45 protein-coding genes are annotated in these 50,733 nt (G+C 72.3%); 14 read left to right on the top strand and 31 right to left on the bottom strand.

Translation table 11 applies throughout. From position 1 onward, the window contains the following. Nucleotides 1-361: 361 nt before the first annotated feature. On the bottom strand, nucleotides 362-769 hold the full coding sequence (locus AB0M59_RS45410; RefSeq protein WP_364628133.1) for a MarR family transcriptional regulator: 408 nt from the start codon (nucleotides 767-769) through the stop codon (nucleotides 362-364). A gap of 74 nt (nucleotides 770-843) precedes the next feature. Here AB0M59_RS45410 and AB0M59_RS45405 point away from each other — a divergent pair, with 74 nt between their 5' ends. Continuing rightward, nucleotides 844-1,755 carry a zinc-binding alcohol dehydrogenase family protein gene (locus tag AB0M59_RS45405; RefSeq protein ID WP_364628131.1) on the top strand — a complete coding sequence of 304 codons (912 nt, stop codon included), beginning with the start codon at nucleotides 844-846 and terminating at the stop codon, nucleotides 1,753-1,755. Here AB0M59_RS45405 and AB0M59_RS45400 read toward each other — a convergent pair. From AB0M59_RS45400 to AB0M59_RS45355, 10 genes are all read right to left on the bottom strand, one after another. Continuing rightward, a complete protein-coding gene (locus AB0M59_RS45400; protein WP_364628129.1) occupies nucleotides 1,745-5,101 on the bottom strand; it encodes a serine hydrolase in 3,357 nt (1,118 codons plus the stop codon). The genes AB0M59_RS45405 and AB0M59_RS45400 overlap by 11 nt on opposite strands. 89 nt (nucleotides 5,102-5,190) lie before the next feature. After that, nucleotides 5,191-6,783: an ABC transporter substrate-binding protein gene (locus tag AB0M59_RS45395; RefSeq protein ID WP_364628127.1), complete on the bottom strand. Its 1,593-nt coding sequence runs from the start codon at nucleotides 6,781-6,783 to the stop codon at nucleotides 5,191-5,193. Beyond that, nucleotides 6,780-7,670: a serine hydrolase gene (locus AB0M59_RS45390; protein ID WP_364628125.1), complete on the bottom strand. Its 891-nt coding sequence runs from the start codon at nucleotides 7,668-7,670 to the stop codon at nucleotides 6,780-6,782. Before AB0M59_RS45390 ends, AB0M59_RS45395 begins: the two co-directional genes overlap by 4 nt. Further along, nucleotides 7,667-9,055, bottom strand: coding sequence for a serine hydrolase domain-containing protein (locus AB0M59_RS45385; protein ID WP_364628123.1), 1,389 nt, complete (start codon nucleotides 9,053-9,055; stop codon nucleotides 7,667-7,669). The genes AB0M59_RS45390 and AB0M59_RS45385 overlap by 4 nt, the downstream gene beginning before the upstream one ends. A gap of 115 nt (nucleotides 9,056-9,170) precedes the next feature. After that, nucleotides 9,171-9,314 carry a hypothetical protein gene (locus AB0M59_RS45380; protein WP_364628122.1) on the bottom strand — a complete coding sequence of 48 codons (144 nt, stop codon included), beginning with the start codon at nucleotides 9,312-9,314 and terminating at the stop codon, nucleotides 9,171-9,173. Continuing rightward, nucleotides 9,311-10,417, bottom strand: a complete 1,107-nt coding sequence (menC, locus tag AB0M59_RS45375; RefSeq protein ID WP_364628120.1) for an o-succinylbenzoate synthase — start codon at nucleotides 10,415-10,417, stop codon at nucleotides 9,311-9,313. Before menC ends, AB0M59_RS45380 begins: the two co-directional genes overlap by 4 nt. Beyond that, nucleotides 10,414-11,298, bottom strand: a complete 885-nt coding sequence (locus AB0M59_RS45370) for a GNAT family N-acetyltransferase (RefSeq protein ID WP_364628118.1) — start codon at nucleotides 11,296-11,298, stop codon at nucleotides 10,414-10,416. Before AB0M59_RS45370 ends, menC begins: the two co-directional genes overlap by 4 nt. A gap of 32 nt (nucleotides 11,299-11,330) precedes the next feature. Beyond that, a complete protein-coding gene (locus AB0M59_RS45365) occupies nucleotides 11,331-12,464 on the bottom strand; it encodes a M20 family metallopeptidase (RefSeq protein WP_364628116.1) in 1,134 nt (377 codons plus the stop codon). Then, on the bottom strand, nucleotides 12,461-13,933 hold the full coding sequence (locus tag AB0M59_RS45360; protein ID WP_364628114.1) for an amidohydrolase family protein: 1,473 nt from the start codon (nucleotides 13,931-13,933) through the stop codon (nucleotides 12,461-12,463). Before AB0M59_RS45360 ends, AB0M59_RS45365 begins: the two co-directional genes overlap by 4 nt. A gap of 141 nt (nucleotides 13,934-14,074) precedes the next feature. Then, nucleotides 14,075-14,716 carry a TetR family transcriptional regulator gene (locus AB0M59_RS45355; RefSeq protein WP_364628112.1) on the bottom strand — a complete coding sequence of 214 codons (642 nt, stop codon included), beginning with the start codon at nucleotides 14,714-14,716 and terminating at the stop codon, nucleotides 14,075-14,077. Nucleotides 14,717-14,841: 125 nt separating this feature from the next. On the opposite strand from AB0M59_RS45355, the gene AB0M59_RS45350 reads away from it, so the two are divergent. From AB0M59_RS45350 to AB0M59_RS45340, 3 genes are all read left to right on the top strand, one after another. Beyond that, the gene (locus AB0M59_RS45350; RefSeq protein ID WP_364628111.1) at nucleotides 14,842-15,264 is read left to right on the top strand and encodes a DUF6010 family protein; all 423 of its coding nucleotides are present in this window, start codon (nucleotides 14,842-14,844) and stop codon (nucleotides 15,262-15,264) included. Next, nucleotides 15,261-15,461 (top strand): hypothetical protein, encoded by a 201-nt coding sequence (locus AB0M59_RS45345; RefSeq protein WP_364628109.1) that lies wholly within the window; start codon nucleotides 15,261-15,263, stop codon nucleotides 15,459-15,461. Before AB0M59_RS45350 ends, AB0M59_RS45345 begins: the two co-directional genes overlap by 4 nt. A gap of 89 nt (nucleotides 15,462-15,550) precedes the next feature. Further along, nucleotides 15,551-16,873: a jacalin-like lectin gene (locus AB0M59_RS45340; RefSeq protein ID WP_364628107.1), complete on the top strand. Its 1,323-nt coding sequence runs from the start codon at nucleotides 15,551-15,553 to the stop codon at nucleotides 16,871-16,873. Here AB0M59_RS45340 and AB0M59_RS45335 read toward each other — a convergent pair. Continuing rightward, nucleotides 16,858-18,051 carry an MFS transporter gene (locus tag AB0M59_RS45335; RefSeq protein WP_364628105.1) on the bottom strand — a complete coding sequence of 398 codons (1,194 nt, stop codon included), beginning with the start codon at nucleotides 18,049-18,051 and terminating at the stop codon, nucleotides 16,858-16,860. The genes AB0M59_RS45340 and AB0M59_RS45335 overlap by 16 nt on opposite strands. 66 nt (nucleotides 18,052-18,117) lie before the next feature. Here AB0M59_RS45335 and AB0M59_RS45330 point away from each other — a divergent pair, with 66 nt between their 5' ends. Continuing rightward, nucleotides 18,118-19,203, top strand: a complete 1,086-nt coding sequence (locus tag AB0M59_RS45330) for a DUF5937 family protein (RefSeq protein WP_364628103.1) — start codon at nucleotides 18,118-18,120, stop codon at nucleotides 19,201-19,203. Nucleotides 19,204-20,356: 1,153 nt separating this feature from the next. On the opposite strand, the gene AB0M59_RS45325 is transcribed toward AB0M59_RS45330, so the two are convergent. The 15 genes from AB0M59_RS45325 to AB0M59_RS45255 form a co-directional block, all read right to left on the bottom strand. After that, nucleotides 20,357-21,172, bottom strand: coding sequence for a CoA ester lyase (locus AB0M59_RS45325; RefSeq protein WP_364628101.1), 816 nt, complete (start codon nucleotides 21,170-21,172; stop codon nucleotides 20,357-20,359). Next, entirely contained in the window at nucleotides 21,169-22,377 is a 1,209-nt protein-coding gene (locus tag AB0M59_RS45320; RefSeq protein ID WP_364628099.1) for a CoA transferase, read from the bottom strand. Before AB0M59_RS45320 ends, AB0M59_RS45325 begins: the two co-directional genes overlap by 4 nt. After that, nucleotides 22,374-24,221, bottom strand: a complete 1,848-nt coding sequence (locus AB0M59_RS45315) for an SUMF1/EgtB/PvdO family nonheme iron enzyme (protein WP_364628097.1) — start codon at nucleotides 24,219-24,221, stop codon at nucleotides 22,374-22,376. The genes AB0M59_RS45320 and AB0M59_RS45315 overlap by 4 nt, the downstream gene beginning before the upstream one ends. Further along, nucleotides 24,218-25,090 carry a ribokinase gene (locus AB0M59_RS45310; RefSeq protein WP_364628095.1) on the bottom strand — a complete coding sequence of 291 codons (873 nt, stop codon included), beginning with the start codon at nucleotides 25,088-25,090 and terminating at the stop codon, nucleotides 24,218-24,220. Before AB0M59_RS45310 ends, AB0M59_RS45315 begins: the two co-directional genes overlap by 4 nt. Beyond that, the gene (locus tag AB0M59_RS45305) at nucleotides 25,087-26,373 is read right to left on the bottom strand and encodes an ADP-ribosylglycohydrolase family protein (RefSeq protein WP_364628093.1); all 1,287 of its coding nucleotides are present in this window, start codon (nucleotides 26,371-26,373) and stop codon (nucleotides 25,087-25,089) included. The genes AB0M59_RS45310 and AB0M59_RS45305 overlap by 4 nt, the downstream gene beginning before the upstream one ends. Then, nucleotides 26,370-27,524, bottom strand: a complete 1,155-nt coding sequence (locus tag AB0M59_RS45300) for an ADP-ribosylglycohydrolase family protein (protein WP_364628091.1) — start codon at nucleotides 27,522-27,524, stop codon at nucleotides 26,370-26,372. The genes AB0M59_RS45305 and AB0M59_RS45300 overlap by 4 nt, the downstream gene beginning before the upstream one ends. Nucleotides 27,525-27,537: 13 nt before the next feature. Then, nucleotides 27,538-28,818 (bottom strand): sugar ABC transporter substrate-binding protein, encoded by a 1,281-nt coding sequence (locus tag AB0M59_RS45295; RefSeq protein ID WP_364628090.1) that lies wholly within the window; start codon nucleotides 28,816-28,818, stop codon nucleotides 27,538-27,540. Nucleotides 28,819-28,850: 32 nt separating this feature from the next. Then, nucleotides 28,851-29,678, bottom strand: a complete 828-nt coding sequence (locus AB0M59_RS45290; protein WP_364628088.1) for a carbohydrate ABC transporter permease — start codon at nucleotides 29,676-29,678, stop codon at nucleotides 28,851-28,853. Beyond that, nucleotides 29,678-30,640: a sugar ABC transporter permease gene (locus AB0M59_RS45285; RefSeq protein ID WP_364628086.1), complete on the bottom strand. Its 963-nt coding sequence runs from the start codon at nucleotides 30,638-30,640 to the stop codon at nucleotides 29,678-29,680. Before AB0M59_RS45285 ends, AB0M59_RS45290 begins: the two co-directional genes overlap by 1 nt. Then, nucleotides 30,637-31,641, bottom strand: coding sequence for a LacI family DNA-binding transcriptional regulator (locus AB0M59_RS45280; RefSeq protein WP_364628084.1), 1,005 nt, complete (start codon nucleotides 31,639-31,641; stop codon nucleotides 30,637-30,639). Before AB0M59_RS45280 ends, AB0M59_RS45285 begins: the two co-directional genes overlap by 4 nt. A 234-nt stretch (nucleotides 31,642-31,875) precedes the next feature. Then, entirely contained in the window at nucleotides 31,876-32,694 is an 819-nt protein-coding gene (locus tag AB0M59_RS45275) for a hypothetical protein (protein ID WP_364628083.1), read from the bottom strand. A 170-nt stretch (nucleotides 32,695-32,864) separates the two neighbouring features. Next, nucleotides 32,865-35,108, bottom strand: coding sequence for an FtsX-like permease family protein (locus tag AB0M59_RS45270; RefSeq protein ID WP_364628081.1), 2,244 nt, complete (start codon nucleotides 35,106-35,108; stop codon nucleotides 32,865-32,867). Then, the gene (locus tag AB0M59_RS45265; protein ID WP_364628079.1) at nucleotides 35,105-35,794 is read right to left on the bottom strand and encodes an ABC transporter ATP-binding protein; all 690 of its coding nucleotides are present in this window, start codon (nucleotides 35,792-35,794) and stop codon (nucleotides 35,105-35,107) included. The genes AB0M59_RS45270 and AB0M59_RS45265 overlap by 4 nt, the downstream gene beginning before the upstream one ends. Continuing rightward, the gene (locus AB0M59_RS45260) at nucleotides 35,791-36,312 is read right to left on the bottom strand and encodes a PadR family transcriptional regulator (RefSeq protein ID WP_364628077.1); all 522 of its coding nucleotides are present in this window, start codon (nucleotides 36,310-36,312) and stop codon (nucleotides 35,791-35,793) included. Before AB0M59_RS45260 ends, AB0M59_RS45265 begins: the two co-directional genes overlap by 4 nt. Nucleotides 36,313-36,368: 56 nt before the next feature. Continuing rightward, nucleotides 36,369-37,214, bottom strand: coding sequence for an NAD(P)H-binding protein (locus AB0M59_RS45255; RefSeq protein WP_364628075.1), 846 nt, complete (start codon nucleotides 37,212-37,214; stop codon nucleotides 36,369-36,371). Nucleotides 37,215-37,294: 80 nt separating this feature from the next. Between AB0M59_RS45255 and AB0M59_RS45250 the strand changes: the two genes are divergently transcribed. Next, nucleotides 37,295-37,954 (top strand): helix-turn-helix domain-containing protein, encoded by a 660-nt coding sequence (locus tag AB0M59_RS45250; RefSeq protein WP_364628073.1) that lies wholly within the window; start codon nucleotides 37,295-37,297, stop codon nucleotides 37,952-37,954. Nucleotides 37,955-38,234: 280 nt separating this feature from the next. Next, a complete protein-coding gene (locus tag AB0M59_RS45245) occupies nucleotides 38,235-40,535 on the top strand; it encodes a PQQ-dependent sugar dehydrogenase (RefSeq protein WP_364628071.1) in 2,301 nt (766 codons plus the stop codon). Between the two features lie 31 nt (nucleotides 40,536-40,566). On the opposite strand, the gene AB0M59_RS45240 is transcribed toward AB0M59_RS45245, so the two are convergent. Further along, nucleotides 40,567-41,838, bottom strand: a complete 1,272-nt coding sequence (locus AB0M59_RS45240) for a sigma-70 family RNA polymerase sigma factor (protein WP_364628069.1) — start codon at nucleotides 41,836-41,838, stop codon at nucleotides 40,567-40,569. A 287-nt stretch (nucleotides 41,839-42,125) separates the two neighbouring features. Here AB0M59_RS45240 and AB0M59_RS45235 point away from each other — a divergent pair, with 287 nt between their 5' ends. After that, nucleotides 42,126-43,514 carry an alpha/beta hydrolase domain-containing protein gene (locus AB0M59_RS45235; protein ID WP_364628067.1) on the top strand — a complete coding sequence of 463 codons (1,389 nt, stop codon included), beginning with the start codon at nucleotides 42,126-42,128 and terminating at the stop codon, nucleotides 43,512-43,514. Nucleotides 43,515-43,646: 132 nt separating this feature from the next. Then, a complete protein-coding gene (gene fadD8 / locus AB0M59_RS45230; protein WP_364628065.1) occupies nucleotides 43,647-45,242 on the top strand; it encodes a fatty-acid--CoA ligase FadD8 in 1,596 nt (531 codons plus the stop codon). Nucleotides 45,243-45,455: 213 nt separating this feature from the next. On the opposite strand, the gene AB0M59_RS45225 is transcribed toward fadD8, so the two are convergent. Both AB0M59_RS45225 and AB0M59_RS45220 read right to left on the bottom strand, forming a co-directional pair. Beyond that, complete coding sequence (locus AB0M59_RS45225) at nucleotides 45,456-46,331, bottom strand: RNA polymerase sigma-70 factor (RefSeq protein ID WP_364628064.1); 876 nt, start codon at nucleotides 46,329-46,331, stop codon at nucleotides 45,456-45,458. Nucleotides 46,332-46,405: 74 nt separating this feature from the next. Next, complete coding sequence (locus tag AB0M59_RS45220; protein ID WP_364628062.1) at nucleotides 46,406-46,813, bottom strand: cupin domain-containing protein; 408 nt, start codon at nucleotides 46,811-46,813, stop codon at nucleotides 46,406-46,408. A 71-nt stretch (nucleotides 46,814-46,884) separates the two neighbouring features. On the opposite strand from AB0M59_RS45220, the gene AB0M59_RS45215 reads away from it, so the two are divergent. Genes AB0M59_RS45215 through AB0M59_RS45205 form a run of 3 tightly spaced genes read left to right on the top strand, consistent with a single transcriptional unit; the run spans nucleotide 46,885 to nucleotide 48,718 of the window. Beyond that, nucleotides 46,885-47,487, top strand: coding sequence for a hypothetical protein (locus tag AB0M59_RS45215; RefSeq protein WP_364628060.1), 603 nt, complete (start codon nucleotides 46,885-46,887; stop codon nucleotides 47,485-47,487). A gap of 56 nt (nucleotides 47,488-47,543) precedes the next feature. Beyond that, a complete protein-coding gene (locus tag AB0M59_RS45210) occupies nucleotides 47,544-48,287 on the top strand; it encodes an SDR family oxidoreductase (RefSeq protein ID WP_364628058.1) in 744 nt (247 codons plus the stop codon). Next, complete coding sequence (locus AB0M59_RS45205; protein ID WP_364628056.1) at nucleotides 48,284-48,718, top strand: Ohr family peroxiredoxin; 435 nt, start codon at nucleotides 48,284-48,286, stop codon at nucleotides 48,716-48,718. The genes AB0M59_RS45210 and AB0M59_RS45205 overlap by 4 nt, the downstream gene beginning before the upstream one ends. Here the strand turns inward: AB0M59_RS45205 and AB0M59_RS45200 are convergent. Beyond that, on the bottom strand, nucleotides 48,715-49,557 hold the full coding sequence (locus tag AB0M59_RS45200) for an intradiol ring-cleavage dioxygenase (protein WP_364628054.1): 843 nt from the start codon (nucleotides 49,555-49,557) through the stop codon (nucleotides 48,715-48,717). The genes AB0M59_RS45205 and AB0M59_RS45200 overlap by 4 nt on opposite strands. A gap of 175 nt (nucleotides 49,558-49,732) precedes the next feature. Between AB0M59_RS45200 and AB0M59_RS45195 the strand changes: the two genes are divergently transcribed. Further along, nucleotides 49,733-50,122 (top strand): nuclear transport factor 2 family protein, encoded by a 390-nt coding sequence (locus AB0M59_RS45195; protein ID WP_155547168.1) that lies wholly within the window; start codon nucleotides 49,733-49,735, stop codon nucleotides 50,120-50,122. A gap of 6 nt (nucleotides 50,123-50,128) precedes the next feature. After that, nucleotides 50,129-50,733, top strand: a 605-nt coding sequence (locus AB0M59_RS45190) for a PadR family transcriptional regulator (RefSeq protein WP_364628052.1), incomplete at its 3' end; no start/stop codon positions are given.

Raw genomic sequence — 50,733 nt, 5'->3', positions numbered from 1 at the left:
GTTCTCCTTCAGCAACGAAGAAAGCTCCGTCGCCGCCGGCGGCGCGGTGGCGATCAGCCGTCGCAGGTCCCCGTCGGACTTGGCGAGCTGCTGGGTCACGACCAACCACGGCAGACCGCATCCCCGCAGTGTCCACTTCGGACGAAAAAGTCCCGCTTCCGCTCAGCGAAGGCTGGGGGGAGACCTGCGAGCGAAAGCGGGAGTTCGAGGCCGGTACGGGGGTCGCCTCGCGGCGAGTGGCGCTACACGGCTCCAGCCGAACTGGCACTCCGTGAAGGCATTGGGTGAGGCCCGGGGACTCCTCCGTACCGACACCCGTTACAACGTCCTGCGCCCGCCGGTGTTCCCGACGTGACCGGGCTCATGCCAGCATCCGGCCGAGCAGGACGCCGAGGCGGTTCCGGTCCGCCGCGCCCAAGCCCGACGTCAGCGGGGCCATCGCGCGCGACACCTCCGCCGTCAGATCCGCGGCCAGCGAAAAGCCCGCCGGCGTCAGGCTGACGCGCACCGAACGGCCGTCGTCGCGACTGGCCTCTCGGGAAACCAGCCCGCGGCGGACCGCCCGGTCGACCAGGCCGCTCACCGACGACCGGTCCAATCCCAGGTGCGTGGCGAGCTCCGCCATCTTCGGCGTGCGGTCGCGCAAGATCCCCAGAACCCGCAGCTGCGTCAGGGAAAGCTCGTGCGCCGCCGCGACCTCGCTCAGCCGGGCCATCACCACGAACGACACCTGAGCCAGGTTGTCCAGCACCTCGTCGGGTTCGGTCATGCCGCCGACTCTACCTTGAGCTAGTTGGCGATGCCATCTAAAGTAGTGGGTATTACCAACTAAAAGGAGACACCATGCGCGCCGCAGTCGTCACCGAGTTCGGTACTCCGCCCACCTGTCAGGACTTCGCCGAACCCCAGCCCTCCAGCGAAAACGAGGTGCTGGACGTCGTCGCCGCGGGACTGCACCCGCGCGTCCGCTCCCAGGCCGACGGTTCGCACTACACCGGGACGGGTGACCTTCCGCTCGTCCCCGGCATCGACGGCGTCGGCCGGGCGCCCGACGGCGCGCTGCGGTACTTCGTCCTGCCCGACACAGCGATGGGCTCGATGGCCGAACGCACCGTCGTGGACCCGAGACGCAGCGTCGTCCTGCCCGGAGACGCCGACCCGGTGCTCGTCGCCGCCGGGATGAACCCCGCGATGTCGGCCTGGGTCGCCCTCCGCCGGCGCATCGAGTTCGGCGCCGGGCAGGACGTCCTCGTCCTGGGCGCGACCGGGAACGCCGGCCGGCTCGCCGTCCAGGTCGCGAAACACCTCGGCGCGGGCCGGGTCATCGCCGCTGGCCGCGACGCCGGGCGCCTCGCCGAGGTACCAGCCGACGAAGCCCTCACCTTCGACGAGCTCGGCAAGGCCGCCGACGTCGACGTCGTCCTCGACTACGTCTGGGGCCCGCCGACCGCCGACGCCCTGCGCACGATCGTCACCGAGCGCGCCGACCGGAGCCGCCCGCTGACCTGGGTCGAAATCGGCTCGGTGGCCGGGCGGACGACGGAACTCCCCTCGGCCGCGCTCCGGGCGGCGCGGCTGCAGCTCGTCGGCAGCGGGCAGGGTTCGGTACCGACCAGGGACATCGTCGAAGAGCTGCACGCCCTCGTGACGGAGATCGGAAACTTCCGGATCGACGCGCGCCCGGTGCCCCTCCAGGACGTCGAAACCGCCTGGCGGGACACCGGAAGCGCTCAGCGCGTCGTCATCACTCCTTGAGCTCCTTGACCTTCGGCGTGGCCCGCACGCCCGAGTGCAGGTACCGCTCCCCCGTCGGCAGCGTGTAGAACGTCACCGAAATCCAGCCCCGCATCCCCGCGGGACTGTGGGCGAACTGGGCCGGTCCGATCGGCACCAGCTCGTCCTCGGTCGTCGTTTCCGGCATCAGCTCGGCCAGCGGGCCGGTGATGGTCTGGCGCATCCACAGCTTCTCGTCGCGGGTGAGGACGTCGATCCGGACCGACTCCCGCTCGTAGACGCCGAGGAACTCCGAAGCGTCCACCTCGGGCAGCGGCACGGCCGGTTCGAGCGGGCGCGGCATCGCGACGCCGGCCAGCTCGGCGAAGAGCTCGCGGTAGAGCTCTTCGTACAGGTCGTGCGTGCTGCCGCCGTTGGTGAGCAGCGTGACCGCCAGCCCCTGCTCGGGTAGGACCCGCAGGAACGCCGCCTGCCCGATCGTGTTGCCGTCGTGGCCGTACACCCGGCGGCCGTCCCAGCCGAAGCGGATCCAGCCGAGGCCCCACGAGTCACCGAGCGTGTCCTTGTCCGGCATCTCGAACTGCTCTTCGGTCATCGCCTGCGCGGACTCGGCCGAGAGCACCCGCGAGCCGTCCGGGCCGAGGCCGCCGGTCAGGTGCAGGCGGGCGAACGCCAGGACGTCGTCGGTCGACGCCGAGATGAGCCCGGCCGGGCCCGCCGAGCGCTGCAGGCCCCACACCGGCGCCGGCTGCGGCTCGGCGTCCCCCGCGGCGACGTGCCCCACCGCCGCGCGCTGCAGGAGGGCTTCCTCCGGCAGGGTGCTCGTGCGCTTCAGGGCCAGCGGCGTGAACAGCCGCTCGCGCAGGGCCGCGTCCCAGGTCTTGCCGGTCAGCTTCTCGATCACCCGGCCGACGAGGACGAATCCCGAGTTGCAGTAGGACAGGGTCGCGCCGAGCGGGTGCGTCTGTGCCGCCTGGTCGAGGATCCCGACGTACTTCTCCAGGCAGTCGTCGCCGCGGCCGGTGTCGGTGAAGACGTCGCCGTCGATGCCGCTGGTGTGGGTCAGCAGGTGCCGCAGCGTCACCTTCTTCGTGACGTCGGGGTCGGCGAGCCGCAGCTCGGGCAGGACGTCGGTGATCGGCGCGTCGAGCTTCAGCAGCCCTTCGTCGACCAGCTGCATCGCGACGGTCGCCGTCCACACCTTGGTGATCGAGCCGATCTGGAACACCGAGTCGTCGGTGACCTCGACGCCGGTCGCCTTGTTCAGCACGCCGTGGCTCACCTGGACGACCTCGTCGCCGTCGAGCCGCAGGATGCCCAGCGCCGCGCCGGGGACGCGGTGCTTGCGCGCGAGCTCGGCGAGCCGGCGGCGCCAGTGCGCGGCGTCGATCGGCACCCGCACCGGCTTGCCCGGCTCGCCCGCGTGCTGCTCGACCCAGTCGGCGGTGCGCCGGTTGAAGTCGGCGCGGTGCGACGGGCGGCCCTCGAGGATGAACAGGTGCGACGCGCCCGGGTAGAGCACCAGCCGGGTGGGCACGCCCTGTTCGCGCAGGCCGGTGAACCACTGTTCGGCCTGCCCCGCCGGGCACCGGTCGTCGGCGGCGCCGTGCACGATCAGCGTCGGCGTGCGCACCTTTTCCACCTGGGCCAGCGGGGAAAGCGCCGTGTAGTGCGCACGGTTCTCCGCCGGGACGGCTCCGAGCTCGGCGACGCCCAGGTAGTGGCCGGCGTCGGACGTGCCGGCCATGCTGACCACGTCGCTGACGACCCCGCCCGCGACCGCGGCGGCGAACCGGTCGTCGCGGCTGGTCAGGTAGCAGGTCATGTAGCCGCCGTAGCTGTAGCCGGACACGGCCAGCCGTCGCGAGTCCGCCACCCCTTCGGCGACGAGCTGGTCCAGCGGCTCGAGGAAGTCCTTGGCGTCGGCCACGCCCCAGGCGCCGACCGCCGCGGTGAAGAACGCTTCGCCGTAGCCGTCGCTGCCGCGCGGGTTGAGCAGCAGCACCGCCCACCCGCGGGCGGCGAGCCGCTGGTGGTAGAGGTGCACGGCGTCGGCGGTGCCGCTCCACGCGTTGTGCGGGCCGCCGTGGATGTCGAGCAGCAGCGGGAGCGGGCCGGTGCGGGCGGGGTCGCGCAGCAGCCAGCCGTGCACGACCGTGCCGTCGGAGACGGTGAACTCCCGCTCCTCGTGGGTGAACAGCTCGACGTCGCCGGGGCCGTGGGCGGTGTGCACATGTGCCGCTCCGCCGGTGACGTCGACCGTCGCGATCTCGCCGTAGGACGTCGAGGTGGTCAGCAGGACCGCCGCGGTGCTCCCGGCGACGCTCAACGCGGCCACGGTGGTCCCGTTTTCCCCGAGGATCCGCCGCGGTTCGCCGCCGGTGACGTCGACGGCGTACAGGTGCGTGTAGCCGCGGTCGCGGACGCAGAACAGGACCGTCGAGCCGTCGCCGGCGAGCTGCGGGAGCGCGCCGGGATAACCCGGGCCGCCCGGCATCACGTTGCGGTCGAGCGGGGCGGCGAGGTCGACGGTCTCCCCGCCGTCCAGCGGCACGCGCAGCAGTCCGGCGTGACCGGTGGCGGTGTCGCGGCGGCCGACGACGAGCAGGGCTTCACCGTCCGCGGTCCACGTGACCGTCCCGCACATGCCTTCGTCCGAGCCGGCCAGGCGGGGCTCGGCGGTGCGATCGTCGGCGTCGAGAACGTAGGTGCCCGAACGGAACGTCAGGTCGGAGCCGGCTTCGAGGGCCGCGGCGAAGGCCAGCCGCCCGCCGTCCGGCGACCAGGCGGGGTCGCCCGCGTGCCAGTCCCCCGACGTCGCCCGCCGGACCTCGCCGGTGGCGACGTCGAGGACGTGGACGTGCTTGCGCAGCGTCCGCAGGAGTCCGGCGCCGTCGGCCTTGAAGTCCAGCCGGTCGGCGACCACCGGGGCGCTCGCGCGGCGGCCCTGCGCACCGTCGTCTTCGCCCTCCTCGGCGGCGAGGTCGATCGGGGCGCTGAAGGCGATCTCGCCGCCGTCCGGGCGCCACACCGGCGTGCCCGCGCCCAGCGGGAGCTTCGTGACCTGCTCCGGCTCCCCGCCGTCCGCGGGCAGCAGCCACAGCTGCGGCGGGCCGTCCTGGGCGCGCAGGAACGCGATCCGCGTCCCGTCCGGCGACCACACCGGGGCCGCGTCGGCACGGCCATGGGTCAGCCGGCGCGCTTCGCCGCCGCCGGTGGCGACCTGCCAGAGCGAAGAGGTGTCCTCGTCCTTCTCGCGGTCGGCGGTGCGCAGCACGTAGACGATCCGGGCGCCGTCGGGCGAAAGTGCCGGCTGCTCGGGGAACTCCAGGGCGTACAGGTCGTCGATGCCGATACGTCGGGACATGCGGATCTCCTTGTGGGATAACGGTCTCACGCGGCGAAGTGGCAGGCCGCGCGGTGCGGCCGGTGGGCCGGCGGGCGCCGCCGCCGCCGTCATTTCGCGAACATCCGGATCGAGGACGGCTCGACGTTGCCCTGGCTGATCTCGAACTTCGCGCCGCTGGCGTAGGTCGGCACCACTGAGTCGAAGTACGGCACCGCGTCCACCCGCTTGACCAGCGCGGTTTCCGCCGCGTTCCAGTCCGCGCAGCTCGTGTCGCCGGCCTTCGAAGCCGCCTGCCGCGCCGCCTGGCCGTAGCCGGGGTTGCTGATGTGGGCGAAGTTCGTGCCGTCCGGCGCGGCCGGGCCGGAGACGAACGGGACCAGCTGGCTCGGCAGCGAGAAGCCGACCGGGCCGAGGGACACCTCCCACTCGCCGGTGGCGAACAGGACCTGGCTGAGACCGGGGCTGTCGACCGCCTTGAGCGTCACGTCGACGCCCAGGGACTTCCACGTCTGCTGCGCGAGCTCCGCGGTCGGCGCCATCGTCGGGCCGAGCTGGGTGCCGTAGAGGACGGTGAGCGCGAGCTTCTTGCCGTCCTTGGCGCGCACGCCGTCCGGGCCCGCCTTCCAGCCCGCCGCGTCCAGGGCAGCCGCCGCCGCGGCCGGGTCGTGGGCCGGCAGGTTGCCGCTGACGGTGTCGCCGGGACACACCTTCGGCTCGTTCGTGATCATGCCCTTCGACGGCTTGCCGTCGCCGCTGGTCAGCACCTTGCCGAGCTGCGGGAGGTCGAGTGCCTGGGTGAGCGCCCGGCGGACGGCTTCGTCCTGCCCGGGCCGTCCGGGCGCCTGGTTGTAGAACACCTCCCCCATCGGGGCGGTGAAGTCACCGTGGAAGAGCTTGCGTGCCTCCAGGCGTTTCCGGTCCGGCCCGTTGATCGCGGCCGCGCTGAGCTCCCCCGACAGCAGCAGGTTCGCCGCGGTCGTGGTGTTGGGGATGACCCGGACGACGACCTTGTCCGGCAGGCCCGGCTCCGCCTTCCAGTCGCCGGGGCCCCACGTGTAGTCCTTGCGGCGGGTGAACGTGTAGTGGTCGTTGGGCACGGACTCGGTGACGGTGAACATCCCGGTGCCGGCTTCGCCCTTGGCGAGCAGCTTGCGGTCCGCGAGCCCCTTGGCGCAGGCGATCGGCACCCCGCCGACGTTGCGGGCCAGGAACGCGTCCGGTTTCCCGCTGGTGACGGTGATCGTGCCGGTCGCCGCGTCCGCGGTCGCCTTGGTGCCCGGGGCGATGTACAGGCCGGCGATGGGCGACTTGTTCGCCGGGTCGCCGATGAAGTTCACGTTGGCCGCGACGTCGGCGGCGGTCAGCGGGGTGCCGTCCGCGCACGTGAGGCCCGGGCGGAGGGTGAACGACGCGGTCGTCGTCGACGCCTCCCACTTCGCGGCCAGCCCGGCGACCGCCTTGCCGTCGCCGTCGAGGTTCAGCAGCGTGTCGTAGAGGAACCGGTCGACCTGGATGGCCACCGACAGCACGGTCATGTGCGGGTCGAGGCTGCCGGGGTCCGAGCCGACGCCGAGGCTGAACGTCTTGCCGTCCACCGGGGCGCCGTCCCCCGTCGCAGCGCCGCCGCCGGATCCCCCGCAGGCGGTCGCGGTCAGGGCGAGCACCCCGAGCAGGACCGCCGCGGTCCGTGTCTTGGTCATGGGGTTTCCTTCCGCAGGTGGTGCACGGCGAGGCGGGCGGCCTCGCCGATCGCGGCGTCCACCGCGGGTTGCCGCTCGGCGAGGGAGTCCGCGCGGGTGAAGACGGCGACGGCGAACCGGCGGCCGTCCGGACAGGACACGACGCCCGCTTCGTTGCGCACCGCGGGCAGGGTGCCGGTCTTGGCCGCGATCGCGACGTCGGACGGGAAGCCGGACGAGATCCGGTGGGGCCAGATCTGCCGCGCCATGATCGTGCGCACCCGCTCGCAGGCGGCCGGGTCCGCGGCGCGGTCGGTCCAGATCGCGTCGAGCAGCGAGGTGATCTCCCGGGGCGTGGACGCCGACGTGCGCTCGGGATCGAGCACCGCGAGCTTCCACGTCTGCTCGGGGGTGGCGCCGGCGAACACGGCGTCGAGGTCGGCGTCTTCGGCCGCGCCGAGGTCCGCCAGCACGGAGGCGAAGAGGTCTTCGCAGCAGCCGATCAGCCGCGTGCGGTGTAGCTCCAAGTCGGTGAGGACGCGGTCGACAGCCTCCTGGCCGACGCGGTGGTAGATGACGTCGGTCGCCGCGTTGTCGCTCATGGTCAGCATGAACAGCGCGAGGTCGCGCCAGCTCAGCTCGACGTCGTCGGCGCAGCCCGCCGTGCCGATCCCGCCGATGCGGTAGCGCTTCCCGACGCGGGTCCGCGCGGTCTCGTCGAGCCGGCCCGCGACGACCTCCCGCGCGTAAGCGACCGCGACCGGGATCTTGAACACCGACGCGAGCACCACCGGGTCGTCCGCGCCGACGGCCACCTCCGGCCCATCGCCGATCTCCCGCGCGTGCACGAACCCCCGCGCGCCGGCCGCGGTGAAGACGTCGGCGATCGCCGTTTCGACCGGGCTCACACGCTCACCCGCCGATCGGCCCGGCCGGTGTGCAGGTACAGCGCGCGGCCGGTGCCGTCGTCGCCGACGAAGGCGTGCGGCAGGTACCTGCCCTGCATCGGTTCGGCCAGGATCAGCGTGTCGCCGTTCATCGCGACCAGCTCGGTCTTGTCGGGCTTGCCCAGCTCCGCGAAGATCCCCTTCGGGACGCGCTCGACCCAGACACGGCCGTCGTCGTCCTGGCTGACCACGATGTCCGCGACGGACGACGAGTACTCGCCGACGTACCGCGTGGCGTCGATGCGCGGCGCGTCCGAATCCGACACAGGCGGCACCGGCGGCACGGCAAGCTCGATGCCGGTCAGCTCCTTCAGGAGGTGGCCGACGACCTCGGTGTAGACGGCGATCGGGTCGCCGCCGTTGGTCAGCAGCGCGACGGCGACGTCGTGCCCGGGCGCGAGGCGCAGGAAGGACGACTGGCCGATCGTGCCGCCGTCGTGGCCGACGATGCCGCCGCCGTCGAAGAGCGACCAGCCCAGGCCCCACGCCCGGCCCATCAGGCCGAGGTCGGGCAGCTCCACCTGGCGCTCCCGCATGGCGCGGGCGCTCTCGGCGCCGAGCACGCGGGTGCCGTCCGGGCCTTCGCCGTCACGCAGGTGCATGCCGGCGAACGTCACGAGGTCGCGCGGCCGCATCGCGAGCATCGCGCCGGCCGGCGCGTTGGACGCCGCCAGCGCCCAGACGCCGGCGGGCTGCGGGTCGGCGCCCGGCTCGGGAGTGAGGTGGCCCAGCGCGGCGCGGAAGCGGATCGCCTCGTACGGGCTCGCGGCGGCGTGCGTCAGTCCAAGGGGGACGAACAGGTGCTCGGCCAGGCAGTCGTTGTAGGGCTTGCCGCGCAGCACTTCCACGACGCGGCCGAGGACGCAGAACGCGGCGTTGTTGTAGGAGAACATCTCGCCGGGCGCGAACAGCTGCGGGACGTCGCCCAGGGTGGCGACGTACTTCTCGACGCAGTCGGCGCCGCGGCCGGTGTCGGTGAAGATGTCGCCCTCGAAGCCGGCGGTGTGGCACAGGAGCTGCCGGACGATGATCCGCGCGGCGGCTTCCTCGTCGGCCAGCGTGAACTCGGGCAGGTACTTCCGCACCGGCTGGTCGAGGTCCAGCAACCCCTCGTCGACGAGCTGCATCGCCAGCGTCGTCGTCCAGATCTTGGTGATGGACCCGATCTGGAACAGCGAGTCGGCGTCGGCCTCGACGCCGGTGCCCGTGTTGAGAACGCCGGCCGCGTGGTCGATGATCTCGCCGCCGGCGTACACGGCCACGGCCGCGCCGGGCACGTGGTGCTCGGCCAGGACGGCCGGGAGCCGGGTTTCGAGCCAGGCGGCGAGTTCGGTGAGCTTCGACATGGTGGCCTCTCGTCCGACGATGGGAACCGGCGATGCGGGGATGCTAGGACGGCGAGCGGGCGGCCGATTCGGCGAAACCGACGAGGCCCGGGGAATCTTTCATCCGGCGGACGAATCACCGCGGTCGCAGGCGCCGCGGCAGGGCCGACCGGGCCGCCGCGTACCCCACCGCGACCCGGATCCGGACCTTCGACGTGGTGACCGCCGCCCGGACCGCGTACTGCCGGGCCCGCGCGAGCATCGTGTCCACTGTGGTCATGACGCGAGCCACGCCTTCGCGGTCGTGACCTCGGCCAGCCGCTCCGGGATCGGGGTGACACCGAGGCCCGGGCCCTGCGGGACCGGCAGCCGGCCGCCTTCGAGCACGAACGGTTCGGTGATGTCGTCGGTGTAGAACCGGTCCGACGCCGAGGTGTCGCCGGGCAGCGTGAACCCGGGCAGCGACGCGAGCGCGACGTTGGCCGCCCGGCCCAGCCCGGTCTCGATCATCCCGCCGCACCAGACCGGGACGCCGTGCGCGGCGCAGACGTCGTGCACCCGCCGCGCCTCCAGGTACCCGCCGACGCGGCTCGGCTTGATGTTGACGATCCGGCACGCGCCGAGCTTGATCGCGTCGGCGGCCGAGCGGGCGGAGACGACCGACTCGTCCAGGCAGATCGGCGTCCGGATGTGCTTGGCCAGCTCGGCGTGCCCGAGCACGTCCTCCTCTTCGAGGGGCTGCTCGATCAGCAGCAGCTCGAAGGGGTCGAGCCGCTGCAGCTGCGGGACGTCCGAAAGCGTGTACGCCGTGTTGGCGTCGACCTGCAGCAGGATGTCGTCGCCGAAGCGCTCGCGGACCGCGCGTACCGGCTCGACGTCCCAGCCGGGCTCGATCTTCAGCTTGATCCGGACGTACCCGTCGTCCAGGTAGCCGCCGACGACGTCGAGGAGCTTCGGGACGGTGTCCATGATGCCGACGGACACCCCGCACGGCACGGAGTCCCGGGTGGACCCCAGCGCCGTGCCGAAGGACACGCCGTGGGCGCGCAGCTCCGCGTCGAGGACCGCCATCTCCAGCGCGGCCTTGGCCATCCGGTGGCCCTTGAACTTCGCCAGCAGCGGCGCGACCTTGTTGGCGGTGAGGTCTTCGGCGGCGAGCAGGGCCGGCACGAGGAACGTCCGCAGCACGTGCTCGACGCCGTCGACGTACTCCGAGGAGTAGAGCGGGTCGACCATCGCGCCGCACTCGCCCCAGCCCTCGCCTTCGGACGTCACCGCGCGCAGCAGCAGGAGTTCCCGTTCGGCCTGCGTGCCGAACGACGTCCGGAACGGTGCCACCAAGGGCATCCGGACGCGCAGGAGTTCGATCCCGGTGAGTTTCACGACGACTGCTCCTTCGCGACCACGTACCAGCCGGCACGATCGAATCCGACGACCGAGGCGCCGCCGGCCAGCAAACCGCCGAGCACCTCCCGCAGCGCGACCCGCCACGCCCGGCCCCGGTCGGGGTCGGTGCGCCGGAGCGCCTCGATGTCCGCCGGCACGGCGACCAGCACGACCGGCGCGTCGGCGGGCCCGGTGACCGGGCCACCGTCGGCGCCGGCGGCCAGCGCGACCGCGGCTCCCTCGGCTCGCAGTGCGGCCGCGTCGAGCCGGGCGGGCCTGCCCTCGGCGGCCGCCCGCACGGACGGGCTCGCCAGGTCCCAGACGGCCATGAGGCGGTCGGTGTCGCCCGTGCCGTTGATGCCGTCCCGCATCGGGCCGTAGAAGTCGGGCAGGTACTGCTCCGTGCGGGCGGCGAGCTTGGTCAGGTTGAAGTGGGCGTTGCGCCGCACCAGCGGGTCGAATGTCCACGAGATCACCGGGACGTCCTGGCTCAGCGCCCACGCGCGCTGGTGCAGCTTGAGCGCGAAGCCGATGCCGCGGCCGTGCCCGGCGGTGGCGACCCCGGCGATGTGGCTGTGCAGTCCTCCCTTCGCGGGACCGCCGAAGAACCCGAAGCAGGCGCCGAGGAGATCAGGCCCGTCGAACGCGCCCCCGACGTAGTTGCCCGCCGAAACCATGGCGCGCAACAGTTCGGACGTCACGGGCTGGTTGCCGGGGGCCGGACGCCAGATCGACTCGAAAAGCCGGGTCACGGCGGTCAGGTCGGCGACCTCGGCCAGGGTCCGGACGTGGACCCCCGAGGCCGTGGCGGCGGTGGCCGCGACGGCGGCCGCCTCGTCCCGCAGCGGCGGGGCTGTGTTCGTCACGACATCTGTCACGCCTCCGATCCTCTCCGGAGACCGGCCGCGGGTCACCGTTGTCCCGCACCGGATTCGCCCCGCGCGTTCGTCGCGGCGGACGAACTCCGGTGCGCCAGCACGGTTTCGGTGAGCGCGGCGAGCAGCGCGGTCCGGCGCGGCAGCTCGGCGACGACGACGTGTTCGTGGTCGGCGTGGGCGCCGCCGCCGACCGCGCCGAGGCCGTCGAGCGTCGGAATCCCCAGTCCTGCCGTGAGGTTGCCGTCGGACGCGCCGCCGACGGCCGCCTCGGTGAGGGGCCCGACGCCGAGCCCTTCCGCGAGTGTTTGGGCCAGGGCGAACAGGTCTGCCGACGCCGGCGCGTCCAGGGGTGGGCGGTTGATGCCGCCGGCGATGCGGATCCGTGCGTCCTTGTTCGAGGGCGTCAGGCTTCGGACGGCCTGGTCGACGCGGTCCTGCTCGGCGGCGTCCCACACGCGGGCGTCGACCGCGACACTCGCCGCGGCGGGCACGGTGTTGGTCGTCGTCCCCGCCGTCAGCGCGGTCGGGACGACGGTGGTCCCCCGGTCCGGGTCGGCGAGCGCGGCCACCGCGAGGATCTGGTGGGCGACCTCGATCCCCGCGTTGACGCCCTTTTCGGGTTCGAGCCCAGCGTGCGCGGCGCGACCTTCGACCTGGATCCAGTACTGGGAAACGCCTTTGCGGCGGGTCTTCAGCGCGCCGCCGTCGGCCGAGGCTTCGAGCACGAAGACCGCGTCGCAGGTCTTGGCTTCTTCCTCGATCAGCACGCGGGACCGCGGCGAGCCGATCTCCTCGTCGCCGGTGACGAGGATCGAGAGTCCGTCCCGGTCCGGTAGCGCCGCGGCGGCGTGCAGGGCCATCACGACGCCGGCCTTCATGTCGAAGCAGCCGGGTCCGCGCAGGATTCCGTCGCGGACTTCGAAGGGGTGCGTGCGCAGGGAACCCAGCGGCCACACGGTGTCGTGGTGGCCGAGCAGCAGGACGCGCGGCGGTCCGTCGCCGAACCGCCAGCGCAGGTGGGTGCAGCCGTCGGTGACGAGACGTTCGGGCTCGGCACCGAGCAGGCGGCGCCCGATCGCGGCGACGGCTTCCGCGCTGCGCGCGACGGCGTCGTGGTCGCCCGACGGTGATTCGCAGCGGACGAGCGTCTCGATGTCGTCGATCACCGCGGCTCACCTCGCAGCGGCTTGCCGGGCAGCGCTCCGGTGTTCAACTTTCCTTCGCTGACAACGGGAACTCCGGCGACGTACAGGTGCCGGACGCCGACGGACGGGCGCGTGGAGTCGGTGTAGGTGGCGGCGTCGGTGATGCGGTCCGGGTCGAGGACGACGAGGTCGGCGTCGGCCCCCACGCCCAGGTGGCCTTTGCGGCGGGCGGCGGGCGCGACGTCGTCGAGGAGCCGCGAGGGCAGGTACGAGCAGCGGCGGAACGCTTCGAGCCAGCTCCACGCCGCGGCTTCCCGGACCATCAGGCGCAGGGTCTTGGCGAAGGTGCCCGCGGTCCGCGGGTGCGTCGTGCCGCCCGGGGGCAGCGGCCACTCGGTGCTCTCGGTGCGGCCGTCCTTCCAGTAGACCGGCATGGCGTCGCTGGCGACGACGGCGTCGGGGAAGGCGAGCGCCTGGTGCAGCAGGGCGCGGTCGCGGGGGTCTTGTTCGTCCAGGAACTCGAGGAGGCACGGCGCGCCCGGGTCTTCCTCTCGCAGCTGCCGCAGGCGGGCTTCGTCGCGCACCCGCTCCCCCGTCTCGAGGATGACGACACTCGACGGCCTCAAGCCCTTCAGGCGCAGGCGGTCCGGTTCGATGAAGGCGGCGCCGACCGCGGTGCTGCCCGCGCCGTACGGGTAGGCCTCGACGGTGACGCGCGAGCCTTCGCTCCGGGCGGTTTCGAGGGTTGCGAGGACGCGGTCGATGTGGTGGCCGGAGGTGCTGTTGACGTGGCAGTGGTGCATCGCGGCGCCGGTCTCGCCCGCGGCGGCGACGATCTCGACCGAGCCGTCGACCGGGATGGCGGGGTCGACCTCGACCAGCTCGCGGACGTGGGTGTAGGTGGGCACGCCGGCCTTCGCGGCGAGGTGCGCGACGGCCATGAACTCGCCGGGCTCGGTCGCGGGCGCGTAGCCCATGAGGATGCCGATGCCGAGGGCGCCCTTCGCGAGTTCGGCTTCGAGCAGCGAAAGCCACGCGGTGAGTTCCGTCTTCGACGAACTCCGTTGCCACCGCGGGTTTCCGAGGATGGCGAGCCCGCTGTCGATGCTCGCGTCGGGAGCGATGTTCGCAAGGACCTGCGCCCGGGCGGCGCCCCAGGAGGCGGAGAATCCGTAGTGCAGCGGCCGCCCGGCCGCGGCGGCCTCGGCGTAGGCCCGGTCGATCGGCATCAGGCCGGCTTCGAGGTCGAGGGCGGTGGTGACGCCGTCCATGGCCTGCAGCCGCTGCCCGGCGACGGAGTGCACGTGGCTGTGCAGGTCGACGAACCCGGGTCCGACGACGAGCCCGCTGACGTCGACCTCCGTGGCGTCCGGGGCGTCGAGGCCCGGGCCGACGGCCTCGACCCGGCCTTGGCCGAGCAGCACGTCCGCGACGCCGTCGAACCCGCTCCCGGGGTCCACGACCCGGCCGCCCCGCAAGAGTGTGTGCACCCGTCCGCCTCCTCGTCGTCGTTCCCGGCGACGTTAGGAGGATTTGGCGCGGTGCCGTTCGTGCGTGACGACGAATCGGGGCGGCGGGGTTGATCCGCGCGGACGAACTCCCCCGGCGCCGCAGGGTCGCGAACGACTCGGTCAGGAAGGCGGCGTGACCGGAGCCAGGAGCAAACCGGTGATCGCGTCGATCAAGCCCGTCCCCGCGTCGTCCCAGGTCGCCCGAGGGGTCGGCGTCCCCTCCGCCAGCGCTCGCTCACGCTCCGCCGTCATGTGGATCATCAGCTGGCGCGCCATGTCGCTGCGCTCCGCGCGGACGTCGGCCGGCAGGCCGTCCAGGCAGCGGTTCAGCCCCTCCACCGCCCGCGCGAGCGCCGGGGACGCCAGCGACTCCTCCGCGATGATCGCCCGCAGCGCCGGGTCGGTCATCACCTGGGCGCTGAACCGGGCGAACCACGTCGGCGCGCCCAGCTCGCGCAGGTACGTCGTGCTCGGGCGGACCAGGCAGGCCACCCACTCCCGCAGCCCCGCGTCCTCGTCCGTCGCCTCGACCAGCTCCGCGCGCAGCCGCTCCATCGGCTCGGCGTGCTTGCGGACGATCGCGCGGACCAGGTCGACCTTCGTGCCGAAGTGGTAGTTGACGGCGGCGTTGTTGCCCTGCCCGGCGGCCTCGCTGATGTGCCGGTTGGACACCACCTGCACCCCGTGCTCGGCGAACAACCGCTCCGCCGTCACCAGGATGCTTTCCCGCGTCGCACTCGCGCGGGCCGCCTTCACGTTCATTTCGAAACCACCTGATCATCCACCGGCCCCCTACCTTACGGAGCCGCCACGCTGGCGAGAAATCGGCGGAGGGTGGCAGAACAGCCACTGGCCGCCCGGGCCGGCCGTTCCTAGCGTGGTCGATCATGATCGCAGTGCTCGCGCCGATCCTGATCGGCCTCCTCTACGTCGTGCTCAGCTCGCTGATCGCCGAGCCCCACCGGCGGAAGTTCAACGCCGTCGTGGTGGGCGGCGCCGGCGCGGCCTACCTCTCCGGCGGCGCGCTCGGGCCGTGGGAGCTGGTGTTCTGCGCGGTGATGACGTACGTCGCGTTCCGCGGGCTCGACTCGTGGACGTTCATCGGCATCGGCTGGCTGCTGCACACCGGCTGGGACGTCGTCCACCACCTGAAGGGCCAGCCGATCCTGCCGTTCGCGCACGACTCGTCGTTCGGCTGCGCGTTCTGCGACCCGGTGATCGCGATCTGGTGCTTCACCGGCGGCCGCTCGGTCTTCTCGTGGTTCCGGCGGGTTGGCACGCCCGGGCCGCGGGTACCCGAGCGGACATGAGCACCGATGTCGAACGCGCCGCGCACGCCTTCTGCCCCCGGTGCAATCCGGACCCGCAACCGGGCCAAGTGCTCGTCGCGCTGTGCGGCGCCCGGCATCCGTACTACGGCCGCCGCGACCGGCCGGTGAACAGCTGCCCCGCCTGCGTGCGGCTGGCCTCGGCGAACGTCTACGCCTGCGGACACCCCGGCGCCTGAGGCGGTTGTGTGAGCGCGAACAACGAGCTAACGTGAGAAATCTTCACGATGGCTGTTCCCGCTCCCCGCCCCCCGGAAGGAACACCGCCATGCGCAGCGTGTTCACCGCCCTCACGACGGCCGTTCTCGCCGCTTCCGCCCTCAGCCTCACCGCTCCCGCCGCCCACGCGGCCGGCGGCACCTTCAGCGTGTTGTCCTACAACGTCGCCGGGCTGCCCGAAGGTATCTCCAGCGCTCCCACCCCGCGCGCGCCGAGCACGACCGCCATCGGGCAGCGCCTCGGCCCGTACGACCTGGTGCACGTCCAGGAGGACTTCAACTACCACGCCAACCTGTACGCGGCCGACGCCCACCCGTACCGGACGCCGACCAGCGGCGGCGCCGGGATCGGGAGCGGCCTGAACAGCCTGTCCGCCCTGCCCGTCGACGAGCTGGAGCGCGTCCGCTGGAACTCGTGCCAGTTCGACTCGGGCGACTGCCTGACGCCGAAGGGCTTCACCTTCACCCGGCTCCGGCTCGCCGAAGGCGTCTACGTCGACGCGTACAACATCCACACGAACGCGGGCACGAACGACGGCGACCAGGTGTCGCGTGCCGCGAACCTCGCCCAGCTCACGGCGTTCATCACCACGCACTCGGCGGGCAACGCCGTCGTCGTCATGGGCGACACCAACACGCGCTACACCCGCGCCGCCGACACGATCCGGGCGTTCGCGTCCGACAACGGGCTGACCGACGCGTGGGTCCGGCTCGAACGCGGCGGCGTCCCGCCCGCCGCCGGCAGCGATCCCCTGGTGTGCGACGAAACCGCGGTCACGAACGCGTGCGAGATCGTCGACAAGGTGCTCTACCGTGGCAACAAGCTGATCACCCTCGACGCGACGTACTACAACAACGAGCACAACGCGTTCCTCGACGCGTCCGGGGCGATGCTGTCGGACCACGATCCGGTGACCGTGCGGTTCAGCTGGTCAGTCGACCCGGAGTTCCGGCTGAGCGACCGGTTCGGCGGCCCGCACGGCACGCCGTTCACCGACCTGGACCGGGTCGCGCCGGCCGCGCGGGCTTCGACGTTCACCCTGAGCGCGGGCGCCCGCCTCGACCGGATCGGCTCGACGTCGGCGGACGGCACGACGTTCAGCCACGGCGGGACCGGCGGCACCCCGCGGACCTACCGGCTGGCCGACGGCGAGTACGCGGTCTCGGCCGAACTGTGCCGAGGCAGCTACAACGGCCACACGCGGGTCTTTTCCGCGAGCATCACGACCAACCGCGGAGGCACGCTCGCCGGCGGCACACGGACGTCGGACTGCACCACCGCCACCGCACCCGACGGCTGGCAGATCGCGGGCTTCCACGGTCGTGCCGGCGACGAGGTGGACCAGCTTGGCTTCATCTACACGCGGCGCTGACCGCCGTCGGTCCACAACGGACTCAGCAGCACGGGTAGCGCGGCCACCAGGCCGAGCCCGCGTACGGCGGCCGCGACGAGGTACGGCGCCCGCAGCCCCAGTCCGTGGGCGACCAGCCCGCCGGTCAGGGTGCCGACCGGGATCAGGCCCCAGCCGAGCAGCCGGTACGCGCTGGTGACCCGGCCGAGCAGCGCGGACGGCACGAGCTGCTGCCGGAGACCGACGGTGACGATGTTCCACAGCGTCGTCGCGAAGCCGTTCACGGCGAGGAACGCGCCGAGCACGACGGCGTCGCGGCTCAGGCCGATGCCCGCGAACGCGCCGACGTTCGCCGTCAGCGCGGTCAGCAACGCCGGTCGGGACCCGATCCGAGCCACGATGCGCGCGTTGACCAGGCCGCCGAGCGCGCTGCCCAACGCGGCCCCGGCGAGCAGCAGGCCGTAGCCGCGCGCGTCGAGGTGCACGACCTGGGTGACGAGCAGGACGAGTGTCGCGGCAGCCAGCTGGCCGCAGAAGGCGTTGACGCCCACCAGGATCGCGAGCGTGCGCAACAGCCGGTGCCGCAGGAGCCACGCCAGGCCGTCGCGGACGGCGGACCGCGGCCGGGGCCCACGGGCCCGCCGCGGCAACTTCGCCACCAGGACCGCGGACACCGCGAACGAGACGGCGTCGACGCCGAACGGGAGCGCCGCCGAGACGCCGAACAGCACGCTGCCCAGGGGCGGCCCGGCGAACTGCTGGGTGACCGTCGTGATCGCCTGCTGGCGGCCGTTGGCGCGGGGCAACAGCGGCTTCGCGACCAGGTCCGGCAGGATCGCCTGGGCCGCGGTGCCGAACACGACGTCGCCCGCGCCGAGCCCGAACGCCATGGCGGCGAGGACCGGGATGCCGATCGCGTCGCGGGCGGCCAGGACGGCGGTCACGGCGACCAGCACGGCCTGCGCCGCCTGCGCGCGCCACATCAGGCCGGCCCGGTCGTGGCGGTCGGCCAGCGCACCGGCGGGCAGGGACAACAGCAGCCACGGCAGGTACGCCGCGGCCGACACGAGCGAGACGAGCCGCGGGTCGTGGGTGACCGTGACGGTCAGGAGGGGCACCGCCGCGGTGAACGCGCCGGTGCCGAGGTTGTCGATGCCGGTGGCCCACCACAGCCGCCGGTACGCCGTCGGCAGGGTCATGGTCCGATCCTCGGGGCGGGCGCCGGGTCCGGACAGCATTTAGCCCCGTGCTACATACTCGGCACCATGGCCCTGACGATCGAACTCGGCGTCGCGGAGCTGGCGGCGACCCGCTTCGCGATCTCCCCGCTGTCGGAGACGGTCGCGTGCCTGCAGCAGCTGGGCGGCCGCGACCGGCAGGCGAGCGCGCTGCCGTGGCTGCGCTGGGCGGAGGACGAGCTCGCCCGCGCACCGCTGGACCTCCCGTGGACGTGGCCGCTGATCGTGAGCGACCGGCCCAACTGGCCGGAGTTCCTGGTACCCGCTCCGCGCGGCTCCGGTCCGTCCATAAAGGACGATCTGGCCGCGCTGCGGCGGACGACCGCACGTCAGGTCCGGACCAGCCTCGGGCGGGTGTTCGGCTCCGACCTCCACGGGACCGTCGCCGAGCTGGCCGCGCACCCGGCGGCCGGGCTGAAGGCGATCGCCGGAGAGCTGCTCCGGGCGCACGACCGGCTGCTCGCCCCGCACTGGCCGAGGATCCGGGCCGTCCTCGACGCCGACGTCGCCCATCGCGCGCGGCTGCTGGCCGCGGGCGGCGCGGAACGACTGTTCGCCGGCCTGCACCCGGACTTGCGCTGGCACGCCGGAAAGCTGCTGCTCAACGGCGACCGCCGGGTGAACCAGGGTCCCGGCGGCCTCGTCCTCATCCCCGTCGTGCTCGGCTGCCCGCACGTCCTGGTCAAGCGGCGCACGTCCACGCAGACGACGGTCCGCTACCCGGCCCGCGGCCGCGGCGCCCTGTGGACGGCGGGCACCCGGCCTCCGGCGGCCGGCACGGTCCGCCTGCTCGGCCGCGCACGGGCCGGGCTCCTCGAGGCGCTGCGCTCCCCCGCCACCACCACCGATCTGGCCCGCGCCCTCGGCGTGACGCCCAGTGCGGTGTCGCAGCACCTGACCGTCCTGCGGGAGAACGGGCTGGTCGAACGGGAACGCTCCGGGCGCCAGGTCCTCTACCTGATCACGGCGCTCGGAACGGCCCTGCTCACCGGTCAACCCAGCGAGGACAGCGGCACCGCGAACACCGACCGGCCGCACGTCTGGTTCTGCGCCTGGCAGTCGGCCGTCGACCACTCCGACTGGGACCAGACCAGGCCCGTCGACCAGTCGTAGGTCAGCGCCTCCGGGTGGACCGCCCAGCAGGCTGCCGTGGAACCGCAGGTCGCCGACGTGCTCGCCGCCGTCGTCTGGGCCCAGAGCTGGCCGTTGATCGTCGCCGAGCTGTGGGCGACGTACCACTTGCCGTCGTGGGACAGGACGCCCTGCATGTTGCCGACGGAGCTGCGGAACGCCTCCGTCGCGGTCCCGGTCAGGAGGTAGTCCGCGCCCATCGGGAAGCGGTAGAGGCGGCCGTGGAGGCTCTGGTCGGAGAAGTACTCCGTCGTCACGATGCTGGCCGGGCTCGTGCTGCGGTCCAGGGAAATCGACGAGAAGCACGGCACGCCCGTGTCGGACGCCATGCTGCACGTGCCGCCCGCGTAGGTGTAGTAACCGACCTGCATCATCGCGTACTTGTACGTGTACGCGGCATATCCGCTCGAGGTCTTGCCGATCGCGTTCGACGTCGTGTCGGTCAGCTGCAGGATGTGCTTGGTGCTGAACACCCGGACCGCGGTCGAGGTGTTCCCGACGGCGGTGACGTAGACCTTGTCGCCGAGCCAGGCCATCCCGCCCATGTGGGCCTTCGCCGCGGAGAAGCTGCTGCCGGTGCTGTTCGGCACGGCCAGGTACATCATCCGGTGGGCGGCCGAAGCGGGGTCGTTGTAGTTGACGGCCTGGATCCGCGCGTCGTTGTACCGGCCGAGCGCGTCGGTGCCGTGCCAGCCGGACAGGATGACCTTGTCCGCACCCCACATGCCGTCGTCGTCGGCGTCCCCGGACGTCGTGATGCCCTGCGGGACCCAGGTCGTGCTGCCCGCGCGTTCGGAATCCCAGCACAACGACTTCGTGGCGGCCGGCGCCTTGGGCAGCGCGGCCTTCTCCGCGCTCGTGCAGCCGGTCATCGCGTAGCTGGGGTCGTTGACGACGGTGTTGAGACTGACGTTCGGCAGCGCGTTGTCGAGCGCGGTCAGCGCGGCGGCCGGCGTCGCGTGCCAGACCAGGTTCTGCTTGGTCGTGGTCGTCAGTGGGTCGCTGTAGGCGGCACTGGCCGTCCCGGGCAGCGCCAGTGCGCCGGCCACCACGGCCAGCGCCAGTAAGAGCACTTTCGGAGTTCGCATGACGCCATTGCGCCAGACGCGGATCCAAATTTCGTACAACGCTCGTACTAGTCGGCCAGCGACAGCACCGTCCGCGCCTGCTCCACCATGGCCACGTCGAGGAAGGTCCCGTCGGGCAACGCGATCGCGCCGACGCCGGCGGCCGTCGCGTCGGCCACCCGGGCGATGACCTCCCGCGCCCGCGAAACCTCCTGCGCCGTCGGCAGGAACGCCGTCCGGATCGTCTCGAGCTGCACCGGGTGGATCGCGGTCCGGCCGCGGAAGCCGAGCGCGCGACCCGCCCGGCACGACGCCGCGAGCCCGTCGAGGTCGCGGACGTTCGCGTAGGCGGACATCGCGGGCGGTGCGAGCCGGGCCGCTCGCGCCGCGACGATCACGCGGCTGCGTGCCCACGCCAGCCCGGCGTCGTCGGCGACGCCGAGGTCCGAGCGCAGGTCGGCCTCGCCGAGCCCGATCGACGCGATCCGCGGCGACGCCGTCGCGAGGTCCAGGGCCCGTTCCACCCCGAGCGCCGACTCGATCAGCGGGTGCAGCGCCCGGCCCGGCAGGGTGGCCTCGACGGCCAGGATCTCCGCCGGCGCTTCGACCTTCGGCAGCCGTACGCCGACCGCGAGCGGCAGCCGGGCGAGTGCGGCGAGGTCGGCGTCGTGCCAGGGCGTGCTCGGGTGGTTGACGCGCACCTGCACCGGCCTGGACACCGCGGCGAGCAGCTGCAAGGCGTTCGACCGGGCTTCGTCCTTTCGCGCCGGGGCGACCGCGTCCTCGAGGTCGACGAGCACGACGTCCGCCTCGGACGCCAGGGCCTTGCGCACCCGGTCCGGCCGGTCGGCCGGGGTGTAGAGGAACGTCAGCGGCGGGCTCACACCGCACCCCGTTCGCGCAGCTCGGCCACCCGCTCGGGCGAGAAACCCAGCTCCGCCAGCACGGCGTCGGTGTCGGCGCCGTGCTGGCGGCCGGTGAAGCCGATGACGCCGTCATGGCCGGACAGCCGGAACAGCGGGCCCTGCATGAGCATCGGGCCGAGGTCAGCGTCCTCGATCTCGTGGATCGTGCCGAGGGCGCGGAACTGCGGGTCCTCGACGATGTCGGCGGCGTCGTAGATCGGCGCGACGGCGGCCTGCGCTTCCTCGAACGCGGCGACGACCTCGTCGCGCGTGCGCTGCCCGATCCACTTGCCGACGGCTTCATCGAGTTCGTCGGCGTGCTGCGCTCGGTCGGCCCCGGTGGCGAACCACGGCTCGTCGGCCAGGTCGGGCCGGCCGACCATGCGGACCACGCGCTCGGCGATCGACTGGGCCGAAGTGGACACCGCGACCCACTGGCCGTCGGCCGTGCGGTAGGTGTTGCGCGGCGCGTTGTTCGTCGACCGGTTGCCGGTGCGCGGCTGAACCGTGTGCAGCTGGTCCCAGCGCGTGATCTGCGGGCCGAGCATGGCCAGCATCGGCTCGATGATCGCGGTGTCGACGACCTGCCCGCGCCCGCTGCTCGCGCGCGAGGCCAGCGCGACCATGATCGCGTACACCGTGGCCAGCGACGCGACGCCGTCGGCCAGCCCGAACGGCGGGAGCGTCGGCGGCCCGTCCGGTTCCCCCGTCGTCGCCGCGAACCCGCTCATCGCCTCGGCGAGCGTGCCGAAGCCCGGCCGGCTCCGGTAGGGGCCGAGCTGCCCGAAGCCGGTGACGCGCGCGAGCACGAGCTGCGGGTTCCAGCTCGCCAGCTCGTCGTACCCGAGGTTCCAGCGTTCGAGCGTGCCGGGGCGGAAGTTCTCGATGACGACGTCCGCCGTGGTGGCCAGGGCCAGGAACACCTCGCGGCCGCCTTCGCTGCCGAGGTCGGCGGTGACCGTGCGCTTGTTGCGGCCCAGGGTCTTCCACCACAGGTTGACGCCGTCCTTCGCGGCGCCGTGGGTGCGCGAGGGGTCGGGTTTGCGCGGGTGCTCGACCTTGATCACCTCGGCGCCCATGTCACCGAGGTGCATCGCGGCCATCGGGCCGGCGAAGAGCGTGGACGCGTCGACGACGCGCAGCCCGGCGAGGGCGCCGGCCGACCGGTCGCGGGAGACGGTCACGCCGTCACCTCCCAGGCGCAGCGGAAGCCGACCGTCGCGCTGCGGGCGAGCCCGAGGCCGGGCAGGAGGAGTTTTACGGTGTAGTCCGGTGTCTTCACGCCGCCTTCGACGTACCACTCGGAGCCTTCGGCCGCGTAGTCGCTGCCGCCCTTGAGCATCACGAAGCGCGTCCGCCCGTCGGAGTGTTCGCTCTCGGTCCAGTTCCACACGGCCGGGGTGCCACGGTTGAGGCTGTCTCCGGCCAGCTGCCATTCGTCTTCGGTGGGCAGGCGCCCACCGCGCCACGCGCAGTACGCCCGCGCGTCGTCGAGATCGACGTACGTCACCGGCTCGTCCGGGGCGCCCGCGTGCTTCTGTTTCCACTCGTAGCCGGTGGCGGCCAGGAACTCCGCGAACTGCGCGTTGGTCACTTCGGTGGCCGCGACCGCCACCGCTGTGGCCAGTTCGCCTTCGCGCTGCAGAGTGCGGGCGTCGTGCAGGCGCGGCGGGAGCGGCTTCCATTCGTCCACGTAGGGCGCTCCCTGGTACATGCCGGTCTCGCGGGCGCGGTACCGCACGGTCAGCACGTACGGCCCGGCCGGGACGACAACGGCGTCCGCGTCGGGCTTTCCAGTGGTCCTTTGTGGACTCACCCGGGTCGCGATCCGGTGCGGGAAGCGGGAATCCGGGTCATGCGGCAGCGCCGGGAGATCCGGTCGCCAGCCCTGCACCGTCGCGCCGATCCCGCGAGCCGGGACGCCGCCCAAGAGATCGGTCCCCGGCAGCGGGCCGTGGTAGTCGGTGTCGCCGCGGTTGACGAGGGTCCACAAGGTCTTGCCGTCCAGCTCCCACCGGGACGCGTAGACGCTGGCGGCTTCGGCCGCCGGGTCCAGTTCGGCCAGGGGCGTCCAGTCGCCGTCGAGCAGCAGGTCTTGCGCCGCGCGTTGGAGCGTGACCATCCGGCGGACGGTCGCGGCATCACGGGGCGACCAGCCGACCCACACGCCGAAGACGACTTCCCACACCATGACGCCGACGCCGTTGAGCCACGCCGACTGCAGCTCTTCGCTGTGGTCGCGGTGCCAGCGGCGGACGTGGTGCTGCATGTGCCGGCGCTCGTACCAGTGGGCGCGCAGGACGCCCGGGACGGGCGAATCGGCGAAGAACTGGGCCCACGACGCCGCGTGGTCCTCGATCCGCTCGACCGGCAGCTTGGACTCGCCTTCGAGGACGATGCCGGGCCGGGCGGCCTCCAGGCGGTCGACGAAGTCGGGCTCGGCCTTCTTGAGGGTGTCGAGGAAGACGCCGTCGGCTTTCAGGTCCGCGACGAGGGCCGCCAGCTCGGTGAGGTCGTCGGCGCCGCGGCGGGTGCCGACGTCCCAGGGGTTGTAGTCGACGAAGACGTGCAGCCCTTGCTCGTGCAGGGTCTCGATCAGCTCGGTGAGGCCGGGGACGTCGCGGTAGAAGTCCCACTGGTTGCGGTCGTCGAGGCCGATCACCGGGTAGGCGTGCCAGAGGACGACGGCGTCGAGGCCGCCGAAGCGGTCGCGCGCGTCGGCGAGGAAGCGTTCCGGGGTGAACCGGTGCTCGTCGAAGGAGTAGAGCAGCTCGTCCCAGAGCCAGACCTGGGCGACCGTGCGGCAGGTCTGCGCCCAAGTCGCTTGTGGACGGTCGTAGGCCGCACCGGTGTAGCCGTGACGGGCTCGGGCGTCCTCGCGCCAGTTCTCGAGGGCCTCGCGCCACGCGGGCCGGTCGGCCGGGTCCGCGGGCGCGGCGAAGATCTTGGCCGCGTCGGGATCGGGGCCGGTGACGTCGGCGGGCCGGTCGATCGGACGCGGGACGAGCGGGTCGAACGTGTAGGTCATGGCGTCTTTCCTGCGACCTCGTCTTGGCTGGGAACGGCGGCTTGGGCACCGGGCCGGGTGACCGCGAGCGCCCCGGCGACCGACGCGCGTATCGCGGCCGCGGGGAGGTCTTCGCCCTGGGCCAGCGCCGCGGCGAGGACACCGCAGAACGTGTCGCCGGCGCCGGTGGTATCGACGACGTCCACTGGGAAGCCGGGGATCCGCAAGGGTTCTTGGTCTCGCCGGAGGATCACGCACCCTTCGCCGCCGAGGGTGACGACGACGGCGGGCACCCGCTCGAGCAGCTTCTCGGGCTCGCCGGCGAGGTCGGCCGCTTCGTGTTCGTTGACCACGAGGATGTCGAGCACGGCCCAGAGCGACTCCGGCAGCTCGCGCGAGGGGGCGGCGTTGAGGATCATCCTCGCGTTCTTCTCCCGAGCCGCGGCGGCAGCCGCCACCACGTCGAGGGGGATCTCCAACTGGGCGAGCACCACGTCGGCTTCGGCGATCCGCGCGGCCTGGGCAGGGCCGATCACGACGTGGTCGTTGGCACCGGGCGCGACGACGATGGCGTTCTCGCCGTCCGGGGAGACGGTGATGAAGGCGGTGCCGGTGGGTGCTTCGGCGCGTTCGACGAGGTCGGTCCGGACCCCGGCGCCGCCGAGGGAGACGAGGAGCAGGTCGGCGCCTTCGTCTTCACCGAGGGCGCCGACGAAGGTGGTGTCGGCGCCGCAGGCGAAGGCAGCGGCAACGGCTTGGTTCGCGCCCTTGCCCCCGGGACTCCGACGCAACCGCGCACCGAGGACGGTTTCCCCGGCTTTCGGCACCCGCGGCACATCGACGGCGAGGTCGACGTTGGCCGAACCCACGACCATGACTTTTCCGTTCATATGAGTGCCACCGTCCGGGCCGCGAGGTCCGCGATCCATCGCTCCCCGCCCGGCAGCGACGTCGCGATGCGGCCGTCCAGAGGCTTGCTCCAGTACTCGTCCACCCCGCTCACCGCGCCGACCACTCCCCCGACCGTCGCGGCCACGGAATCCGTGTCCCAGCCCGCCGTCACCGCGATCGACACACTCGGCCCGAGCTCCCCGCCGCCCTTCGCGAGCGCGTAAGCGATCGTCGCCGCGTTGTTCAGCACGTGCACCCAGTGCAAGTGCCCGTACTCCGCATGAAGCCGGTCGAGTCCACTTCGGACATCGCCCTCCGACGCCGCCGAGCGGCCGAAGCGGATCGCGGACTCCAGGTCGGAGCCAGCCGGGACCACGGAGAACGCCGCGTCCAGCACCTCCTCCACCGTGTCGCACACCATCGCCGCCGAGGCGAGCGCCGCCGCCCACATCGCGCCGTACACGCCGTTGCCCGTGTGGCTGAGCCGGGCATCCGTCCACGCCAACCGAGCCGCCGAACGCACGTCGCCCGGGGACACCCAGCCGAACACGTCCGCGCGGATCAGCGCGCCGATCCACTCCCGGAACGGGTTCCGGTAGGTCGCCGTCTCCGGGACGACGCGCGCGTCGAGAAGGTTCCGGTACGCCGCGCGTTCCGCCGTGAACACCCGTCCGGCCGGCAGGTTGTCCAGCCAAAGCTGCGCGACATCCGACGTCGTGAAGTCCCGGCCGTGGTTCTCCAGCAAGGAAAGAGCGAGCATCGGGTAGTTGAGGTCGTCGTCCTCGGGCATCCCGTCGATGTTCTCTTCGAGGGACGTCGGCGCCGAACGGCGGTTCCACGGCCACCGCGCCGCGACGTCGCCGGGCAGCCCCACCGCGGTGAACCACCGGTTGAGGGGCCAGCGGCCGGTCGCCCGCAGGATCTCCTCGATGCCCTCCCGCGGGATCTTCTCCACGGGCTTGCCGAGCAGGCACCCGGCGGCCCGGCCGGTCCACGCGTCCAGCTCACGCCCACGCGACCCCCGAGGCAGCGAAGGCGCGGCAGGCAGCGCGAGCGAATCAAAGGAAGGTTCGGCGACCGGCGCGTCCAGCTCGTCCAGCAGCTCGCGCGCCAGAGAACGCAACGCGGGCATCGCGGGACCCGCGCCGCTGACGGCCGGCGTGGCCGAGCCACCCGCCGCGACCCACCGCTCCCGCACCGCGGTGACGTCCTTGCCCTCGGCGAGGGACTGCACCAGCTCGTGCGGGAGCAGGTCCTCGGGCTGGGCCCAGGTCAGCCTCACGCCGGCTCCCCGAGGAAGGCCGCCCGGGCCGCGGCCCGCTCGCGGTCGGCCCGCAGGATGTCCGCGGCCGCCGACGCCAGCAGGTCCCCGGTCTCCCGCAGGTCCATCCGGCTCGCCTCGCCGATCGTGTCGACCCAGTCCTTCGGGACGACGGCGGTCCCGCCGAGGCCGGCGCACAGCGCACCCGCCATCACGGCGATCGAGTCGGCGTCGCGGCCGTAGTTCACGGCGGCGAGCACCGCACCGCGGAAGTCTCCCCGGTGTGCGAGGACGAACGCCACCGCGGCGGGCAGCTCCTCGATGGACTTCGTCCGCGACGGGCGCCGCGCGTCCATCGACATCTCCCGGTACTTCGGCCCCACCGAGTCGAACGGCGCGACCGTCTCCCGGACGAGCGCGGCGAGGGCCCGCTCTTCGTCGTCGGTGGCCGGGGGGACGGTCCGGCCACCGAACTCCGTGACGACGGCCCGCAGCGCCGCCGCGGTCCCGTCGTGCGCGACGTCCAGCCCGGCCGCGACGACGTCGTCGAGCGACGCGCCCGGCGCGACACTGGCCGCCACCATCGCGGCCAGCACGCCCGCCGCCTCGCGGCCGTAGCTCGACTGGTGCGCGCCGGTGAGGTCGATCGCCTCGGCGTACGCCGCCCGCGCGTCACCCGCGTTGACGACGCCCACCGGGGCGACGTACATCGCCGCGCCGCAGTTGACCACGTTGCCCACGCCGGCTTCGCGTGGGTCGACGTGTCCATAGTGGAGTCTCGCGACGATCCACTTCTCCGCCAGGAAGACCCGCTGCAGCAGCAACGCGGTCGACTCCAGCTCCGGCACCCAGCGCGGCTCGCCGATCATGAGCGGCACCAGGTCCTCGGCCATCGCGTACGCGTCGAGGTGCGCGCGGCGCTTCGCGTACACCTCGACGAGTGCCCGCGTCATGAGGGTGTCGTCGGTGATGTGCCCGTCGCCCTTGTGGTAGGGCGCGATGGGCCGGGCGGTCCGCCAGTCCGGGTACCACGGCCCGACGACACCGGTCACCCGGCCGCCGTGCCGCTCTTCGATCTGTTCGGGCGTCCACCCTTCGGTGGCGCCGCCGAGGGCGTCCCCGACGGCCGCACCGGTGATCACCGCGACGGCCCGGTCTTCCAGCCAGGTCAAGAATCCGCTCCTGTCATTTGCTGACGCTCTTCCAGCCGTCTTCGAGCTGCTTCGCGAGGCCGGCGGCGTCGATCTTCTGTCCGAGGAACTGCTGGTACGCCGGGGTCGCGACGGTGTCCTTCCACTGCGCGTACTTGCCGGCGAACAGGTAGGGCGCCGAGGTGAGGTACTGGCCGGAGGCGAGGATCGCGTTCCAGCCGTTCTTCGCCCCGAGCTTGGTCGTGAGCGCCTGCCGCGCCGAGGTCGTCGGCGGGATCAGCGCGTCCGCCTCGTTGATGGCGGCGAGGTTGTCGGTGCTGGTGAAGAAGTCGACGAACTCCGCGGCCTCCTTGACGTGACCGGAGTCCTTGTTCACCGACAGCGTCTGCGGGTTCGCGGCCTGCGCGGGCCCGGCCGAGCCGGCCAGCGGCGGGAGCACGACCCAGTCGAAGCCCTTCGGCGCGTCCTTCGCGATGTTGGCCGCCTGGTAGGAACCCTGGACGGTCATGGCGATCTGGCCCGCGTAGAACGGCGCGAGCGCCTTGGTGCCCGACTGCGTCAGCGTGACCGGCAGGATCGAGTGGTCCTGGTGCGCCATGGCGTCCACGAGCTGCGGCAGTGCCTGCTCACCCTGGCCGACGGTCAGCTTCGCGTTGTCGCCGGTGCCGTCGAAGTACTTGCCGCCGAAGCCGGGGGCCAGCGCGACGAACGCCGCCGTCGGGCTCGACAGGCCCCAGCCGAGGCCGAACTTGCCGTCCTTCGTGGTCGCCTTGGCGATGTCGCGCAGCTGGTCCCAGCTCATCGTGGCGCCGGTCGGGATCGTGACGCCCGCCTGCTGCAGCTGGGTCTTGTTCGCGAAGACCACATAGGACTGCAGCTCGGTCGGGGCGGCGATCACCTTGCCGTCGACCGTCACCGAGTCGAGCACGCCCTTCGGGATGTCCGCGCGCTTCTGCTCCGGCAGGTACTGCGTCAGGTCCGCGAGGTAGCCGTCGGTGGCGAAGGGCGCGATGCCGGCCGCCTCGTAGTGCACGATGTCCGGCGCGGTGCCCGCGTTGAACTGGGTGATCAGCTTGTCGTAGACGCCGTCCCAGCCCGCCTGGACGACCTTGACCTGCACGTCCGGGTGGGCCTTGTTCCAGTCGCCGACGATCTTCTGCGTCGCGGCGATCGCGGCGGGCTGGTCGGACAGGGACTGGAAGGTGAGGGTCACCGGCCCGTCCCCGCCGTCTCCGCTGCCACCGCCCCCGCAGGCGGTGAGCAGCAGGCCGACGGCCGTCAGCGCGGTGGCGGCAATCATGCGTCGTGTCTTCATCGACCGACCTTTCGAGGGTTTCTCAGTGGGGTTCATCCCTTCACCGCCCCGGCCATCAGGCCGCTGGTGAGCTTCCTCCGCAGGATGCTGAAGAAGACGATGCTGGGGATGGCGGCGAGCACGGCGCCGGCGGCGAGCGGGCCGAGGGCGACCTTGCCCTCCCCGCCGACGAACATGTTGAGCGTGATGGGCAGCGTGTAGTTCTCCGGCGACTGCAGGAGGACCAGCGCGAAGAAGAACTCGTTCCACGACGAGACGAAGCTGAACATCGCCGTCGCGGCGACGCCCGGGGCGAGCAGCGGGAAGACGATCGTGCGCAGCACGGTCAGCCGGGTCGCACCGTCCACCGCCCCGGCCTCTTCCAGTTCCACCGGGATCGCGGCGACGTACCCCTGCAGCATCCAGAGCGCGAACGGCAGCATGTACGTCGTGTGCACGAGCGTCAGGCCGGCGAGGTTGTCGGCCAGGCCGAGCGTCCGCAGGATGAGGTACAGCGGCAGGATGATGAGCACCACCGGGAACACCTGGCTGACCAGGATCCAGCCGACGCCGGCCGCGCGGACCTTGCCCTTGAGCCGCGCGAGCACGTAGGACGCGGGCACGGCGATGACGACCGCCAGCGCGGTGGACGCGAGCGCGACGATCAGGCTGTTCGCGGCGGACCGGACCAGGCCCTGCTTTTCCAGGGCTTCGGTGTAGTTGTCCCAGTGCCATTCGCTCGGCAGCAGGCTCACCGTGAGCGAATTGAGCTCGCCCGAGGACTTCACCGATGCGGAAAGCAGCCACAGCAGCGGGAAGCCGAGGAACAGGATGTACAGCGCGAGGGCGATGTATTGCGCCGGGCGCACAAGGCCTCGCATCAGCGCCCCCCTCCTTTTCGAACACTGCCGGCGGCACGGTCGTCACGGAACTGCGACCGCAGGTAGACGGCGAGGATCAGGACGACCACGACGACGAGGACCAGGCCCATCGCGGCGGCGTAACCGATCTCGCGGTTCTTGAAGGCCTCGAGGTAGATGAACAGCACCGGGACCATCGTCTTGCCGCCCGGGCCACCCGCGGTGAGCACGTAGACCAGCGAGAACGAGTTGAAGTTCCAGATGAAGTTCAGCGACGTGATCGACGTGACGATCGGGCGCAGGCTCGGCCACGTCACCGCGGTGAACCGCCGCCACGCGCCCGCGCCGTCGACCGCGGCGGCTTCCTGCAGTTCGGCGGGGATCTGCTGCAGGCCGGCCAGCAGCGTCACCGTCGTCTGCGGCATGCCGACCCAGACGCCGACCACGATCACCGCGGGCAGCGCGACCGAAAAGTCGCCGAGCCAGTTGATGTCGTCCGGGAGGCCGACGCTGCCGAGGACGGCGTTGAGCGGGCCGCCGTTGGCCGAATAGATCATCTGCCACATGATCGCCACGACGACCGGCGGCATCGCCCACGGCACGAGCGCGAGCACCCGCGTCAGGCCCTGCAGCCGGAGCCCGGAGTTGAGCAGGAGAGCCAGGCCCATCGCGGCGGCCAGCTGGAGCACCGTGACGCCGACGGTCCAGATCATGCCGATCCGCAGCGAGTCCCAGAACAGGTTGTTGCCGACGAGCTTCGTGAAGTTGTCGACGCCGGCGAAACCGTAGTCCGGGTGGCGCACCAGGCGCGCGTCGGTGAAAGCCAGGAAGATCCCGACGACCAGCGGCGCGACGCTCAGCACGAGGATCGGGATCAGCGACGGCAGCACCAGCCCGATCGCCTCGCGGCGCCGGGTACGGGCCAGCGCGGGCCTTTTCTTCTTCCCGCTCGGGGGCGACGGGCGGGTCAGCGTCGCGGTCATCGCGCACCCCCGGTCGATTCGCGCACCATCAGCTCCGGGCCGACGGTGATCTGCTGCGCCGCGTGGTCCAGGTCCTCGGCGAGCTGGAGCATGATCCGTGCCGCCGCGCGCCCGCGCTCGGTGGAGCCGAGGGACACGCTGGTCAGGCTCGGCTGGAAGACCCGGCCGATCTCGGTGTCGTCCATGCCGGTGACGGCGACGTCTTCCGGCACCGACAGGCCCAGCTCCCGCACGGCCCGGATCGCGCCGATGGCCAGCAGATCGTTCGCGGCGACGAGCGCGTCGAACTCGCCGCGCGCGAGCAGCGTCCGGGCGGCTTCCAGCCCGGCGGAGACGGTGAAGTCGCCCGCGATCTCCTGGTCGACGTCGTCGAAGGCGGTCGTCTTGGTGGCGGCGTCGAACCCACGCTGGCGGGACGCGCCGGGGGTGGTGTCGAGCGGCCCGTTGAGGAAGCCGACCCGGCGGCGGCCGAGGGCGTGCAGGTGGCGGACGGCCGCGCCGATCCCGCCCGCGGAGTCGGTGGAGACCGAACTGATGCCGCGGTCGTCCAGGGCCCGTCCGATCACCACGACGGGAACGGGCGCCTGCTGGATCTCACGGATCAGCCGGTCGTCGGTGCGCAGCGGGCTGACGATCATGCCGTCGACGAACCCGCTGTTGAGGCTGCGCACGAGCTCAGTGGTCGACGTCGCGGTGTCCCCGGTGCTCATGACGACGACCCGGTACCCGTGCGGGGCGAGGACTTCGTGGATGGCCCGCATCATCTCGACGTAGACGGGGTTCCCGATGTCGGCGACGGCGAAGGCGACCTGGAAGGTCTTCTTGAGCCGCAACGACCGCCCGATGGCGTCGGCGCTGTACCCGAGTTCGGCAGCGGCGGCGCGGACGCGCTCGACCATGGCCGGGCTCGCCCCGGTGCCGTGCAGCGCCCGCGAGGTCGAGGCCAGTGAAACCCCGGCGCGCTCGGCGACCTGGAGCAGCGTGGCCCGTGTTGACGTCATCGGCTACCTCGTTGTGCGTTCTTGGAAACGTTTCCAGGTGCGGAAGGCGAAGTTGGAAACGTTTCCAATCGGATTAATCCCGATACTGACACCCCGCTGGCGGGCGTGTCAACACAGCACGGAGAGGAGCCAGGCAGTCACGTGGCGCGGTCCACGAGGGTCAGCTCGCATACCCGGAGGGCCGGCTCACGAACCGACCCTCCGGGAACGCGACCGCGGCGTCTTGACCCCCGCTCAGCCGACGACGTCGATCTCGAACGGCTCCGCGGCGCTGTACTCGAGGTCGGCCCACAGCGCGCCCGGCAGGGCGAAGCGGCGGTGGGACGTCAGCCGGTCGTCGTAGTGCGGGTCGGACTTCGGGTTGTGCCCGACGCCCGTCTTGTCCGAGCCCCACGCGAAGATGTTGCCGACCCACATCGGCTTCGCCAAGCCTTCGCCGTTGATCCGCGGACGGACGATGAGGGCGGCGCCGGCGCTGCCGGACAGGTTGAGCCGGACCGCGTTCTGCCCGGTGTTGGGCGGGGTGACGGTGATGCGTTCCATGATTTCCACTTCCGGTTCGACGGTCAGGGATCCCGGCGAATCCACGCCGGGCCAGAAGTCGGCCACGACGGAGATGTCGATGCCGGGCGCGACGTCCAGCAGGTACTGCGCGGCGATCGCGCCTTCCGGGATTTCGGGTCTGCCGGTGGCCGTGGCGATCCAGTACAGCGGCGGCTCGACCCGCTGAGCCTTGAAGGCGGCCTTCACCTTCGGCCAGGTCGACCGGTTGCAGTAGATGACCGGGTACGCGAACCCCGACGCACGCCGCCGCCGGGCCCAGCCCGGTGCCTCCTCCGGCGTGGCGTCGCCCGGCTCGACGTCGAGGACGTGCCCGTCGTCGGTCGACGCCTTCTTGACGATCCGCACCTTCAGGGCGTTCGGGAAGAGCGCCCAGTCGGCGGCGGTCCACGGCGCGAGCTTGATCCGGTCGATGTACCCGGCGACCAGCGCCGGCCGGCCGTCCTTCTTGAGGATGTTCCGCGCCGTGACGGCGTCGTACATAGTGCGCATCGGCTTGCCTCGAAATCGTGGGGCGGCGGATATCGACGTATTCACGATCGCGGAAAGAGGATAGCGCCACAACGGCGAAAAGGGCGCCTTTTCGGGCGGATCCGGGTCACCCGGTGGACTTTCCGGGTGGCGGCGGATACGGAAACAACCGGACCCGCCGCCGTCCCGGGTCATTCTTCGCGCAAATTCTCCAGGTTCGTCGTCCGCCACAACGCGGGCAGTGTCAAAGCGGTGACGAACAGTACCGCGGCGATCGCGGTCGCCGTCAGGGTCGCGATCGCCGGGACGTCCGCCGTCATCGGGCGGTGCACCACGAACTTGAGCACCAGCCAGTCGAGAGCGAGCCCGGCCGGTACGGCGACGACCACCGCGACCCCCACCGGGATCGCCAGCTGCCACACCAGCGACCGGGCGAGCACGCCGCGCCCGACGCCGTTGGCCGCCAGCGCGGCGAGGCTGCGCCGCCGTTCCCGCAGCTGCTCCCACGCGGCGACCAGCAGGCTGCCCGCGACGAACAGCAGCACCAGCACCGAACCGACCGACAGCACCCGGGTGATCAGCGCGTAGGTGCCGTCCTGCCCGGTGCCGAGCGAGTCCACGGATCCGTTCCACCCCACCACGTTCCGGACGTGCTCCACCAGCTCCCGGTCGGCGGTGGGCAGGGTCGCCGACACCGTCAGCCCGACACCCGACGCCGTCGCCAGCGCGGCCGGGGTGACGATCAGCTCCGGCGCGTCCGGCCCGGACATCGCCACGCGGTGCACCGCCGGCACCGTCCACTGAGGAAGGTCGGTCCGCCGGGCCCGGCGGACCTCGGAGAACCACACGTGGTCCCCGGGCTGGAGCACGTAACTGCTCCGGGTCGTCGCGGCGTAGACGTCGCCGTCGCGGCAGTCCGCGATCCCGGTGCGGGCCCGCAGCAGCGGGCAGTTCTCGACGACGATCGAGGTGCGTTCCCCCGACGCGGTCTCGATCATGGCGCCGGTCCGCACCGGCGCGTCGCCCAGCCCGGGCAGCGCGTGGAAGGCGGCGGTGAACGCGTCGCCGTCGGCGACACTCGTGGCGTAGTAGCTCGCGAGCACCCGGATCTCCCGCGGCGCGGGCCGTTCGCTCTCGGCCCTGGCGTAGACCCCTTGCAGCGCAATGGATCCGGCCAGTACCACGGCGACGCCGCTGACCAGGCGCGCCGCCGTCGCGCTGTCCAGCTGGAGGCGGCGGACGGCCAGCAGCCACGCGGGCGAACCGCCGCCGAGCAGGCCCGCGACCCGCTCGACCACCCACGGCAGCACGAGGGGCACGGCCGTGAGGACGAGGACCACCCCGGCAACCACGGCGGGACTGTCGGCGCCGTCGCCGCCCAGGCCGGTGAGCAGCAGAGCGCCGCCCGCGACCGCGGGGAACAGGCGCCACGCCAGCTTCCGGCGGGTCCGCGTCGCCCGCCGCTCGACGCCCAGCGGCTCGATGACGACCGGCCGCAGCGCGAACACGGCCGCCGCGCACGCCAGCGCCGGCAGCGCCAGCAGAGCGGGGACGCCGAGCCGCCAGTCGGGGACGACGTCGGTGCCGAAGAGGCCGCCGCGGAAGGCGGACACGGTGATCTCCGGGACGAGCACCCGGATGAGCTGGAACAACGCGAGGCCGGCGAGCAGGCCGGCGAACGAGCCGAGAAGCGCTTCCCCGGCCGCGATCCGGTGCACCTGACCGCGGTCCGCGCCGACCAGGCGCAACGCGGCGAGCCGCCGGTCCCGGGCCGCCGCCGCGAGCCGGGTGCTGGTGACGACGAAGACGAACACCGGCACGAGGCACGTCGTCGCCCCCACCACGACCAGCAGCAGCTCGAGCGAGGACAAGCCACGCCGGGAGGTCTCGGTCCCGAAGCCGCTCACCACGACGGCGTCCGGCTGCTGCGCGACGGTGTCGGATCCGACGTAGAAGAACAGCTCGTTCGGGCCGGTCAGCCCGGCTTCGCCGATCGTGCCGATCACCCGCTGCGAAAGCCGTGGGCGCAACAGCTCGCCCTCCGGCGACCGCAGCAGCTCCGCCAGCGCCGGGGAAAGCACCGCCTCCCCCGGTCCCGGCAGCCGGTCCACGCCCGGCGCGGCCGGCGGGCGCGGCCCGGTTCGCTGCACGAGGTAACCCTGCAGCCCGCGGCCGCGGAACTCGTCGTTCCGGCGGACCGCGTGGATCGGGTCGACGCCCCCGGCCGCCGCCCGCTGGTCGAAGACGCGCGCGTCGGCCCGGTCGTCCCGGGAGGCGAGCAGGTTCGGCACCGACGTCGCGGTGAGCAGGACGGCGACGCCGAGGCCGACGCCGACCGCGGTCAGCGTGAGCCGCACCAGGGCGGTCCGTGCTCCGCCGCCGCCGAGCGCGAGGCGCATCCCGAGCGCGAGGTCGGCGACCCAGCGCCGGATCACCGGATCACCTCGAGCTCCCGCGTCCGGCCGTCGCGCACGACGACCTCGCGGTCGGAGTACGCCGCGACGCGCGGTTCGTGCGTCACCAGGACGACCGCGGCGGCACGCTCGCGCGCCGCGGTGGTCAGCAGCTGCATGACCTGCTCGCCGTTGAGCGAGTCCAGGGCGCCGGTCGGCTCGTCGGCGAAGACGACCCGCGGGCCGGTCACGAGCGCGCGGGCCACCGCCACGCGCTGGCCCTGCCCGCCCGACACCTCGCCCGGCCGCTTGCCCGCGACGTCGGCGAGGTCGAGCTCGCCCAGCATTTCGCGGGCCCGCCGCGCCGCCACCCGGCCGCGCTCGCCGTTCAGCCGCATCGGCAGGGCCACGTTCTCCAGGCAGGTCAGCTCCGGGACGAGCCTGCCGAACTGGAAGACGAACCCGAAGTCCGTGCGGCGCAACGCCGAGCGCCCCCGGTCGGTCAGCAGCGCGAGGTCGGCGCCCTGGTACCGGACCGTGCCGTCGTCGGGCCGGACGATCCCGGCCAGGCAGTGCAGCAGCGTCGACTTGCCCGCCCCGGACGGGCCCATCAGCGCGACGACCTCCCCCGCGCGCACCCGCAGGCTCGCCGACGTCAGCGCGTCGGTGGGCCCGTACGCCTTCCGGACCTCGGTGGCCTCCAGCAGGACGTCCTCGGTGGTGCTCACGCGATCTCCTTCGCCAGCTGGTCGAGCCGGGCCGCGGTCAGCTCCAGCCACCGGAGGTCGGCCTCCAGGTGGAACAGCGCGTGGTCGCAGACCAGCTGGTCGACGAGGTCGCCCCCGGTCTTGCGGCGGGTCAGCTCGCGCATGGCGTCGAGGTGCGCCGAGCGCTGGACGTCGAGGACGTCGGTGGCCGGACGGCCGGAGAGCAGGGCGAGCACGATCTTGGTGTAGAGCGTGTTCTGCAGGTAGGCCTCCGGCTTCTCCGGGGTCGCCAGCCAGGTGCCGACGTCGGCGACCCCGGCCTCGGTGATCGCGTAGCGCTTCCGCTCGGGCCCGCCGCCGGCCTCGATGCCGTCGGCCTCGACGAGTCCCTGCTTGAGCAGCCGGGCCAGGGTCGAATAGACCTGGCCGTAGTGGACGCGGCGGTCGTGCCCGAACCGGTCGTCGTAAGCGCGTTTGAGGTCGTAGCCGTGCCGGGGGCCGTTCTCCAGCAACCCGAGCAAGGTGTGTCCGATCGACATGCGACGGACTGTACACGGCGTGTATAGCTAGTGTTTATACACCCCGTTCATAGTGACTACTCCAGGATCGCCCGCAGCGGGGTGGCGGGCCGTCCGAGCAGTTCTTCGAGGTCCGGACCGGTGGCGGCGAACTCGCCCCGGCGGGCGGCGCGGAACATGCCGAGCAGCATCGCGGCCTGCTCGGCGGGGACGCCGTGCCCGGTCAGGCCCGCCACCCACTCGTCGTCGTCGGCGACCACCCGGCGGATCGTGCGTCCGGTGAGCTCACCGAGCAGGCTCGCGACGTCCGCCAGGTCGAGGGCGACGGGTGCGGTCAGCGGCGGCGTCGCCCCGTCGAACCGGCCCTCGTCGGCGAGGATGACCGCCGCGGCTTCGGCGAGGTCGGCGTGCGCGGTCCACGACACCGGCCCGTCGGCGGGCGCGACCAGCTCGCCGGTTTCCCGCGCCTGGCCCAGCAGCAGCGGGACGGTCGCGGCGTAGAAACCGTTACGCAGAGCCGTGAACGACGGGCCGGCTGTCGCCAGGTGGCGTTCGGTCGCGGCGTGGTCGGGCATCGGCGCGAAGAGCGAGTCGTCGGCCGCGGCCTGGTGGCTCGTGTAGAGCACCCGCTTGGCGCCGGCGTCCCGCGCGGCATCGATCGCCGCGACGTGGTGCCGCAACGCCGTCTCGCCGGTGGCGTCCGTCGAGACGACGAGAACCTGCGTCGCCCCTTCGAAAGCGTCGGCCAGCGAGTCCGTGTCGGCGAAGTCGCCGCGGCGCACGCGCACCCCGCGCTCGGCGAGGCCGGCCGCCTTCGCGGGCTCGCGGACACTGACACCGACCTGCTGGGCCGGAACGCGCCGGAGCAGCTGCTCGACAACCTGGGAGCCGAGCTTGCCGGTCCCTCCGGTGATCACGATCATGGTGGATCCCCTCTGTTCGGTAGCGTTGATATTAACCACGTTAGCACCACCGCCAGCAAGAGTGAGTTACCATCGGAACCATGGTGAAGAGCCGGAGCGAAACGCGGACGCACATCATCGAGACCGCCGCGCGGCTCCTCGACGACCAAGGCGCGGCCGCGCTCACCATCCGCGCGGTCGCCGGGGCGGCCGGCCTGCAGGCGCCGGCGCTCTACCGGTTCTTCGAGGACAAGGACGCGCTGCTCGACGCCGTCGCCGAACACGTGTTCACCGCCTACGTCACCGGGAAGACGGCCGCGCAGGACGGCGATCCCATCGCGGACCTCCGCGCCGGCTGGGACGCGCACATCGCCTTCGGCGTGGCCAACGCGGCACTGTTCGGCCTGCTGGTGACGCCGGGCCGGACGTCCCCGGCGGCCGAGGCGGGGCTGGCGGTCCTGCGCGCCCGCGTGCACCGCATCGCGGAGACCGGCCGGCTGCGGGTGCCCGAACCTCTCGCGGTCGAACTGATCCACGCCGCCGGCACGGGGGCCGTGCTCGCTCTGCTGGCCCGGCCGCCGGAGGACCGGGATCCGGACCTGGGTCTCGAGTTCGACCTCGGTCTCGCCGAGGCGATGTACGAAGCCGTGCTGGCCCGGATCCTCACCGACGCGCCGGTCCCGGCCGCCGCACCTCCGGAGCTGTCGAAGCTCACCGGCGCCGAGCGTGCCCTGCTGGCGGAGTGGCTGGACCGCGGCTGAGTCCGGCCCACCAAATGTCTTGAATGAGTCATTCAGGTCTTCGGAGGTCCTGAATGACTCATTCAAGACGTTCGAGCGGCCGCCTCCAGCGAACACCGGTCGTGTCCATTGCCGGGGTCGGCCGGGTCGCGTGGGCACCCCGCGCCGCCGGCGGCGGCGCGGCTCAGCACCCTCCGACTCCGACTGCGCGGTTCGTGTGCATTTCCCGCCCAGATGTAACAACTATCGGACTTCCGGCGCCATACGGGACGGTCCCGGTCCCCGCGCACCAGGAGTTCGCATGACACTCTTCCGCCGTCCCCTGTTCCCCCGAAGATCAAGACGCGCACTGGCCACCGCGGTGGTCGTGCCGCTCGCCGGCGCCCTCGCGGTAGCCGTCGCCGCGCCCGCCGCGGCCGTGCCCACCGGCTTCGCCGACACCGTCGCGATCGGCGGCCTGACCTCGCCGACCGCCGCGGCGTTCGCGCCCGACGGGCGGGTCTTCGTCGCCGAGAAGAGCGGCCTGGTCAAGGTCTTCGACTCCCTCGCCGACCCGACCGCGACGGTCTTCGCCGACCTGCGGACCCCGACCCAGGACTTCTGGGATCGCGGCCTGCTCGGCCTGGCCGTCGACCCCGCCTTCCCCGCCCGGCCGTACGTCTACGTCTCCTACACCCTCGACGCCCTGCCCGGCGGCACCGCGCCGAAGTGGGGCGACACCTGCCCGACACCGCCGGGCGCGACCGACCAGGGCTGCGTCGTCACCGGCCGGATCTCCCAGCTCACCATGGGCCCGGCCGGCACCGCCGTCAGCGAGAAACCCCTCGTCACCGGCTGGTGCCAGCAGTTCCCCAGCCACTCGGTGGGCTCGCTGGCCTTCGGCCCGGACGGCGCCCTGTACGCGGGCGGCGGCGACGGCGCCAGCTTCAACTTCGCCGACTACGGCCAGGTCGGAAACCCTTGCGCCGACCCGCCTTCCGCCGCCGGCACCAACCTCGCCCCGCCGGACGCCGAAGGCGGCGCGCTGCGGTCGCAGTCGCCGCGTCGCGCCGCCGGGCAACCGGTGCTGCTCAACGGGACACTCCTGCGTCTCGACCCCGACACCGGGGAAGGCCTGCCCGGCAACCCGTTCGCGAGCAGCTCCGACGCCAACGCCCGGCGCGTGATCGCCTACGGCGCGCGCAACCAGTTCCGCTTCGGGTTCCGGCCCGGGACGAGCGAACTCTGGGCCGGCGACGTCGGCTGGAACACCTGGGAGGAGATCAACCGCGTCACGAACGCCGGGGACGCGGTGGCGGAGAACTTCGGCTGGCCCTGCTTCGAAGGCACCGCGCGGCAAGCCGGCTACGACGGCGCGAACCTCGACCGCTGCGAATCGCTGTACACCTCCGGCGGGCAGGCCGCGCCGTTCTACGCCTACAACCACAACGCCAAGGTCGTCGCGAGCGACCCGTGTCCCACCGGCGGCTCGTCGATCAGCGGGATCGCCTTCGAGTCGGGCAGCAACTACCCCGCCGCGTACGCCGGCGCGTTGTTCTTCGCCGACTCCTCGCGCGGCTGCATCTGGGCGATGCAGACGGCGAACGGCCAGCCCAGCCCGAGCCGCTTGGTCCCGTTCGTGACCGGCGCGAACACGCCCGTGCAGGTGCTGACCGGACCCGGCGGCGACATCTTCTACGTCGCGCTGGGCGCCGGCGAACTGCGTCGCGTGAGCTACCCGGGCGGCACCGACCGGCCGCCGGTCGCGTCGGCGACGGCGACGCCGTCGAGCGGGCCCGCCCCGCTGACCGTCCGGTTCGACGGCACCGGGTCCACCGACCCGGACGCCGGTGACACCTTGACCTACGCCTGGGACCTCGACGCCGACGGCGCGTACGACGACTCGGCGGCCCCGGACCCGGCCTGGACGTACACCGCGGCAGCGGCGGTCGACGCCGGCCTGCGGGTGACGGACTCCCACGGCGCGACCGCCACCACGACCGTCCGCGTCACGGTCGGGACGCCCGCCGGGCTCGACCCGGTGCCGGTCATCGACGCGCCCGCCGCGTCGCTGACCTGGTCGGTGGGCCAGCCCGTGGCGTTCTCCGGCCGGGCGATCGACGCCCAGGACGGCGACCTGCCGCCCTCGGCGCTGTCCTGGCGGCTCGCGATCCGGCACTGCGCGGCCAACGGCACCTGCCACACGCACAACGTCCAGGACTTCCCGGGCGTCGCGTCGGGCACGTTCGTCGCGCCGGACCACGAGTACCCGTCGTACCTGCAGCTCACCTTGACGGCGACGGACTCGACCGGCCGAACCGGCGCCAAGACGATCGACCTGCAGCCGAAGACGGTGTCGCTGAACTTCACGTCGAGCCCGAACCAGGCGCTGCTCACGGTCGGCGGGACCCAGCAGCGCACGCCGTTCTCGCGGACGGTGATCGCCGGCTCCACCAACTCCGTCAGCGCGGACAGCCCGCAGAACCTGCCGCCGCTCAACCTGAAGTACGCCTTCGCGAGCTGGGCGCACGGCGGGGCGCGGACGCAGAACATCGTCGCCCCGGCGGCTTCCGCGACTTATCAGGCGAAGTACCGGCTCTGCTGGCTGCTGCAGCCCTGCTGAGCGGATGACCCGGCCCTGCCTCGGGGCCGGGTCATTCCCCGGGCTGCTTCGTCTTTTCCGCCTTTTTCGATTCTTTCGACTCTTGCTTCGACTCTTTCGCCGCCTGCTTCGACTCCTCCTTGGCGGCTTGCTTCGATTCTTTCGCCGCCTGCTTGTCCTTCGTGACCTTCCCGTCGGCGCCGGTCGTTTCGACCTGGCCCTCGGCCGCCGCCTCTTCCGCGGACGACTCCGGCGTGGGCGGCACCGACGTGAGCTGTGCCTCCGAGGTCGACCGCTGGTCGCTGCCGGCCGGTACGCCCGCCGCGGGCCTGGTTCCGACCGGCTGCGTCGTCGAGCCCTCGGCACCGGTCGCCGGCGGCGGTGGCGCGATGTCGGACGTGCTCGCGCCGATCGTCACCGTCGTGACCAGCGCCGCGCTCGCGGCGGCCACCTTCGCCGCGGTGGCCCACGACAGGACCGAAGCGCCGGTGCTCGCGGCCGCCCCGGACGAGGCGAGGGATCCGGTGGTGGTCAGCCAGTGCGTCACGACCGGGATGCCCAGGATCAGCGGGGCCACGGCGGCGGGCAGTTCTTCGTTGAGCTCCCGGAGACCGGTGGCCAGCTTCCGGCAGTCCGCGCAGCGGTCCAGGTGGGTCGTGATCCGGTGCGCCTTGTGGTCCCCGACACCGTCGCGGACCCAGCGGGCGAGCTGGCCGGAGACGACGCGACAGGTGCGCCGCCGGGCCTCCGGGACGTGCTGGTCGAGGTACGCCTGCCGCAGCCCTTCCCGGGCGCGGTAGGCCAGCGCGGCGACGCCGTTGGGCGTCATCCCGAAGTCCTCCGCGATCCGGGCGGGCGACTCGCCCTCGATCTCGGTCCGCCACAGCACCGTCCGCCACCGCTCGGGCAGGCTCGCGAACGCGCCCGCGGCGACGGTGCCGTGCATCCGGCTGTCCACCGGCTCGTCGCTGCCCTCGCTCGGCAGGACGTCGGGCACCTCGGCGACCAGCGAGAGCGCGGAGTCGCGCCGGCGCCAGCTGATCATCGTGTTCCGGATCGTCGTCAGCAGGTACGGCCGGAATTCCTCGTCCGGGCCCTCGCCCGACCGCAGAATCCGCAGTACGCGGGTGAATCCTTCGGCGATGAGGTCGTCCCGCTCCGCCGCATCCGACGCGATCGCGGCCGCCACCCGGCGAGCCGCGGCCAAGTGCCGGTCGTAGAGCTGGCCGTACGCGGCGATGTCCCCGCCGCGTACCGCTTGGATCAAGACCGCGTCGCTCGGGACGTCCGTCGTCCCGGCCACCGCCGGCGCCACCTCGGTCACCCGCACCTCCCCCTTGCTCGTGCGCTTGCACGTGCAGAACGTCACGCGATAGTCGTCCAACGAGAGGCCGGGCGCAAGGTTTCGGCGCGGAAAGCCCTTTTTCTTCCGTGGTGAGTATCCCGGACCCGCGTCTTGTCAGGTGACTGAGTACTCCGGCCCGGTTTCGTCCCGGCCCGGCGGCCCGTCGTTGCCGCGACGTTACCGGGCGGGTAGAGACGAAGGGCGGTGGCCACCGCGAATGTGTCCGAAGTGGACGGTCGACGTCCGTCATCAGGAAGGTCTCCCCCATGCGCAGAGTCCGGTGTCTTCTGCTGACCTTGCTGCTACCAGCCGTTTTGGTCACCGGCGTGGCCGAAGCCGCCCCCGCGCCGACGGTGACGGCGATACCCGCCAACGCAGGCAAGGGCTGGCCCGTCAGCGGAGCCGAGGGCGTGCTCGACCTCGCCGGCCGCGGGTACGTCGAGCAGGAGTATCTTGTCTCCGGCCAGGCCGACACGTACGCCCAGGACGGCCTGTGGACCGACGACGGCCGCTGGGCCACGCACGTCGCCACCACCGGAAACCCCTACACCACGCGGATGGTCGTGGTGCGGCCGAGCGATCCCGCGCGGTTCAACGGCACCGCGGTCGTCGAGTGGCTGAACGTCAGCTTCGGCGTCGACATCCCGGTCGACTTCTCCCAGTCGTACGAGCACTTCCTGCGGGAGGGTTACGCCTACGTCGGCGTGACGACGCAGAAAGCCGGGGCCGACAAGCTGAAGAGCCTCGACCCGGCCCGCTACGGCACCGTGGACATCGGCTCCGACTCGCTCTCCTACGACGTGTTTTCGCAGGCGGCGCAGGCAGTCCGGACGCATCCGGAGCTGCTGGGCGGCCGCACGCCGGCGGTCGTGCTCGGTACCGGGCACTCGCAGTCCGCGCTGCGGCTGACCACCTATGCGAACGCTGTTCAACCGGTGCGCGGGGTCTACGACGGCCTCATGATCCACGGCCGGGCGGCCCTGGCGGCCCCGATCGGCGACAGCGTCATCGGTCCGCTGTCCGCCCGCATCCGCACCGATCTCGGCGTCCCGGTGTTCGTCCTGCAGTCGGAGACGGACGTCGTCGCGTCGGCGTCGGTCCGGCAGGACACCGCGCGGGTGCGGACCTGGGAGGTCGCGGGCACGGCGCACGCCGACCGGTACGGGCTCGATCTCTACAACGCGGCCAACGCCCGCGACCGGTCGATCAACGACGGCGCGCCCACGACGTGCGACAAGCCGGTGAACAGCATGACGTTCCGGTACGCGGAGAACGCGGCGTTCGCGCACCTGGACCGCTGGGCCCGCGGCGGCGCGGCCCCACCGCTCGCGACGCCGATCTCCCTGCTGCTGGGCCTGTTCATCCGCCGCGACGCCGACCAGAACGCCCTGGGTGGCATCCGCCTGCCCGACCTGGACGCGCCGGTGGCGGCGTACGCGCCGAACAACAGCGGCGGCAACGTGCCGGGCGCATGCCTGCTGCTGGGCACGACGACACCGTTGTCAGCGGCACGGATCCGGCAGCTCTACCCGGACCACGCCACGTACGTCGGGAAGTTCACGGCCGCGGCGGATCGGGCACTGAGCGCGGGCTACCTCCTGCCCGCCGACCGCGACGAGGCCGTCGCCCGGGCACAGGCCGCCCCCATCCCGTGAGCCGCGGCCGCCGGGTCATTCCGGAGATGAAACCTGTTCCACCGAAACTGGAGACGGACAGCCCTTGCCCCGTGCGGGTATAGTGCCGAAAACAGTAACGTGTTCTAGTATTGCGCCGTCGAAGGGACCGGGATGGACGAGCAGGCGATGCGGCATCCGAACCACCTCGGGCATCTGGTCGTCTCCGCCCTGAAGCGCCACCGGGACGCGCCGGTCATGGTGCTGGGCGAGACCACGATGACCGGTGGCACGACCGCCGAGCAGGTCAGCCAGTACGTCCAGGCCTTCGAGGAGCTCGGCGCCGGCACGGGCGCGGCGGTGGCACTGCTGTCGCTGAACCGGCCCGAGGTCCTGCTGATCATCGCGGCCGGGCAGATGCAGGGGTCGCGGCGGACGGCGCTGCACCCGCTGGGCTCGCTCGACGACCACGCCTACATCCTCGGCGACGCCGGGATCACCACGCTGATCATCGACCCGGTGCCGATGTTCGTCGAGCGCGCGCTGGGCCTGCTCGAGAAGGTGCCGGGGCTCACCCAGGTGCTCACCATCGGGCCGGTGCCCGAGCAGCTCGCGCACGTCGGCAAGGACCTGACCGAGACCGCCGCGAAGTTCGAGCCGGGCCCGCTGAAGCCCGTCGACCTGCCTCCGGACCAGGTCGTTTCGATCACCTACACCGGCGGGACGACCGGCAAGCCCAAGGGCGTCATGGGCACCGCCCAGGCGATGGCGACGATGACGCAGATCCAGCTCGCCGAGTGGGAGTGGCCCGAAGCGCCGAAGTTCCTCATCTGCACCCCGCTTTCCCACGCCGGCGCGGCGTTCTTCGCGCCGACGCTGCTGAAGGGCGGCTCGCTGATCGTCGTGCCGAAGTTCGACCCCGCCGACGTCCTGCGGATCATCGAGGAGGAGCGGATCACGGCGACCATGCTGGTGCCGACCATGCTCTACGCCCTGATGGACCACCCCGACTCGCGCACGCGCGACCTGTCGTCGCTGCAGACGGTGTACTACGGGGCGGCGTCGATCAACCCGGTGCGGCTGCGCGAGGCGATCGACCGGTTCGGGTCGATCTTCGCGCAGTACTACGGCCAGTCCGAGGCCCCGATGGCGATCAGCTACCTCGCCAAGGGCGACCACGACGACGCGCGGATGTCCTCCTGCGGGCGGCCGTCGGCGTTCCTGCGCACGGCGTTGCTCGACGCCGACGGCAACCCGGTCGCGCCCGGCGAGCCCGGCGAGATCTGCGTGGCGGGCCCGCTGCTGGCGGCCGGCTACTGGAACCTGCCGGAGGTGACGGCGGAGACGTTCCGCGACGGCTGGCTCCACACCGGCGACGTCGCCCGCGAGGACGAGGACGGCTTCTGGTTCATCGTCGACCGCGTCAAGGACATGATCGTGACGGGCGGATTCAACGTGTTCCCCCGCGAGGTGGAGGACGTGGTGGCGACGCACCCGGCGATCGCCCAGGTCGGCGTGATCGGCACCCCGGACGAAAAGTGGGGCGAAGCGGTGACGGCGGTGGTGGTCCTGCGTTCCGACGCGGCTGCCGACGACGCGGCGATCGAGAAGCTGACGGGCGAGATCCAAGCGTCGGTGCGGGAGCGGAAGGGCCCGGTCCACGTGCCGAAGCAGGTGATCGTGGCGGCGTCGCTGCCGATGACGGGGCTGGGGAAGCCGGACAAGAAGGCGCTGCGGGCCCAGTACGAGCCCCGCAGCGCGAGCGTGTAGGACGTTATCCGGGACCCGGCCGCCGCGTGTCCTGAACGAGTCGTTCACCTCGCCGGCCGTCAGGGGTCCCGGCAGAAGTCCGGTCACACGCTCGCCGCCGCCCCACCCAACGTCTTGAATGAGTCATTCAGGTCTTCGGAGGTCCTGAATGACTCATTCAAGACACGCCGGCGCCCGAGCGACCTCCGGTCCAGCTTGGCCGGCCCGGCGAGCTCAGGCTGCGACGGCGGCCTTGAGCTTCCCGGGGTTCATCATCCACAGCACCTGGTCGATGCCGTCGGCCGACGCCGTGACCGTCAGCACCGTGAACACCTCGCCGTCACGCGACAGCAGCATCGCGTGCGCGCCGTTGACGAGCGCCGGGGTCACCGTCACGCCCTCCCAGAAACGGTCCTTGAACGCGCGGACGTACTTCGCCACCGTCGTCGCGCCGCGCACCGGGATGCGCGACGCGCGGGCCACGCCGCCGCCGTCGGAGTAGCTGATCACGTCGGCCGCGAGAAGCTCTTCCAGTGTCGACAAGTCGCCTTCCTGGGCAGCGGTCACGAACGCGGTCAGGAGGCGCCGCTGCTCGGGCAGCGCGGCCGGCGTGCGCCGTTCCGCGGCGAGGTGCTTGCGCGCACGGCTGACGAGCTGGCGGGCCGAGACTTCCGTCGTCTGGACGATCTCGGCGATCTGGACGTACGGGTAGTCGAACGCCTCGCGCAGCACGTAAGCCGCGCGCTCGGTCGGCGTCAGCTTCTCCAGCAGGAGCAGCACCGCGAGCTCCAGCGCGGCACCCCGCTCGGCCCCCAGCTGGGGATCGGCCGAGGTGTCCACGGGCTCCGGCAGCCAGGGGCCGAGGTAGGTCTCGTGGCGCGCGTAGGCCGTCTTGGTCGCGTTGATCGCCAGCCGCGTGGTCGTCGTCGCGAGGTAGGCCGCCGGGGTGCGCACCGCGGCCCGGTCACTGGCCTGCCAGCGCAGCCACACCTCCTGGAGCAGGTCCTCCGCGTCGGCGGCGCTGCCCAGCATGCGGTACGCGATGCCGAAGAGCCGTGGCCGCACCTCGGCGAAGACGGCGGTCGCGTCCTCGAGACCGGTGTCCTCCATGCGTGCGGATCCCCTTCCTCCGGCGGCAGCGTACCGAGAACGGACGACCGGTGTTGATCATCCGTCCGGGCGAATCACGGCCTCGGCGCGCGACGGTCGCGACGCTGCGCCAGCTCTTCCGCGCTCACCGGCTCCAGCATCGGCCGCCCGGGCACGCAGAACATCGTGACGACGAACGCGGATTCCGCATCCGGCAGGTGGTTGCCGTCCTGGTAGTGGATGACGTCGCCACCCGGCTCCCAGAACGCTTCGCCCGCCTTGACGACCCGCTCGGGCTCGCCTTCCAGCTCGAAGACGATCTCGCCCTTGAGGACGTAACCGTAGGCCGGTCCCGAGTGCCGGTGCGGCGGCGCGCCCGGGCTCCCCGGCGGCAGCGTGACGAGGATGGTCATGGCTTCGGCGTTTTCGTGGATCTGCGGCGCGCCCGGCACGGTCGCGACGACGTCCAGCTTCGGGGGCGGCCCCGGGATGTGGGTGGTCATGCCAGTGAGGACAAGACAGCCCCTGCCGCTGTGACACGTCACGTTCCCGCGCGCCGTCTTGTCGAACGGACATGGTCGATCCCGCGCTGGCCGAGCTGCTGGCCGAACGCCGCCACCTCGAGGACGTCGCCGCTTGGCTCGCCGGGTCCGGCGAGGTCGTCGACGAGGCCTACCGGGCCTGGTACGCGCTCGGCGCCGCCGAGCGGGCGGCCGTCGCGTCGCCGACGGAGTGGCTGACCCGGGCGACCGGGCGCCGCTGCCTGCACCGGCTCGCCGCTCCCCCTCGCCCTGCGCCGACCGACGACTTCGCGCGGCGGTTCCGCGCCGCGTGCGCCGAGGAATCGGAGGCGGCACTGGGCGCCCTGCTGGCCGACGACGTCACCGCCTGGTTCGACGGCGGCGGCAAGCTGCGCACGGCGGACCGGCCGGTGCGGAGCCGCGCCGAGGTGACGCGGGCCGTCCTCGCGCTGCTGGCACCCCGCCCCGGCACGCGGGTGGACGAGCGCTCGGTCAACGGCGGCACCGGCCTCGTCGTCCAGGTGGGCGACCGCGTTGCGGCGGTCGTCCTCTGGCGGGCACGCGACCGGGTGATCACCGACCTCTGGCTGGTCCTCAACCCCGCCAAGCTGCGAGGCTGGCCGGTTGTCACGAACGAACGCGCTGTCTTGTCCTAGTGGATTGTGCAGCCGTCCCGGGTCCTCCGGGACGGCGCCGAGCGGAAGGAACGGACATGAAGGTCGTCGTCATCGGCGGAACCGGCCTGATCGGCACGAACGTGGTCGCGCGGCTGGCCGAGCACGGCCACGAGGCGGTCGCCGCCGCCCCCAGCACCGGCGTGAACACCCTGACCGGCGAAGGGCTGAAGGAGGTGTTGCTGGGCGCGGACGTCCTGATCGACGTGTCGAACTCGCCGTCGTTCGCCGACGACGACGTGATGAACTTCTTCCGCACCTCGACCGGGAATCTCGTCGCGGCGGCGAAGGAAGCGGGCGTCACGCACTACGTCGCGCTGTCGGTGGTCGGCACCGACCGGCAGCCGGACGTCGGCTACTTCCGCGCCAAGGTCGCGCAGGAGAAGCTGATCACCGAGTCGGGCCTGCCGTTCTCGATCGTGCGGGCGACTCAGTTCTTCGAGTTCGCCGGCGGGATCGCCGACGGCTCGACCATCGACGGCGTCGTGCACCTGCCGGGCGCCGGCGTCCAGCCGATGGCCGCGGCCGAGGTGTCCGCCGCCGTGGCCCGGACCGCGGCCGGGCAGCCGATCGGCGGCCTCACCGAGATCGCCGGCCCGGAGGTCTTCGGCCTCGACGAGTGGGTGCGTACCGTGCTGACCGCGCGCGAGGACCCGCGCGAGGTCGTCACCGACCCGAAGGCGCCGTACTTCGGCGCGGTGCCGGGACCGGAGGACCTCCTGCCCGGCCCGGGCGCGAAGCTCGCCGAGACCAAGCTCGCCGCCTGGCTGGCCCGGTCGTGACCGCGCCGCACGGGTGGCCCGGCGCCACCCGTGCGGGCACGGCGTTCTACACGACCACCGTGACGGTGGACGGCGGTTCCCTCGCGCACGGCCGGGCGTCCGGCCGCGCGCGCTCCGCCGACGGCACGCTCCGGCTCGACCTCCGGCTCCCCGCCGAGCTCGGCGGGGAGGGCGACGGCACCAACCCGGAGCAGCTGTTCGCGGCCGGGTACGCCGCCTCGTTCCACGCGACGCTGAGCGTGCTCGCGAGGGAAACCGGCGCCGACCCGGCCACGCTGACCGTCGCGGTGACGGTGGCCGTCGGCCGCGACCCGGCCGGCGCCGGTTCCCTGCTGCACACCGAAGTCGCGGTCACCTGGCCGGGCACCGACGACGTCCAGCGGCTGGTCGAACGGGCGAAAATCCTGTGCCCGTACGCGAAACTGCGCTAGACGCCGTCGTGGTCCGGGTCGGCGTCGAGCACGATGCAGCCGACGTACCCGTCACGGGCCTTGGTGACCTTCAGCAGCATGCTCGGCCGGTAGATCGAATCGCCGTCGTTGAAGGTGTCCCGGCCGGTGCGCTGCGCGTAGGGCTGGGTCGCCATCACCTGCGTGTTCAGGGTTTCGTCGAACATCAGCTGCGTGGTGAGGGTCTTTTCGTTGCCCACGTGCACCATCACGTGGACGTGGATCGTGCGGCCGCGGTACCAGCCCGGCCAGATCGTGGTGAACTCGACGGTCCCGCGCTGGTTGGTGACCTGGGCGCCGCGCAGGTACCGCTTGTCGTCGGTCGGCTCGAGGTCGGCATCGCCGCCGGGCGGCGGGCCGCCGGTGGGCGGGGTCCCGGTCGGCGGATTTCCGGTGGGCGGAGTGCCACCGCCGCCGCCGGACGCCGCTTCCGCACCGGAGTACAGGCCGCCCGCGTCGCAGTGCCAGATCTCGACCACCGCGTGCGGGATCGGCTTGCACGTCTCGCTGTCCTGCACCTGCAGGGCCAGCCGCAGCTTCGCGCCCTGCTTGTCCTCGCGGACGTCGCTGCGGATCTTGTCGGCGTCGAAGTAGTAGGGCCCCTGGGTGGTCGACGCGGTGAGGGTGCAGGTCCGCGCGCCGGCGAACAGCGCGGTGAGGTCCGCGTCGGTCACCGCCTCCAAGGCGACGGTCTCCCCCGTCGACGTCGTGACGGGGCTCTTGCCCGCACACGCCGTGACGAGCGCGCCCAAGCCGACCGAGCTCACCCCGGTGAGCAGCCGGCGCCTGCTGACCCGTTGTCCTTCGTGGTCGTGGTCCATGCGTGTCCTTTCGCGGTGGGGTTCGGGAGTAAAGGCCGGTTGACGGTCACCTACGCCGGCCTTGAACCAAGGTGGCGGCCGGGGCTGTGGTGGAGCTGTGGTGAGGCTGTGGGTCGCCGAGCGGTCACTTACGGGGTACGCTCATACTCAACAAATTGACTAGGTGAGGTGAGGCATGACCAGCTTCCGGAAGGCCGTCGAGGCCCGTGATCCCGACGCCATGGCGGCGACGCTGGCGGAGAACGTCGTGTTCCGGAGCCCGGTGGCGTTCAAGCCGTACCCGGGCAAGGCGATCACGGCCGCGATCCTCCGCGGCGTGCTGCGCGTGTTCGAGGACTTCCGTTACGTGCGCGAGCTGAGCGGCGGCGAAGGCCGCGACCACGCGCTCGTCTTCGAGGCCCGGATCGGCGACGCGAGGGTCGAGGGCTGCGACTTCCTGCACTTCGACGACGACGGGCTGATCGACGAGTTCACGGTGATGGTCCGGCCGCTGTCGGCCGCGCAGGCATTGTCGGAAGCGATGGCGGCCCAGTTCGACCAGATCCAGCGCGAAGCACTCAACTAGTTGACTATGTCGCTGCGCAACGCGCTGATGGCGGCGCTGCTGGAGGGCGAGGCCTCCGGCTACGACCTGGCGAAGGGGTTCGACGCATCGGTGGCGAACTTCTGGCCGGCGACGCCCCAGCAGCTCTACCGCGAACTGGACCGGCTGGAAGCGGACGGCCTGGTCCGCGCCCGGCTGGTCCACCAGGAGAAGCGGCCCGACAAGAGGCTGTTCTCCCTGACGGAGGCGGGCACGCGGGCCCTCCGCGACTTCACGGCGCGCCCGCCCCGCCCGGGCGTGATCCGCGACGAGCTGCTGATCCAGGTCCAGGCGGTCGACTCGGGCGACGAGGCCGCGGTCCGCCGGGCGTTGGCGGAGCGCATGACCCGGGCGGAGACGAAGATCGCCCGCTACGAGCGCCTCCGGGCGGGCCTGCTCGACGGCCGCTTCGAGGACGACTACCTCGCGGAGGCCGAGCGGGTGGGGCCGTACCTGACGCTGATGCGCGGGCTGTCGTTCGAGCGGGAGAACCTCCGCTGGTGCGAGCAGTCGCTGAAGATCCTCGAACGCCGGGCCGCGGGTCGGGGGGTGGGGCGCGGGGTTTTAAAAATGGTTGGAAAAAACACCCCGGG

The organism is Amycolatopsis sp. NPDC051371 (genome assembly GCF_040682155.1).
Classification (GTDB): domain Bacteria; phylum Actinomycetota; class Actinomycetes; order Mycobacteriales; family Pseudonocardiaceae; genus Amycolatopsis.
This window is presented reverse-complemented; position numbering and strand designations above follow the sequence as displayed.

What these genes read in the sequence shown, in the direction of transcription:
- AB0M59_RS45410 (WP_364628133.1), bottom strand. Translation starts at nt 769, where the DNA reads ATGACCGAACCCGACGAGGTGCTGGACAACCTGGCTCAGGTGTCGTTC.
- AB0M59_RS45405 (WP_364628131.1), top strand. Translation starts at nt 844, where the DNA reads ATGCGCGCCGCAGTCGTCACCGAGTTCGGTACTCCGCCCACCTGTCAG.
- AB0M59_RS45400 (WP_364628129.1), bottom strand. Translation starts at nt 5,101, where the DNA reads ATGTCCCGACGTATCGGCATCGACGACCTGTACGCCCTGGAGTTCCCC.
- AB0M59_RS45395 (WP_364628127.1), bottom strand. Translation starts at nt 6,783, where the DNA reads ATGACCAAGACACGGACCGCGGCGGTCCTGCTCGGGGTGCTCGCCCTG.
- AB0M59_RS45385 (WP_364628123.1), bottom strand. Translation starts at nt 9,055, where the DNA reads ATGTCGAAGCTCACCGAACTCGCCGCCTGGCTCGAAACCCGGCTCCCG.
- AB0M59_RS45380 (WP_364628122.1), bottom strand. Translation starts at nt 9,314, where the DNA reads ATGACCACAGTGGACACGATGCTCGCGCGGGCCCGGCAGTACGCGGTC.
- AB0M59_RS45355 (WP_364628112.1), bottom strand. Translation starts at nt 14,716, where the DNA reads ATGAACGTGAAGGCGGCCCGCGCGAGTGCGACGCGGGAAAGCATCCTG.
- AB0M59_RS45350 (WP_364628111.1), top strand. Translation starts at nt 14,842, where the DNA reads ATGATCGCAGTGCTCGCGCCGATCCTGATCGGCCTCCTCTACGTCGTG.
- AB0M59_RS45345 (WP_364628109.1), top strand. Translation starts at nt 15,261, where the DNA reads ATGAGCACCGATGTCGAACGCGCCGCGCACGCCTTCTGCCCCCGGTGC.
- AB0M59_RS45340 (WP_364628107.1), top strand. Translation starts at nt 15,551, where the DNA reads ATGCGCAGCGTGTTCACCGCCCTCACGACGGCCGTTCTCGCCGCTTCC.
- AB0M59_RS45335 (WP_364628105.1), bottom strand. Translation starts at nt 18,051, where the DNA reads ATGACCCTGCCGACGGCGTACCGGCGGCTGTGGTGGGCCACCGGCATC.
- AB0M59_RS45330 (WP_364628103.1), top strand. Translation starts at nt 18,118, where the DNA reads ATGGCCCTGACGATCGAACTCGGCGTCGCGGAGCTGGCGGCGACCCGC.
- AB0M59_RS45315 (WP_364628097.1), bottom strand. Translation starts at nt 24,221, where the DNA reads ATGACCTACACGTTCGACCCGCTCGTCCCGCGTCCGATCGACCGGCCC.
- AB0M59_RS45310 (WP_364628095.1), bottom strand. Translation starts at nt 25,090, where the DNA reads ATGAACGGAAAAGTCATGGTCGTGGGTTCGGCCAACGTCGACCTCGCC.
- AB0M59_RS45295 (WP_364628090.1), bottom strand. Translation starts at nt 28,818, where the DNA reads ATGAAGACACGACGCATGATTGCCGCCACCGCGCTGACGGCCGTCGGC.
- AB0M59_RS45290 (WP_364628088.1), bottom strand. Translation starts at nt 29,678, where the DNA reads ATGCGAGGCCTTGTGCGCCCGGCGCAATACATCGCCCTCGCGCTGTAC.
- AB0M59_RS45285 (WP_364628086.1), bottom strand. Translation starts at nt 30,640, where the DNA reads ATGACCGCGACGCTGACCCGCCCGTCGCCCCCGAGCGGGAAGAAGAAA.
- AB0M59_RS45280 (WP_364628084.1), bottom strand. Translation starts at nt 31,641, where the DNA reads ATGACGTCAACACGGGCCACGCTGCTCCAGGTCGCCGAGCGCGCCGGG.
- AB0M59_RS45275 (WP_364628083.1), bottom strand. Translation starts at nt 32,694, where the DNA reads ATGCGCACTATGTACGACGCCGTCACGGCGCGGAACATCCTCAAGAAG.
- AB0M59_RS45260 (WP_364628077.1), bottom strand. Translation starts at nt 36,312, where the DNA reads ATGTCGATCGGACACACCTTGCTCGGGTTGCTGGAGAACGGCCCCCGG.
- AB0M59_RS45255 (WP_364628075.1), bottom strand. Translation starts at nt 37,214, where the DNA reads ATGATCGTGATCACCGGAGGGACCGGCAAGCTCGGCTCCCAGGTTGTC.
- AB0M59_RS45250 (WP_364628073.1), top strand. Translation starts at nt 37,295, where the DNA reads ATGGTGAAGAGCCGGAGCGAAACGCGGACGCACATCATCGAGACCGCC.
- AB0M59_RS45245 (WP_364628071.1), top strand. Translation starts at nt 38,235, where the DNA reads ATGACACTCTTCCGCCGTCCCCTGTTCCCCCGAAGATCAAGACGCGCA.
- AB0M59_RS45235 (WP_364628067.1), top strand. Translation starts at nt 42,126, where the DNA reads ATGCGCAGAGTCCGGTGTCTTCTGCTGACCTTGCTGCTACCAGCCGTT.
- fadD8 (WP_364628065.1), top strand. Translation starts at nt 43,647, where the DNA reads ATGGACGAGCAGGCGATGCGGCATCCGAACCACCTCGGGCATCTGGTC.
- AB0M59_RS45225 (WP_364628064.1), bottom strand. Translation starts at nt 46,331, where the DNA reads ATGGAGGACACCGGTCTCGAGGACGCGACCGCCGTCTTCGCCGAGGTG.
- AB0M59_RS45220 (WP_364628062.1), bottom strand. Translation starts at nt 46,813, where the DNA reads ATGACCACCCACATCCCGGGGCCGCCCCCGAAGCTGGACGTCGTCGCG.
- AB0M59_RS45215 (WP_364628060.1), top strand. Translation starts at nt 46,885, where the DNA reads ATGGTCGATCCCGCGCTGGCCGAGCTGCTGGCCGAACGCCGCCACCTC.
- AB0M59_RS45210 (WP_364628058.1), top strand. Translation starts at nt 47,544, where the DNA reads ATGAAGGTCGTCGTCATCGGCGGAACCGGCCTGATCGGCACGAACGTG.
- AB0M59_RS45200 (WP_364628054.1), bottom strand. Translation starts at nt 49,557, where the DNA reads ATGGACCACGACCACGAAGGACAACGGGTCAGCAGGCGCCGGCTGCTC.
- AB0M59_RS45195 (WP_155547168.1), top strand. Translation starts at nt 49,733, where the DNA reads ATGACCAGCTTCCGGAAGGCCGTCGAGGCCCGTGATCCCGACGCCATG.